Genomic DNA, 46,409 nt, shown 5'->3' with positions numbered 1-46,409 from the left:
CCTTCATCAAATCCATCAATAGGATTTTCTTTATGCTTCATGTTTTCCGTTCTAATTTTATCTTGTAGCATTAACATCCCTTCTAACAATGCTTCAGGGCGAGGTGGGCAACCAGGAACATAAACATCTACAGGTATTACATGGTCTGCGCCTTTTACAACTGAATACGTGTTATAAAAAAATGGTCCACCAGATATTGCGCAAGCACCCATGGCAATGACGTATTTTGGTTCTGCCATTTGATCGTACAAACGACGCAACACTGGCGCCATTTTATTTACGATGGTTCCTGCAATAATAATTAAATCTGCTTGTCTTGGTGAAGGTCTTGCTACTTCAAATCCAAACCTAGAGTAGTCATGTCGAGCTGCTCCAGTTTGCATCATTTCAATAGCGCAACAACTGGTTCCAAAATAAAGAGACCAGAGTGAATTTGATCGCCCCCAGTTGATTATTTTATCCAAGGATGTAACAATAACGTTAGCCCCATTTCCTGCTGGAATTACCTTTCCTGGAAAATCTTTTGAAAACTTGTGGTCTCTATCTTGAACTTCTGAAATATATCTTTTTTTGTCGTCTATTCCCATTTTAATGCGCCTTTTTTCCATGCATACAATAACCCTAATCCTAATATAAATAGAAATATAAGTATTTCGATTAAAGCCACAAACCCAATATCCTTAAAAACGACTGCCCAAGGCACTAAAAATGCAACTTCAACATCAAAAATTAAGAATAAAATAGCGTATAAATAATAGCCTACTTTAAACTGAACCCATGTTGGTCCTTTAGTCACCATACCACTTTCATAAGGCTCTCGCTTTTGTGGATTGTCTGATTTATGGGAAATCATATTCGACATAAAATTCGCCCCAGCAACTAATACAACACCTGCTATAAAAAATACAATAATGGCTTCTGAACCCATGATTAAATTTTAAGTTAAATCACTTGATAAATATCTCCTGAGAAAAACAAATCGTCTACTTTTCTAAACTTTGAATTTGATTTTACCAAATCTGTTTGATCCTTTTCCCTTTCTTCCAAAGTAAAATCATCAAAACTTCTAATGATACCTGTTACCAACGGATATTTTAACCGCACTAACATTTGATGTAATGTTACATCTTCCTCTTTGGCGTTATGAACCAAAATATCTTCCTGTTCAATCCCATTTTCTCCTATGGTGACAACCTCTAATTTTAAACCATTTAAAACTAAACCTTTGTTTCGCTCTTTACCAAAAATCATTGGTTTACCATCTTCAACAAACAACTGTTTATCTTCACGCACAGCTTTATTTGTGTATTCATCATAACAGCCATTATTAAAAATTGGACAATTTTGTAACACTTCAATTAGTGATGTGCCTTTAAACTTTTCACAATCAATAAAAATTTGGGTCATTTCTTTTGGGGTATTCCCTCCTATTCTTGCAAAGAAACGCGCTTGAGCTCCTAAGGCTAATTCGCCTGCTGAAAAAGGAGGCTGGGTATTTCCATAAGGAGATGATTTTGTTTTTTGTCCAACTAAAGACGTTGGTGAGAATTGCCCTTTGGTTAATCCATATATCTCATTATTAAACAAAATGATGTTTAAATTAATATTTCTACGTAATACATGGATGAAGTGATTACCTCCAATGGCCATAGAATCTCCATCTCCAGTAATAACCCAAACACTCAAATTAGGATTGGCTAACTTTACACCTGTAGCTATTGCAGGAGCTCGACCATGAATACTATGCATGCCATAAGTATTCATGTAATATGGAAATCGTGAAGAACATCCAATTCCAGAAATAAACACAACATCTTCCCTTTTTACGCCCATTTCTGGGAGGGCCTTTTGCATAGATCGTAAGATAACATAGTCATCGCAACCAGGACACCATCTTACCTCTTGATCGCTCTCAAAATCTTTGTAGGTATACTTTTTATCGATTGTTGTTTCCATATTATTTTAGTAATTGTTTAAACTTTTCGATTAACTCACTATTTCCAAATGGAAGTCCTTGTACTTTATTAAATTGAGATAAATCTAACCCATTGAAATTCATTTTTAACACTTTACTAAACTGACCACTATTCAGTTCGCAAACCACAATTTTTTTGAATTGTTTTAATACGGCTTCCGTGTTTTTTGGCAACGGATTAATATAATTGAAATGTGCATATCCAACATTTTCAACACCTTCTTCGTTTAAATGCTTAACAGCAGAATGCAGTGAGCCATAAGTGCCACCCCAACCAACAACCAATAAATCGCCTTTCGTCGCAAATTCGGTAGTTAATTCGGGGATATAGTTTTGTACTCGCTTAATTTTTTCGGCTCTTATTTTAGTCATATATTCGTGATTTTCTGGAACATACGAGACATTACCACTAATTCTATCTTTTTCTAAACCACCAACGCGATGTTCTAAATCAGGCGTTCCAGGAACCGCCCAATTACGAGCTAGAGAATCTTCATTCCGTTCATAAGGATGCCAATCGCCATCAACCTTTGTAACAATATTATTTTTAATGTCCGGCATATCATTTGCCGATTTGATTTTCCAAGGTGCAGAACCATTAGCAATATACCCGTCTGTTAGTAAAATAACTGGGGTCATGTGTTCTAAAGTAAGTTTCGCTGCTTCGTATGCATAATCAAAACAATTTGCAGGTGTACTCGCTGCAATCACAATTACGGGACTTTCCCCATTTCTTCCGTATAATGCCTGAAGTAAATCTGATTGTTCTGTTTTAGTTGGCAAACCTGTTGAAGGTCCTCCTCGCTGCACATTAACTATAACTAGTGGCAATTCAATAATCATGGCTAACCCCACGGCTTCCCCTTTAAGGGCTAAACCTGGTCCCGATGTTGTTGTAATGGCTAAATCGCCCGCAAATGAAGCACCTATTGCCGATGTAATACCCGCAATTTCATCTTCAGCTTGAAGAGACTTTACTCCAAAATGCTTATGTTTTACCAACTCATGTAAAATATCCGACGCTGGTGTAATGGGATATGACCCTAAAAATAATTCCAATCCAGATTTTTCTGCTGCGGCTAAAAACCCCCATGCCGTAGCGGTATTCCCCATAATAATTCTATAGGTACCTGATGCCATTTTAGCTGGCGAAATAGTATAGACGTTCGGAATTAACTCTAATGTTTCAGCAAAATAAAGACCTGTATTTAAAACTTTAGTATTGGCCTCAATAATAGCTGGCGAGGATTTAAATTTCTTATTAAAAAACGCAATGGTGTGTTCGGGCGAACGGTCATACATCCAGTACACCATTCCTAAGGCAAACATGTTTTTAGTACGTGTTATACTCTTATTATCGAGCCCTTCAATATCTTTCAATGCCTCTTTTGTTAGTGAGGTCATTGCAACTTCAATAACTCTATAATTAGCTAAACTCCCATCCTCCAATGGGTTTGCTTCATATTGTGCTTTTTCTAAATTCTTTTTAGTAAAGGCATCCGTATCTACAATAATGGTATGTCCTGGCTTTACTGCATGCAAATTTGTTTTTAATCCAGCTGGATTCATAGCCACCAGTAAATCTACCTCATCTCCAGGTGTACTAATTTCTACACTACCAATGTGAACTTGAAACCCAGAAACACCATATAAACTGCCTTGAGGTGCTCTAATTTCTGCTGGATAATTAGGAAAAGTGGCAATATCATTGCCAAACATTGCCGACGTATCTGAAAATTGTGTTCCCGTTAATTGCATGCCGTCACCGGAGTCTCCAACAAATCTAATAATAACAGCTTCAAGAATTTCTGGTTGATGTTTAGGTTGCTTTATAACCATGTTTTCCGATAATTTAATAAATTAACTCAACTAATTTGACAAGAATTTACTACTTTGTAAGCATCAAATATAATGTCACTTTTTAATACTAAATATGATTTTTATCACATTTAAAAAGTAAAATGTGTTATAAATTTACAAATATTAATTCTTTTAATCTGATAAATCATGGCAATTATTATAACCGACGAATGCATTAATTGTGACGCATGTCTTGTAGAGTGTCCTAATAATGCAATTTATGAGCCCGATCAAGAATGGGCTTATTCTGATGAAACCCAGTTGAGTGGAACGGTAAATCTTCCAAATGGAGATGAAGTAGATGCAGATGCAATGAATGAACCCGTGTCTGATGAATTTTATTTTATTGTTCCAGAAAAATGTACAGAATGCAAAGGATTTCATGATGAACCACAATGTGCGTCAGTATGTCCTGTTGACTGTTGTGTACCTGATGAAAATCATGTTGAAACCGAAGACGCTTTATTAAAGAAAAAAGCTTGGTTGCATGCTGAATAGCATTTTTTAAAACTATATTTTTTAAGAATTAGAGTTTCTTTTTCGGTGTAAAATTTCAATTTCTAATAGTTGAGGTTAAACGTAAAGGTTGAGGGTTTCATACTATTATGAAACCCTCAACCTTTTTTTTATACCGTCCACATGACAATTATCATAATCTATTTACTCTATCATCGTTAACTTTATACTCAATTTATTTGAATGGCCTAAAGGTTTTGGTCCATAAAAAAAATCTTGTTAGGCTACACACAATTAGAAATTTTGTGAAGAGTCTTAAATATGACTTTTTGTGAATTTCATTTTATTTAATAAGATATCATATTATGAAGAAAGATTTTCCAAAACTAATTTGTGATGCTAATGAGGCTGTTGCTAGAGTTGCTCATAAAACAAATGAGGTGTGTGCTATTTATCCAATAACACCCGCATCACCTATGGGCGAACATGTAGATGTTTATAGCTCTAAAGGACAGAAAAACATTTGGGACAATATCCCAAGAATTGTTGAAATGCAGAGCGAAGGCGGTGCCGCTGGAGCCGTTCATGGTTCTTTACAAGCAGGCGCATTAACAACCACATTTACGGCATCGCAGGGATTATTATTAATGATTCCAAATATGTATAAAATGGCAGGCGAATTATTACCTTCTGTAATACATGTAGCCGCAAGAACGGTTGCAACGCATGCGCTTTCAATTTTTGGTGACCATTCAGATGTCATGGCTGCTAGACAAACAGGATACTCTATGTTATTTGGAGGATCTGTTCAAGAAGCACAAGATTTTGCACTTATTTCTCAAGTAGCAACATTAAAATCTAGAGTTCCTTTCTTAAATATTTTTGATGGCTTTAGAACGTCTCACGAGATTTCTAAAATAGATGGTATTACTGATGATGTTATTACAGCTATGATGCCAGAAGATGCTATTATGGATCACAAAAAACGTTCTCTTGATCCAGATCATCCGGTAATTAGAGGTACTTCTCAAAACCCAGATGTATTCTTCCAAGCCAGAGAGGCTGCCAATACATTTTACGAAAAGGTTCCTGGTATTGTTGAAGAAACAATGAATGAATTCTATGAGCATACCGGTCGTAGATATAGTTTATTCTATTATGAAGGTCATCCAGAAGCAGAACGCGTTATTATACTCATGGGTTCTGGTGAAGGTGCTGCTAGAGAAGCTGTTGAAGCCATGGTGAAAAACGGCGAAAAAGTAGGCGTATTATTTGTACGCTTGTTTAGACCATTTTCAATAAAACACTTTGTTGACGAATTACCAGACACCGTTAAAAAAATAGCTGTTCTAGACAGAACTAAAGAACCAGGAAGTGTTGGCGAACCTTTATATCAAGATGTTGTTACCGCATTGATTGAAAGCGACAGAGAAATGCCTGTTGTGGTTGGAGGCCGTTACGGCTTATCATCAAAAGAGTTTACGCCTAAAATGGTTAAAGGGGTTTATGACGAATTATTAGATGACAAACCAAAAAATCACTTTACCGTTGGTATTAATGACGATGTCACTTTTACAAGTTTACCAATTGATGATTCTTTTACAATAGAACGTAATACCATTAATTGTATGTTCTACGGTTTAGGATCTGATGGCACTGTTGGTGCTAATAAAAACTCCATTAAAATTATTGGAGATACCACAGATAACTTTGTACAAGGATACTTTGTTTACGACTCTAAAAAAGCTGGAGCTCAAACCATTTCTCACTTGCGCTTTGGACCAACGCCAATATACTCTTCATACTTAATTGATAAAGCCGATTTTATTGCTAGTCATCAATATAAGTTTATTAAAAAGTTTAATATGGTTGCCGATTTAAAACATGGAGGCACATTCTTATTAAACTCACCATATTCTAAAGATGAAATATGGAATCATTTACCAAAGCAAATTCAAAAAGAAATTATTGAGAAAGAAGCTAATTTCTATGTGATTGATGCCACCAAAGTAGCGGCAGAATCCAATCTTGGTAAACGTACAAATACCGTATTACAAACTTGTTTCTTTGCAATCTCTGGTGTTTTACCAAAAGAACAAGCCATTCAACGTATTAAAGATGCCATTGTAAAATCTTACTCTCATAAAGGAGAAAGCATGGTAAAAATGAATTTTACAGCTGTTGATAATTCTCTTGCTAATCTAGAACAAGTAGATTACCCAAAAGAAGTTACCAGCGAAAGATATTTAGAAACCGCCATGCATAATGCGCCTGACGGATTTGTTACTGAAGTACTCGAAAAAATATTAGGAGGATTTGGAGATGAATTACCTGTAAGTGCATTCTCCATGGATGGTACATTCCCAACAGGAACCAGTCAATTCGAAAAAAGTGGAATTGCTGATATTGTTCCAGTATGGGATGATATAGATTTATGTACACAATGTAATAAGTGTGTTGCTATTTGTCCGCATGCTGCCATTAGAGCAAAAGTTGTTAGCAATGACGAATTAGCAAATAGACCTGCTTCTTTAAAAGCAGTTGCAGCAAAAGGCAGACCTTTTAATAAAGATGAAGAATCTTATGTACTTCAAGTATCTCCTCAAGATTGTACAGGCTGTGACCTTTGTGTTGCTGTTTGTCCTGCTGTGAGTAAAGAAGATCCAGACTTTAAAGCCATTAACATGCACAAAAAGCTTAAAGTTGAAGCTGTAGAAGATTTAAATTGGGATTACTTTATTAATTTACCTGACTATAATAGAACCGAGTTACAAATAACAAATGTAAAAGGATCTCAATTCTTAGAGCCTTTATTTGAATTCTCTGGAGCGTGTTCTGGTTGTGGTGAAACACCATATATCAAAATGTTAACTCAATTATATGGAGATAGTATTTTAATTGCCAATGCAACAGGTTGTTCCTCTATTTATGGCGGTAATTTACCAACAACACCATATAAAACTAATGAAATTGGACGCGGTCCTGCTTGGGCTAATTCATTATTTGAAGATAATGCTGAATTTGGTTTAGGTATGAAATTAGCCTTAAGTAAGAAACAAGAAATTTCTGTAAACTTACTTAAATCTATTGAAAATGAAGTTGGAAAAGACTTAGTTGATGCTATTTTAAATAATCCTGAAAAAACGGAAGCTGAAAAAGCAGAAAACTTCAAAAACTTAGACAAACTAAAAATCAAATTAGCTACTATCGATAATGATAAGGCTAAAAAACTGTCTCAACTAACTGAATATCTACGTAAAAAATCAGTGTGGATTTTAGGTGGAGATGGTTGGGCTTACGATATTGGATTTGGTGGCTTAGACCACATCTTAGCTACAGGAGAGGATATCAATATTATGGTATTAGATACCGAAGTGTATTCCAACACTGGCGGACAAACATCTAAAGCAACACCATTAGGAGCAAGTGCAAAATTCTCAGTTTCTGGCAAACGCACTAGTAAGAAGAGTTTAGCACTACAGGCAGTCTCTTATGAAAATGTTTATGTTGCTCAAATCGCTATAGGAGCCAAAGATCTTCAAACCCTTAAGGCTATTGAAGAAGCTGAAGCTTATCCTGGACCATCAATAATCATTGCTTACTCACCTTGTATTGAACATGGTTATGACCTTGCTAACGGTGCATCACAACAAGTAAAAGCTGTAGAAAGTGGTTATTGGCCATTATTTAGATTTAACCCTTCTAAACCAAAAGGCAAGAAGTTTAAACTAGACTCTAAAGCACCTTCAATTCCTCTTAAAGACTTCATGTATAATGAAACACGATTTACAAGAGTTGTTAAAGACGATGCAGAACTTGGAGCTAAGCTTCTTGAGCAAGCTCAAACTGAAGTTAATTCTAAATGGGAACGTTTAGAACTTTATAGAGATATGTAAACATCTTTTGGTTAGGCTATGTTAAATATAAAAATCATGAGGCTGTCTAAAAAATAAATTTTTAGTTTAAATGTCACATTGAGCGCAGTCGAAATGCTTTGGTTTTCAGTACACTGAAACTTCGACTGCGCTCAGTTTGACAACTTTAATGATTACTATTAATAACTAACTATTAATTTATTATGGAAACCGAAGCCATCCAATTCTTTGTTAAGGCTGCTCAAAAATTGAATCAAGCCAACAAGGAGTTGTTCAAACCAAAAGAAGACATTGTAACTTATTTAGTTTGCAAGAATTCTCAGTATGCCATCAAAAATTATTTAAAAGGTTATCTTTTAAAAAAAGGTATTAAACCGAATGAGAATGAGACTATTGATAGCCTTTATGAGCAATGTAAAAAAATAAACAAAGGTTTTGAAAATGTAGATTTATCAGACTTTAATTGTAAATCTTCTCATAATTTAGAAACAAAATATTGTGATAATATTTCAAAAGTTAACAAATGTTTTGATGAAGCAGATAAATTAGACACATTTCTTAGAAAAGAAAAAATTATTTAATCCTAAACTTCTATAGATTCGATTAAATGGAACTTTAAAACGAGTTTTATTTAATTGGTTAATTCTTTTTTAACCAAAGAGATATCTATGGCTAAAATATTTTAAATTTATAGTTTAACCATCAATATTAATAACCTGTTCTATTTGAGGCGCATACTTTTTAATAGTCATTTCTACACCCGATTTGAGTGTCATTTGATTAACACTACAACCTACGCAAGCGCCTTGTAACTGAACCTTAACTAGATTATCATTTTCAATAGATAATAGTGAAATATCGCCACCATCACTTTGTAAAAACGGACGGATTTCGTCTAACGCTTTTTCTACATTTAATCTTAGTTCTTCTGAAGTCATGTATTATTTTTTTACTGCTGCACAACCTGCCATAGTTGTAATTTTAATGGCTTCGGTTGGTGGTAAATCGTCATTTCGTTTTACAACTTCTTGAACTACATTTCTGGTTATTTCCTCAAAAGCTTGTTCTAACGGTGTTGCTGTTTGTAATGCTGCTGGACGACCAACATCCCCAGCTTCTCTAATACTTTGTACTAGTGGTAATTCACCTAAAAAGGGTACTTTTAAATCTTCAGCTAAATTTTTGGCTCCTTCTTTTCCAAAGATAAAATATTTATTATCTGGCAATTCAGCAGGTGTAAAATATGCCATATTTTCAATAATTCCTAATACAGGCACATTAATACTTTCTTGCTGAAACATAGCTACACCTTTTTTAGCATCAGCCAGTGCCACATTTTGAGGTGTACTCACTACAACTGCCCCTGTAATTGGTAAAGATTGCATGATACTTAAATGAATATCGCCGGTTCCTGGAGGTAAATCAATCAACATAAAATCTAACTCACCCCAATGTGCATCAAAAATCATTTGATTTAATGCTTTTGCTGCCATTGGTCCTCGCCAAACTACGGCTTGATCTGGTTGTGTGAAAAACCCGATTGATAATATTTTAACCCCATAGTTCTCTACAGGTTTCATTTTAGATTTTCCGTCAATGTTTACTGCTAAAGGTTTCTCAGCCTCTACATCAAACATGATTGGAATGGATGGCCCATAAATATCGGCATCTAGCACACCTACTTTAAAACCCATTTTCGCCAAAGTTACCGCCAAATTTGCTGTAACCGTAGATTTCCCAACACCACCTTTACCAGAAGCTATTGCAACTATATTTTGAATACCAGGAATTGGAGTTCCTTTAATAACATTAGCTTTTGGGTTTGCCGGTACTTCTACTTTTACGTTAATTGTAATTTTAGCTTTTTCGTAAACCTGTTCATGAATGGTTTTAAGGATATCAACCTCAGTACGTTTTTTTGCTTGTAAACTTGGATTTTTAATGGTTATATCTACAATAACCTCATCGCCAAAAGTAATTACATTTTTAACTGCTCCGCTCTCTACCATATTTTGCCCTTCTCCAGGAACAGTAATACTTTCAAGCGCTTTTAAAATATCTTGTTTATTAAGTTTCATTTCTTTTATTAAGAATCATTCTAAAGACAAATATATGCAATAAATCTGGAAGACGGAAGTATGTAGTTAGAAGTTTTAACTATGCCGTTATTTGGATTTGTTATTGAATTTTGCTCTAAAAATTTTGAAGAATTAGGAAATCATTACAATTCCTTAGAAGGATCCCAAAATATCTTATCCAAGTTTTGAATTTGGTTTTCAATAACGGCAATACCTTCACTCTCTAATAACTGTTGCATCAAGTTTGTGCCATCAAAATGATGCTTTCCTGTTAGCAATCCTTTTCTATTCACAACACGATGGGCTGGCACATCTTTACTATGAGAACCGTTCATAGCATACCCTACCATTCTTGCGCTTCTTGCTGCGCCTAAATACGTTGCAATAGCCCCATAGCTGGTCACTCTTCCATATGGGATAAGTTTTGCGACTTCGTAAACTTTGTCAAAGAAATTAAGGGTTTCTGGCTTCATGTGTTTATTGTATTGTTTTTTAATAGTCACTCCGAAATTGTTGGAGCAAGCTATATAATCATTTCTTTGGGTATCGAACTTTTAGTTATGGATGTTTCTCTTTAGAAGTCTTGAATGATATTAATTAAAGTCACAATAGAAATAACACCAGTAATGCCACCAATAATTCGGTTCATATTTTTTTGCGAAGTGAAGGTTTTACTTTTTATTTTATCAAAAAAGAAAATATACATATAGAGCGTTACAAATGTTCCTGTAGCAGCTCCAATTACATAAGCCATAATACTTGATTTCTCAAATGTCATCCAACCGAATGATGCCAAAGTAATGGTCATATAAGCTTGATATGGTATTGGAAATACATTTATTATCGACAAAAATATGCCTTGAAAAAATCGACTATATTTGCTCTTTATTTTAGGATCTATTTGTTGTTTAGGTGTTGACTTAGCAACAAACAAAAAATAAATAGTTATTAAGATAAAAATAACAAGAGCAACACTTCTTAAAACTCCAATAACTTCTGGATGCTTACTTAAATAACTTGCAAAAATACTTGCCAGATAGGTTTGTACTATAACGATAATACAAACACCTGCGGAAAACACAATCCCTCTAACATGGCCTTCTTTTAAGCTTATTTTGGCTGCTGTCATATTCAACAACCCTGGTGGGATGACACCAATCATTGCAAAAAATAAACCTAAAAAGAAGATAAAGGTAATGTTCACTTAGAGTCTGCTTAAGATTTCGTTAATTATTTTTTTATGCCTCTTTTTGTGCATTATTTTGTTAAAATTTTGAACCGTAACTAGGCTATGTTTAAAAATTTTGCCTCATACTGCATCAAAAATAGCCTATAAAAATTCTAAACACAAATTCTTAAACAGACTCTTATTATTTTATTTTAAATCTAATATAGGTAATTGGTTTGTTTTGTTCTAAATATTGCGATTCATAAAAAGTTTGAATACTTGTTACTTCTTCCGGACTACCTTCTTGCTTATACACATTATGGTTAGCATAAATCACATCATGTCCAGCGCCATGCAACAACCCAAGTGTGTAACCGTGCATAAATTCGCTATCGGTTTTTAAGTTTACAACACCTTCTGGTATTAATATTTGCTTGTAACGCTCTAAAAATGTTGCGTTAGTCATACGGTGCTTGGTACGCTTATATTTTATTTGCGGATCGGGGAAAGTGATCCAGATTTCATCTACTTCATTTTCAGCGAATGCATGATCGATTAATTCTATTTGTGTGCGAAGGAAAGCGACGTTTGGAATATGTTCTTCAATAGCTGTTTTTGCACCTCTCCAAAAACGCGCACCTTTAATATCGATACCTATAAAATTTTTGTTTGGATATTTTTTAGCTAATGCTACGGCATACTCGCCTTTACCACACCCTAATTCTAAAACTAAAGGGTTATTATTTTTAAACATTTCTGTTCTCCAATTTCCTTTCAAATTGAATTTTGAACTAACCAACTCTTCTCTTGTTGGCTGAACCACATTGGAAAATGTTTCGTTTTCGTTGAATCTTCTAAGTTTGTTTTTGCTTCCCAAAGTTTATTAACTATTTCTTATTATTACTTTTATTTTAGCAAAATTAAGGAAATATACGAGAGCCTTATTATCTTATCTTTGATAAAACCATTTTCACTTTGAAATTACCATAGTAAGAATGCGTCTTTTTCCTTTATATTTCAAAGAGAAAGTGGTTTGAGTAAAAAAGTGCGTTAGGGATTGAAACGGCATCCTTTGTGTGAAGTGATTGAAAGTTAGATCTTAAAATTTGGATTAAGTAACTTGTTTTATGAGATCCCGAAACAAGTTCGGGACTGCTTCACAGAAAGATATAGTGGAAAGCCCGACCCTTGTGGTAACGCCATAATTTTAAAAATGAAAAAACGAATTTTAGTTGCGCCTTTAAATTGGGGACTTGGGCATGCCACACGTTGTATACCAATAATTAACGCTTTAATTGCTGAAAATTTTGCGCCAATTATTGCTAGTGACGGAGCCGCTTTAACATTGTTGCGTAAAGAATTCCCAAACCTTACCACGATAGAATTACCATCCTACAATATTACCTATACCAAAAACAGGAAGCTTTTTAAATTGAAGCTTCTTAAGGATTCGCCAAAATTTTTAAAAGCGATTAAGGCAGAAAAAAAAGCCATAGCATCTATTTTAGAGCATACCGATATTTCTGGGATTATTTCTGATAATAGATTAGGGGTTAGAAACAAAAAAGTACCTTCCGTTTTCATGACACATCAATTGAATGTTTTGAGTGGCAATACCACTTGGTTGAGTACCAAAATACATCAAAAAATTATAAAGAAATTTGACACCTGTTGGGTTCCTGATATCGAAGGTGAAATTAACTTAAGTGGAAAATTGGGTCATTTAAAAAAATTTGATGTTCCTACATCGTATATTGGTCCGTTAAGTAGGTTTACTAATACGCGCTCTGAAATTAAAAATGATTTAATAGTTTTGATTTCTGGCCCTGAGCCACAACGTACTTTTCTTGAAGAAAAACTATTGTCTGAATTAAAAAGCTACTCTGGAAAAGTTGTTTTTGTGAAAGGCATTATGGAGAAAAAACAAACCATACAGGTTATAGGAAATATTACAATTTATAATTTTATGACTTCTAAATTATTAGAAAAGACTATTAATGAAAGTGCTTTAGTTGTTTCTAGATCGGGTTATACCACTGTAATGGATTTAGCTAAACTTAATAAAAAGGCCTTTTTTATTCCTACACCTGGCCAGTTTGAACAAGAATACTTAGCAAAACGACTTACTGAAATGAGTTTAGTACCTAGTTGTAAACAAAATGTTTTTAATATAAAAAGATTGGATGAGGTTAAAACTTATGAGGGTTTGAAAGCTTTTGATTTTAAATTTGATTATACCAATCTATTCAGCCTTTTCTAAAGTAAAGGAGAATTCGCTACCAACGCCATACTGGCTTTCTACATAAATTTTCTCTCTATGCGCTTCAATAATATGTTTTACAATGGAAAGCCCAAGACCTGAGCCACCTTCTTTTCTTGAACCACTCTTATCTACACGATAGAAACGCTCAAATAGTCTTGGTATATGAACTTTACTTATACCTTCGCCATTATCTGTAATACGGACTATAACTTTATTTTTAATGAGGTTTTCTATACTAACTTCGGTAGTTCCTTTTTCACTTCCGTATTTTATTGAGTTCACCATTAAATTAGCCAAAACTTGCTGAATCCGCTCTTTATCCGCCTTCACCATTATTGGGTTGGGGTATGCTCTATCAAAAATTAATGTTGTTTTTTTCTTGTTAGCTTTCATCTCTAACATATCAAATACATTTTCGACCAACTCAACAATATTAAAAACTTCCATATTTAAACTTAAATCCCCAACTTCTAGTTTGGTAATCATGTCTAAATCTTTAATAATATAGCCTAATCTTTCAATGCCTTTACTGGCTCTTTCTAAGTATTTTTTTCTGATATTTTTATCATCCATTGCGCCATCAAGCAACGTTAAAATATAACCTTGTACTGTGAACAGAGGCGTCTTTAATTCATGCGATACATTGCCTAAATACTCTTTTCTGTACTCTTCTCTAACTTTTAGGGTTTCAATTTCAATTTTCTTATCTCTAGCAAACTTATCTATTTCTTGAGTTAAGGTTTGCATATCAGTTGTAATGGGGCCTTTAGCTAAATTTACAGATTCGAGAAGCGTTAAGTCATCATATATTTTTTTTACACGTTTGTAAATAAAACGTTCTACACTAAATTGAATAATAATCAAAGAAAATAAAAAGATACAAATAGAAAACACCAGTGGGAAGTACCATTCAAGATTATGATAGTAATACAAAAAAACACTCATTAAGAGTGTTGTATATAAAGTGATGTATAATGCCGTACGAACAGCAAATCGATATGATTTTTTAAATTTTGCCTGCATTAATCTACAAACTTATAGCCTACACCTTTTATGGTTTTGAAGCTTTTATCACCTAATTTTTCACGAAGCTTTCTGATGTGAACATCAATAGTTCTTCCACCAACAATAACTTCGCTACCCCAAACAGCATCAAGAATTTCATCTCTTTTAAATACTTTTCCTGGTTTGGATGCTAGTAAAGATAATAATTCAAATTCTTTTCTAGGTAAAATAATCTCTTTTCCTTTTGAAACAATTTTATATTCATCTCTGTTAATAACCAAGCTACCAACTTTAAGTGTGTCAGCAACATCTTCTTCCTTAAAGCGTCTTAAAAGTGCTTTAACTTTACTCACTAAAACTTTTGGTTTAATAGGTTTTGTAATATAATCATCAGCACCTGCATCAAAACCAGCTACTTGAGAATAGTCTTCGCCTCTAGCTGTTAAAAATGTAATGATTGTGTTTTTTAGATTGGGGTTTTTTCTAATAATTTCGCAAGCTTCAATCCCATCCATTTCGGGCATCATCACATCTAAAATAATTAAATGTGGAAGCTCTTTTTTTGCTTTTTTTACACCTTCCTGTCCATTTTCAGCAGTTATAATTTGGTAACCTTCACTAGATAAATTGTAACCAACTATTTCTAAAATATCTGGCTCATCATCAACCAATAATATTTTAATATCTTTTTTTTTCATTAATGATATTCTTGTTTATTGAAGTAAAGATAAAACTAATCACCTGATTTTATTAAAATACAGAAATTAATAACATTAAGATAACAAACCCATTACCTTAATTTAAACTTTCGACCAATTACGCTAATCTTTAACACTGTTTTGGCATCACTTTTGCAATAATTTATTACCTTTATATAACCAAATTATAAGTGTATGAGAAAAGTTTACTTTTTATTTTTATTCGTAGCCTTAACATTTTTTACATCCCAGAATATGGATGCACAAAATCATGTTAAGTATCCCTCTACACAGCCAAATATTGAAGGCTTAGCAATTTTCCCTAACCCCGTCAATAGTCAAAGATCCTTTATAAATATTGCATCAAAACTAAGTTTAATTAAGAATATTGAAGTTTTTGATGTTTTAGGAAAACGTGTTTTTGCCACCATTTTATCTGGAAGAGAGTTGAATATTTCAAATTTAAGAAAAGGCGTCTATATTTTAAGAATTACAGAAAATAACATCAGCGAATCAAGAAAACTTGTAATAAAATAGCTGAAATATTTAATATAATTAGAAAGCGTTGTTTACAGCAACGCTTTTTTATTTTGAATCAATTTTGACCGCCGGCAGGCAGGTTACCACAAGGCGTCGGGCTATTCGCTATATCTTTCTGTGAAGCAGTCCCGAACTTGTTTCGGGATCTCATAAAACAAGTTACTTAATTCAAATTTTAAGATCTATCTTTCAATCGCTTCACATAAAGGATGCCGCTGCTATCCCTTACCAAGTTAGTCCGCAGTTTGCAGTTATCAATCCGCAGTTATTTAGTGTACTTGAAAACTGAGTTCTATATAATAAGCTAAACAAATAATTGATTTTCTACTTAGTAAAACAGGTATTAAAAAACTTTTTCACAACCCACCCCTTAATCCCCTCCAAGGAGGGGAAACTCATACGCTACAGTTTCCCTCCTAATAAGGAGGGATTAAGGGAGGTGTGAATTTTTAATTAATCTTTACGCCACAAGTTAAAATTTCGGTAGTCAAGAATCTATCAAAAAAAATATTAATATTCTTCTGGTTAAACAATAGAAATCCCTAACGCACTTCCCCTAACTTATTTTCAACCTATCAACTTATATTAAAATGTCGTATTAATATTTTAGTGTAAATTGAATTATTTACTTTTGTTTCTTTGCTAAGGCATGATAGACATAAACTCCATTTTTCATATTAAAAATCAAACTGAATTTGAAGATTTAGCTCTGCAAATTTTTAAATTCCAATTTGAAAACAACAAGGTTTACAGGTCTTTTTGCGATTTATTATACAAACATCCTAGCGAGGTGAAAACATTAAAAGGTATTCCTTTTTTACCTATTCAGTTTTTTAAAACACGAGAAGTCTTAAGCTCTAAAGCACCAATTAAAAAAACATTCACCAGTTCTGGAACTTCGGGAAGCGAAACCAGCAAGCACCATGTTACCGATTTAAATATTTATCAACAAAGTTTCACCAAGGGGTTTGAACAATTTTATGGAGGTATTGAAGACTATGTAATCTTAGGCTTGTTACCTTCTTATTTAGAACGTGATGGATCTTCTTTAATCTACATGGTAGATAGTATGATTACAACCTCTAAGCATCCTGAAAGTGGTTTTTATTTGAATAATCTTTCTGAGTTAAAAGACACCTTAACAACATTAGATTCCGAAGGCAAAAAAGTAGTGCTTATAGGTGTTTCTTTTGCTTTGTTAGATCTGGTTGAAACCTATCAATTTAACTTAAAAAATACCATAATCATGGAAACAGGTGGCATGAAAGGCAGACGAAAAGAACTGATTAGAAGGGAATTACATAATACATTAAAAAAAGGATTTGGTGTTGAATATATACATAGCGAATATGGTATGACCGAGCTTTTAAGTCAAGCCTACTCCAAAGGATTTGGTGTTTTTAATTGCCCGCCTTGGATGACCGTTTTAACGCGTGATACTGAAGACGCATTAACTATTCAAGAATCAGGGAAAACTGGTGGGCTTAACATTATTGATTTGGCCAATATAAATTCTTGCTCCTTTATTGCAACACAAGATTTAGGTAGAACAAATAATGACGGTTCTTTTGAAGTTATTGGGCGTTTTGATAATTCTGATATTCGCGGATGCAATCTTATGGTGCTTTAATTTGTAAGGTCTTGTTCGATCTGAGACTTATTGTTAAACATACTTTATGAAAAGTTTAATTATACTATTTATAATAACGATTTCTTCTTTATCTGCACAAACTATAGACTACAATCTAAAAAAAGAATTTGTTGCAAACGGTTATGACGTTGTTGCGTATTTTAATAATGAAGCTATTGAAGGTGATAAAAAATTTACAACCTCTCTTGATGGAATCAAATACAAGTTTTCATCAGAAGAAAACCTCAAAACGTTTTATAAGAACCCTAAAAAGTATATGCCGCAATACGGTGGTTACTGCGCGTATGCCATTGCTATTAAAAGTGATAAAGTATCTATAAACCCAAAAACATTTCAAATTAAAGACGACAAACTTTATTTATTCTATAATGCTTGGGGTACAAATACTTTGGACTTATGGAAGAACGAAAATGAAAACCTTTTAAAAGAAAAAGCTGATGAAAATTGGGAAAATATAAAGTTTAAAAAATAATTTCTAACCCAAGTAAGTAATTACGACAAAAACACCAGCTAAGAAAAAGAAAAATTAGTTTTTAGTTGGTTAGTTAAATCCAAAGCCTGAGTGAAAACTCAGGCTTTGTTATTTTAAGATACTTTAATAATATATGTATGTTTTTTCCCTTTATTAAGAATGATGTACCTATCATTAATTAAATCTTCAGATGACAATTGATAATTTTCTTTAACTTTCTCCTTATTAACAGATACTGCATTCTCTTTTAATGCACGACGTGCTTCACTATTTGAGGCTAAAAAATTTGTTTTAGCAGCTAAAGCACCAATCATATCTAATTCTGAAAGCTCATTTCGAGATATTTCTGCTTGAGGAACGCCTTCAAACACATCTAAAAAAGTCTCTTCATCTAACGTTTTAATATCAACTTTAAAGGTTTTACTAAATAAAATTTCTGATGCTTTTTTTGCATTCTTAAATTCTTCATCAGAATGAACTATTCTAGTAACTTCTTCAGCTAATCTTTTTTGCAATAGTTTAAAACCTCTGTTTTCATTATGTTTTTCAACCAATTCATCAATATTTTCCTTATCTAAAAAACTAAAAATCTTGATATACTTTTCTGCATCTTCATCACTTGAATTTAACCAGTATTGATAAAATTTATAAGGTGATGTTCTATTAGCATCCAACCAGATATTTCCGCCTTCAGATTTACCAAATTTAGAACCATCCGATTTTGTAATTAAAGGGCACGTTATCGCAAAACCTTTTCCGCCAGCAATCCGTCTAATTAATTCAGTTCCTGTTGTAATGTTTCCCCATTGGTCGCTTCCCCCCATTTGAATGGAACAATCCATTTCTCTATAAAGATGAAGAAAATCGTAACCCTGCACCATTTGATAAGTAAATTCTGTAAAACTCATACCCTCAGATGAATCAGATGAAATTCTATTTTTAACAGAATCTTTGGCCATCATATAGTTTACAGTAATGTGTTTACCAACATCACGAATAAATTCAAGAAACGAAAAGTCCTTCATCCAATCGTAATTGTTCACGAGTTCTGCGGCATTAGCCTCATTACTTTCAAAATCTAAAAAATGAGCTAGCTGCCCTTTTATGGCTTCTTGATTATGTCGAAGTGTTTTTTCATCTAACAAATTACGCTCGTTAGATTTCCCCGAAGGATCACCAATCATTCCTGTTGCACCTCCAACTAAAGCTACTGGTCTATGCCCGCAACGCTGATAATGTGCTAAAAGCATAATAGGTACTAAGTTACCAATGTGTAAAGAATCTGCCGTAGGATCAAAACCTACATAAGCACTTCGCATGCCTTCCATTAGATGTTCCTCGGCTCCTGGCGTAACCGTATGTATCATGCCTCTCCAAGTTAATTCTTCAACAAAATTCTTTATCATGCTTCTTAAATTTTTACAAAACTATGCAAAGATAAAAATACAGGTATAATTAGGCAGGTATTACTTGTAATTCTTTACATAAAAAGACAGAATACCGATGACGAATGACCGATGAGAAAGTTAAAACGAAATTAATTTTTCACGCAAAAGCTCAAAGACGCAAAGTTTTAACTGAATACTGCGACTGAAAACTAATTTTTATCTTTATCCATTTCAAATATTCATTACTTTAGTTGCATGATTTTAGTAACAGGAGGAACTGGATTGGTTGGGGCGCATTTACTTTACAGACTTGTTTCTGAGAACAAAAAAGTAAGAGCCATTTATAGAAACGAGCGTAAAATCGAAAACACTAAAAGTGTGTTTTCCTATTATACTGAAAATTACAACACTTTATTTAATGCTATTGAATGGATTCAAGCTGACCTTTTAGATGTCCCAGCACTTTCTGAAGCATTTATTGGTGTTACTAAAGTCTATCATTGTGCTGCTTTTGTGTCTTTTGAACCAGATAAATACCATCTATTACGAAAAACAAATATTGAAGGCACAGCAAATATTGTAAACTTTTGTGTTTCAAATAACATTGAAAAACTTTGCTATGTGAGCTCTATTGCTACTCTAGGCAATACTTTGAACAATGAATATATCTCAGAAGAAACCAATTGGAATCCGGAAGATGATAATAGTGTTTACGCCATAACAAAATACGGAGCCGAAATGGAAGTTTGGAGAGGTACTCAAGAAGGGCTTGATGCCGTTATTGTAAATCCTGGAGTTATTTTAGGCGCTGGAATTTGGAGGTATGGTACTGGGAATTTATTTAAAAAGGCGCATAAAGGCTTAAAATATTATACATCAGGATCTGTGGGCTTGGTTTCTGTTGATGATGTGGTTTCAGTTATGACTAGATTAATGGATAGTGATATAAGGAACGAACGTTTTGTTCTGGTTGCCGAAAACTGGACTTACAAAGATTTTCTTCAAGCTTTGGCGAAAGCCGTTCATGCAAAATGGCCTAAAAAACTAGCTAATAGTAGCCTTTTAAATATCGCCTGGAAATTAGATTGGTTGCAACATAAAATCACAGGAAAAAGAAGGCAATTAACAAAACAAATAGCCAAGTCTTTAACCACAGAAACACATTATAGTAGTGATAAAATAAAAACAGCTTTAAACTATAAATTTAAAGCTGTTGACAAAACTATTGCTGCTATTGGGAATTATTATCTGAATCGAAAATAGGTTCAATTAAATTTTCCATTTCTTCTAAACTTTGTTCTATAAGCACATCTTCAATTTGTACAGAATCCCTTTTTATTAAGGTGCCTAATGAATCTTTATTAGTCAATGATTTTAGACGCTCTTTTTCCTTTGAAACTTGCTCTAAAGAATCTTCTTCCCTTTTGGTTTGCGCTTTCCATTCTATAGCTTCTTTTTCTTTTAGTTTAGCTTTAAGTCTTTCTAAACTATCAGTTAATCTTGTGTAAATATCTTCATAATCTTCAACATGAAATGCATAATAATTGTTACTTAAAGCAAATTGCAAGCTATCTATTTTGTGTTTTTCGTAAACGTAAGTATTGATATTAAGACTACTATCACGCATAGTAATTTTATTTTTCGAATTTGCAGATGTAATAAGTTTAGCATCAATTAAAATATCCACCATTTTATCCTTAGAAATTAAATTCTTAGGTTTTTCTGGGCCTTTTAAATTATTACAGGCTATTACAGTAAAAAATATTCCAATAAATAATATAAGTCGTTTTAAAATCATCTATTAAAAGTTAATCGTTTTGCAGATTTTACTTTACTAAAATCGGCATTATGGTATACTAAATTACCATTTAAAAAGGTATGTGTAATTCTTGATTTAAAAGTTGCGCCTTCAAATGGAGACCATCCACATTTATATAAAATATTGTCTTTTGTAACTGTCCAAGGGTTGTTTAAATCTACCAATACTAAATCAGCAAAGTAACCTTCTTTAATATAACCACGCCTTTCAACTTGAAATAAAATAGCAGGGTTATGACACATTTTTTCAACTATTTTCTCTAAAGATATTTTTTCTTTATGATACATTTCTAACATGGCAGGTAAAGCATGCTGCACTAAAGGACCACCTGAAGGTGCACTTGTATAAACGTTTTTCTTTTCATCAATAGTATGTGGTGCATGATCTGTAGCTATAACATCTATTCTATCATCTAATAAAGCCTTCCATAATTGATCTCTATCTTTTTTTGTTTTAACAGCTGGATTCCACTTTATAAGTGTCCCTTTTTTGTCATAGTCTTCATCAGAAAACCACAAGTGATGCACACAAACTTCAGCCGTTATTCTCTTTTCTGCTAAAGGCATTTTATTAGTAAATAAATTTGTTTCTTTTCCTGTTGAAAGGTGGAATACATGCAACCTCGCGCCTGTTTTTTTAGCCAATGCAATAGCTTGAGACGAAGATAAATAACAAGCGGCTTCACTTCTTATAATAGGATGTTGCTTTATAGGAATATCATCTCCAAATTCATCAATGTGTTTTTTTAAATTTTTCTTTATAGTCCCTTCGTCTTCGCAATGTACCGAAATGACCATGTTGGTACTTTCAAATATTTTTTCAATAACTTTTGGATCATCAACCAACATATTCCCAGTTGAAGACCCTAAAAATAGTTTTAATCCTGCAACCTGATGAACATCGAGTTTTAAAATTTCATCTAAATTATCATTAGTCCCACCAAACATAAACGAATAGTTTGCAAATGATGTTTGTGCTGCTATTTCAAACTTTTCTTCTAGTTTTTTAATAGTCGTAGTTTGCGGGTTGGTATTTGGCATTTCTATAAAGGATGTGATACCACCAGCAATAGCCGCTTTAGATTCAGTTTCAATATCAGCTTTATGTGTTAATCCAGGTTCTCTAAAATGTACTTGATCGTCTATCGCTCCGGGCAAAAGATATTTTCCTTCTGCATCAAAAACGAGTACGTCAGCAAATTTTGGACTAATAGATTCTGCTATTTGTTTTATATATTCACCTTCAATTAATATGTCTCCGCTAAAAATAGTGCCTTCATTAACTATTTTAGCATTCTTTATAAGTGTCGTTTTCTTTTTCATGGTCTTCATTTCATCTGTTTAAATTTTTATTTTTGAATCTGTCAGATGTCATTCGCCAATAATCATTTAGGTTGGTTTTAACTTTATTGTTATCGCTCATTTCTTAAATAAACTTTTCAACTTCATAGAAATAACTCCAAAAATAGCTTCAGAAATAATTCCTGAACTTAATTTGGATTCACCCCGCGTTCTATCTGTAAAAATAACAGGGACTTCAACAATTTTAAACTTTTTTAAATACGTTTTAAACTTCATTTCAATTTGAAAGGCATAACCTATAAACTTAACAGCATCTAAATCAATTGCTTCCAAAACACACCTTTTATAACATATAAACCCTGCGGTAGTGTCATGAATTTTCATACCCGTTATTAGTCGCACATATTTGGATGCCCAATAAGACATCAGAACCCTACTCATAGGCCAATTAACCACATTTACACCAGTTGCATACCTAGAGCCAATAGCCATATCTGCACCTTCTATATGGCAAGCATTATAAAGTTTTAAAACATCTTTTGGATCGTGAGAAAAATCGGCATCCATTTCAAAAATATAGTCATAGCCTTTCGCTATACACCATTTAAACCCATGAATATAGGCTGTACCTAATCCAGCTTTTTCTTTTCTAACCTCTAAAAATAATTTACCAGTAAACACATTTTGAAGTGCCTTAACTTTTAAAGCCGTTAAATCTGGTGAATTATCATCAACAACAAGTATATGAATGGTTGTTGATTGAGAAAATACTGCTTTTATTATAGCCTCTATATTTTCAATCTCGTTATATGTTGGAATAATTACAACAGTATTTAGCATACTTCTTTTTTATTGAAATCCTTTTTTTAATTTAGCAAATGTACATTAATAAGCGTTTATTTATTTGAACTCATTTAAAGTTTTTTGGTTGAAGCGAAAAATAGATATTTTATTTCAAAATGAAAGCTTTTTTGAAACTACGTAGCATCGTTACGTTGTAAGAAAAAGATAAAATATTGAAATAAAAGGGCATTTTGCAGCCAATTAAAAAAATTTAAATAAGTTCAAATAAATATTCCCTAATAATACACCCTAATCTTAAAAATTATAATAATTTTAGGGCATGCTGCGTCACATAGTTTCAAACGAGTTATTTACCATCTTATTAGTTATAGGATTAATTATTGTTGCTATTGCAAAATTAACGTCTCCAAAACGGTTTGAGGATTTTATTTTGGTTTTAGCAAACGACAAATACCTTAAAATTTATTCGAGAGATCAGAAATTCTTCGATAAGTTTGATGCTTTATTATTTACTAACTTAATTTTATCTGTTTCTGTTTTCTTTTTTATTGTTTATAAACAGATTACTGAAACACATAGTCTTTCAAGCAGCACCATGTTTAAATTAACGTTTAGTATTGGTGTTTTTATTTTAATAAAAGTACTTATTGAGCGCTTAATAGGTAGCCTTTTTGAAATCGATAAACTTATTGACCAATACCTTTTTCAGAAAATAAGTTTCAAAAATTATTTAGGCATTTTATTATTACCTATTAACGCCTTATTACTCTATAGTTTTCAGCCAACAATGCCAATAATTTATGGTGTTTTTTTTATTTTATTTATTGTAAATATTATTGGCTTAATAAGTTCATTTAAAACGCATCAAAGTTTAATAAAGAACAACTTATTTTATTTTATTTTGTATCTTTGCGCTCTTGAAATCGCGCCCTATATCATTTTATACAAGGTGTTTATTTCAAAATAAAGAAAAACTACTTGCGCTTATGAAAGTGAAAACCATTTTAGTATCTCAGCCAGAACCTAAAATAGAGAACTCGCCCTACTTCGATTTACAAGACAAGCAACGCGTAAAAATAGATTTCAGACCGTTCATTCATGTGGAAGGTGTGTCAGCTAAAGAAATTAGACATCAAAAAATTGATTTAAATAATTACACAGCTATTATCTTGACAAGTAGAAATGCTGTTGATCACTTTTTTAGAATTGCCGAAGAAATGCGATTTAAAGTTCCAGACTCGATGAAGTATTTCTGCCAGTCTGAAGCCGTAGCTTATTATCTTCAAAAATATGTGGTTTACAGAAAACGTAAAATTTATGTTGGTAAACGTACGTTTGGTGAATTATCTCCTTTAATTAAAAAATATAAGGACGAAAAGTTCTTATTACCAAATACGGATAAAGTAAAACCTGCTGTTCCTGAAACACTTAATACTTTAGGTGTAGATTGGAAACAAGCCACATTTTACAAAACTGTAGTTAGCGATTTGTCTGATTTAGCAAATGTATCCTATGATGTTTTAGTGTTTTTTAGTCCTTCTGGAATAGAATCATTATTTCATAACTTTCCAGATTTCAAACAAAATGAAACGCGTATAGCTGTTTTTGGAAATACAACTATTAAAGCTGTTGAAGATAAAGGGTTACGTGTAGATATTTCTGCACCAACTCCTGAAACACCTTCAATGACTATGGCGCTTCAAAAATATATTGAAAAGGCTAATAAAGGGAAATAGAATTCTCTGTATTTTAGATATTAAAAAGGGGATGATTTTAAAATCATCCCCTTTTTAATATCTATACTATTACTGATTATTTAATAATTATTTTTTTTACAACTGTAGTGCTTTTTGAAGAAATACTCATAAAGTAAAGACCTGAAGTTAATTCTGAACTTAAGTCTAATTCCTTATCTGCAGTTATTCCATTTAAATCGTATGATTTAATGATACGACCATTTAGATCTGAAACCATTACTTTATCCAAAGCAATACTGGAGTTTTTGATTGTAAAAATACCTTTAGATGGATTAGGATAAACACTAATATTTTGATTCAATTCAAAGTTATTATTGCTTAAAGTAGCACTAACAGTTAAATTAAAATTATGAAATCCAAAATCATTTAATTCATTACTACTATTAGTATCATTAGGTGTAATTTTAAAACTAGAAATATTAGTAGCATTTGCTGTAATTGTTGGTGTAATTGTGCCAGCGCCTAATGCGTATAACGTATTAGGTGTAATGACTAAATCTGCTTGATTTTCAAGAGAAATATTTCCTTCTTCTAAAGTATCATAGTCTAGACTATTAAGGGTAAAGCTAAAAGGGACATTATTTTTGGTTAGACTAATTATATAAGATTCATTTAAAACACTACCACCAGTACCAATGTAGACTACTAAATCACCGCCACCTAAATCATCAAGCGTTTCATCTCCTGGGTGATTAATTGATAGAACAAAAACATCTGACCCTTGAGTAATAGTTTCAGTTAAAATTACGGTATTGGTTCCGTCGTCTATTGCCGTATCCATAGTGAAATTCAAATTTTGAGAACTAATGTTGTAAATTGATAACCACAAAACAGAGCATAATAAAATGTTATGCAGAATTGATTTTTTTAAATTGTAATTTTTTTTCATAATATTGATTTTTAAGAGTTTATCAAAGTTCAATATCTCGTCGCTATTATTCAAGGGTATTCTTACGCGAAATTAAAACCACGTATAAATACCTATTTATTAATTAAACAGCCTGTAATAGATAATATTTAAGTAGATTTATTCTTTAATTTCTAGAACAGAATCACCTTCCCGTTTGGCGCCTTAAGAATGGAAATAATCGATAGTTTTTTTGAATATTCGATCATCGCATTGATTGTTATCAATACATCTCTGTTTGTCTCTAGTTATAACAGGAATCGTAAAAGCCCCTCTTACAAGTTACTTTTCTTGCACCTTTTCTGTGCATTAATTATTAACCTTTCCGTTTTTATTTTAGCTAAGTTTAATATTAACAACCTATATTTTTCACACTATTATTTTATTTCACAATTTGTAATTCTATCTCTATTTTATAGATCGCAATTTAAAAAAGCTCAAAAACTTATCGTTTTAATACTATTAGTAGTAGTTCTTATTATTCTTGCCATACAGTATTCCATTTGGCCTGAGTTATACTTTAAGTTTAATACTATTGAAGTTTTTATAACTAGTTTTCCTATTATAGTATATTCTGTTATATACTTATTTAATTCATTAAGTAAATCGTCAAAGTATATGTATATTAACACAGGTGTTTTAATTTATATAACTACCAGTACCCTTATTTTTATATTAGGAGATTACTTAAGTAGCATTATTAACAGCAAAGGAGTTGGTAATATTTGGCTCATTAACAAAATACTATATGTTATTTATTTAACATTAATTTTTACAGAATGGTGGAAGAATTTCAGAATAGTGAAGAACAAATAGTTAATGCCCTTGTTTATGGTCTAATTTTCTTAGTGCTTTCAACAATAGGTTTATTTTTATTCTTCTATTTCTCAAGACAAAAAATCATTAAAAAAGAAATAGAGAAAGTAAATATTAAACTCGATTATCAAAAAAGAATATTACAAAACACTATAAATGTTCAAGAAGAAGAGCGTAAAAGAATTGCTCAAGATTTACATGATGCTATTAGTTCAAAACTAAATGTAATAAGCTTAACTACTAATGTACTAATAGAAGATGATTCACTTATAAAAACACATAAAGAAGCTTTGAATCATATTCTTAATATTACCACTCAAACTTTAGAAAGTTCTAGAGAGATTGCACATAAGTTATTGCCTCCTTCATTAAACAAGTTTGGTTTAAAAGTTACCCTTGAAGAATTGTTTGACGAGATTACCTCAAATACAGCTATTAAAATATTTCATGACATAGAAGTACTTGATTTTCTTAGTAAAAGCAGTGAACTCCATATTTTCAGAATCGCCCAAGAATTAATCAATAATGCCCTAAACCATGGAAAAGCAACCCAATTACAAATGAAACTTAAAAAAGGAAGTAAAGGATTTGTTCTCATTTTTAATGATAATGGTGAAGGTTTCAAAATCAATGACGACACTAAAAGACCCGGTTTGGGATTACAAAACATAAAGAGTCGTGTTTCTATTTTAAATGGAAAGCTAAAAATAGAAAGTTCTAAGAATACAGGAAGTACCCTCACAATAAATTGTCATTCGTATGATATCTAAAATCAAAATAGTACTGGCAGATGATGAATTGTTATTCAGAGAAGGTCTCATATCTATATTAAGCAAAGAAAAAGACATAGACATTCTTTTCGGCGCTGAGGATGGTTCAGATTTAGTCCGCCAATTAAAATCAGCGAACGTATTACCTGAAATTGTTCTAACGGACTTAAAAATGCCAAATTTAAATGGTGTTGAAGCTACTAAATTAATAAGAAAAGAATTTCCGAGCATTAAAATTATTGCACTTACTAGTTATTTTAGCAAACCATTTATAGTTAATATGATTTCTATTGGAGCTGTAGCCTATTTAGCAAAAAATAGCACTCCAAAATTGATGTTAACTACTATTAGAGAGGTTGTGAAGAAGGGATTTTATTATGACGATAAGGTTTTAAAATTTATTCATGAAGACCTTATTAATAATGGCCATAAAAGTTCAAAGTCTAATTTTGACACCACCTATTTCACCAAACGTGAAATGCAAGTCCTTAAACTAATATGCAAACAATTTACGGCTAATGAAATTGGAGAAGTACTCTATATCAGTCCAAGAACTGTTGACGGTCATCGCAAAAATTTATTATTAAAAACAGAATCTAAAAACGTTGCTGGCTTGGTAGTTTATGCCATACAAAATGGATTTATAGGTATGGATGAAAATCTATAAGAAAAACGGTCTCTAAATTCTTAAAAAATGCAAACCCATTTAAGACTACTTCCTTAAAACGCATACCGTTGCGGACCACCACGTCTAATTTCCTCAGTACAATGCATTTCAAACTTTTTAAAGTTTTCTCTAAAAGCATTTGTTAATTTGAAAGCCGTAGTGTAATAAGATTCATCATTATTCCAAGTAGCTCTTGGGCTTAAAACACTTGTTGGTACTCCAGGACAACTTCTTGGTTGAGCGACACCAAATACGGAGTGTATATGGTAATCGTCATAATTATACAAACCTAAATCACCATTTAATACGGCATTAATCATAGCACGTGTGTACTTTAATTTCATTCGGGTTCCTACACCATAAGGACCACCTGTCCAACCCGTATTTACTAACCAAACATTAACCCCAGCATCAATCATTTTTTTACTTAACATTTCCGCGTATTTAGCAGGATGTAAAGGCATAAAAGGCGCGCCAAAACACGCCGAGAACGACGGCAGCGGTTCTTTAACTCCGGCTTCCGTTCCAGCTACTTTTGCAGTATAACCAGATATAAAATGATAGGCTGCCTGACTTGGCGTTAACTTTGAAATTGGCGGAATAACTCCAAAAGCATCAGCTGTTAAAAAGAATATGTTTTTTGGATTTTTACCTATTGATGGTACTTGTATATTTTCAATATAATGAATTGGGTAGCTTACTCTTGTGTTTTGTGTGATCGATGTATTTTCAAAATCAACATCACCATTATTATTTAAAATTACATTTTCAAGAATGGCTCCTTTTTTTATGGCATCATAAATTTCAGGCTCATTGTCTCTAGATAAGTTAATCACTTTAGCATAACAACCGCCTTCAAAATTAAAAACCGTATTTTCATTAGTCCAACCATGTTCATCATCGCCAATTAAACTTCTATTAGGGTCTGTTGATAATGTTGTTTTTCCAGTTCCTGACAGTCCAAAGAAAATTGCCGTATCTCCCCTCGTACCTACATTAGCACTGCAGTGCATTGGAAGTGTGTTTTTAAACACAGGTAATATAAAGTTTAAAGCAGAGAAAATCCCTTTTTTAATTTCGCCTGTATAACCAGTACCACCAATTAATGCTATTTTTTTGGTGAAATTTAGAATTGCAAAATTGTGTTGACGTGTTCCATCTACATCAGGGTTTGCCATAAAACCTGGCGCATTAACAACTGTCCATTCTGGGTCAAAGTTTTTTAATTCATCTTCAGTAGGACGTAAAAACATATTATATGCAAACTGGTTACTCCAAGGGTATTCATTAATAACACGAATATTTAGTTTGTAATGGTCGTCTGCACAAGCATAACTATCTCTAACAAAAAGGTCTTTTTCAGACAAATAATCTACAACCTTATCATATAATTTATCAAACTTTTCAGGTTCAAAAGCAATATTAATATCTCCCCACCAAACACGATCTTTTGTAATAGCATCTTTTACAATAAATCTATCCTTAGGAGAACGTCCTGTAAACTCACCTGTATTTACAGCTAAAGCTCCAGATGATGCTTCAACTCCAAGTCCTTTTGATATTGAAATATCATGAAGCGCTTCAGGAGATAATTGATAATTTACTTTGGCATTTTTTATGCCATATTCTTCTAACGAAATCGTTTTCGTAACCTGACCGTAATTTTCCATATTCGATGTAAAATTGTTTATCTGACAAAATTAAAACAATTATTTTAAGTATATGCTAATTATATCTGCTTTTTAGACGAATTCTTTATGAAATCGATAAACAGGAAAATCCATGCAAAAATTAACGACAAACCACCTATTGGGGTTATAAAACCAATAGATTTAAAATTGAAAGTTGATAATTCATTAGTTGCTAATCCATAAATAGAACCAGAAAAAAACAAAAGCCCAACAACAACCAAATAGTAGATTATTTTTTTAGTTTTTTGTTGAATTAAATGGGTACTTCCTATAAATAATAACAAAAGTGCATGATACATTTGGTAACGCACACCTGTTTCAAAAGTTTGTTGTGATTCATGAGGAATTAATCCCTTTAGCGCATGTGCACCAAAAGCGCCTAAAATAATACTTAAAATGCCCAATATTGAAGCGGTAACTAAAATCGTTTTATTCATTTTTTATAAATTATTCGCAATAATTGCTTTTAATATCTATTAATTTCGTAAAATTGAATGCGTTTTTGGCGTTTCAATAATTAAAACAAAATTACTCAACAAAATTCAATATGCGAAAGATTTTAATCATTGGTTCAGGAAAATCCACATCATATTTATTAAAATATCTATTAGATAAGGCCTCATCCGAAAGTTTATTTATAACTGTAGGCGATTTAAATATTGAAAATGCCAAAACCTTAATTGGCAATCATAAAAATGCGGAAGCTATAACATTAGATGTTTTTGACGAGTCCTCTAGGATCAAAGCAATTAAAAATGCCGATATCGTTGTGTCTATGCTCCCAGCACGTTTTCATGTTGAAGTAGCAAAAGATTGCATTACTTACAAAAAACACATGGTTACAGCATCTTATGTAAGTGATGAGATGCAAGCATTAGATGATGATGCCAAAGCAAACGGTCTCATTTTAATGAACGAAATTGGAGTAGATCCAGGAGTAGATCATATGAGCGCTATGCACGTTTTAGACAGAATAAGAGATAAAGGCGGTAAAATTATTTTATTTGAATCCTTCACAGGAGGATTAGTTGCTCCGGAAAGCGACAATAATCTTTGGAACTATAAATTCACTTGGAATCCTAGAAACGTCGTTGTAGCAGGTCAAGGTAGTGCCGCAAAATTTTTACAAGAAGGTGCTTATAAATACATTCCTTATAACCGTTTGTTTAGGCGCACAGAGTTTTTAGAAATCGAAAAGTTTGGACGCTTTGAAGTGTATGCTAACAGAGATTCTTTAAAATACCAAAGTGTTTATGGTTTACATAACGTTAAAACGCTATATCGTGGCACCATGCGACGCGTAGGTTTTAGTCGTGCTTGGAATATTTTTATAACCCTTGGAATGACTGACGACAGCTACACCATCGATGATAGCGAAAACATGAGTTACCGCGATTTTACTAACTCTTTTCTAACCTATAGCCCATCAGATTCTGTAGAGTTAAAACTAAGACACGCACTTAAAATTGATCAAGATGATGTGGTATGGGACAAACTCATTGAAATCGATATATTTAATCCCAACAAACGCGTAGAACTCAAAAAAGCGACACCAGCACAAATTCTTCAAAAAATATTAATGGATAGTTGGACATTATCCAAAGACGATAAGGATATGATTGTTATGTACCATAAATTTGGTTATGAATTACATGGTAAAAAACATCAAATAGATGCCAATATGGTGGTTCTTGGCGAAGACCAAACCTATACGGCTATGGCAAAAACTGTTGGCTTACCCGTTGCTATAGCTACACTTGCCCTTTTAAATGGTAAAATCACAACTCCTGGAGTTCAAATTCCTATTACCAAAGAAGTTTATCAACCTATTTTAAAAGAACTTGAGGAATTCGGCATCGTTTTCCAAGAAAAAGAAGTGCCATATTTAGGGTACAATCCTTTAAATAATTAATATTTGGGCGTTACCCTAAAAGGGGCGGGCTTTCCACTATATCTTTCTGTGAAGCAGTCCCGAACTTGTTTCGGGATCTCATAAAACAAGTTACTTAATCCAAATTTTAAGATCTAACTTTCAATCACTTCACACAAAGGATGCCGTTTCAATCCCTAACGCGAATCAGTCTCCAGTTAACAGTCAACAGTTAGCTAAAGCATTCCAAAAGTGTTAAACAAAATTAATCTAAACTCGTATCATAGCAAAAAGTAAAGTCTCAAATTTCGACGCAGTTGGAAACATCAATGTGCAGAAATAGTGAGCGAAAGAATGGAATCGCAAAGCGCAGCTTTAAGCGTGTAATTCTGAAAGCGAATGTTCCGCAGGAATTTCCTCAGATTGATTTGATTTTTTGGTTCGTTTTGCATCAAGGCAAAATGAACATACAAAAACATTTAATTTATTCGTCTAATCAAAATAAAGTTTCAATTTAAAACCAAATACTTACTTTTATGTTTTAGATTAATACAAAATGGCAAGATTCCCTCCCAATAGTTATCGGGATTCAAGGGAATGAAAAAAAAGAGCTTTTTATGAAACAAAAAAACAAAATCATAACCCTTGATGGTATCGATAAAAAAATATTACGGGCCTTAACCACAGACGCGAGAACTCCTATTTTAGAAATTGCACGACATGTTGGCATTTCTGGAGCTGCTATTCACCAACGCTTACGTAAACTAGAAAAATCTAAACTTATTTCTGGTTCAAAATTTATTATCAATGCAGAAGTTTTAGGCTTTACAACCTTAGCATTTGTTGGTATTTATCTAGATAAAGCCGCAAATACAGATGACGTAGTAAGAGCCTTAAAACGCATTCCAGAAGTTTTAGAATGCCACTACACTACCGGCAATTACAGTCTGTTTATAAAGCTTTTAAGTCGAGATAACGCCCACTTAATGCGCTTACTTCATGAAAATATTCAAACAATTAATGGTGTTCAACGCACTGAATCCCTTATTTCTCTCGACCAACAAATTGATAGACAAGTACATATATAAAATAGTTTAGTACATGACAAAAATATAAAAGTGTCACATTGAGCGCAGTCGAAATGCTTTTGAATACGATATTTCCAATGTCTTCGACTGCGCTCAGATTGACATCCGATATATTATCAATTTTTGTCATGTATTCAGATAAAATAGTTAAATTTAGTTTTAAATTTTTAAGCCATTTTCTTACTATCGGTACAATTATTGATTAATATTGCTTTAAACTTTTCAAACTAAAATTTATGAAAAAATCTTATTTAGTAGTACTTGTATCTATTTTATTTTCTATGTCTATGTTTTCTCAAGAAAATGCAGAGAACCAAAGCACTTCAGAAAATTTTAATGAAATAAAAATAAACGGATTATATCTTGTTCTTGGAGCCTTTGATGTGACTTACGAGCGCACTATAAATGAAGAATCGGCGTTTGGATTAAACGTAGTCATACCATTTGACGACGACATAAATGATGGCTTAAATTATTATATTTCTCCTTATTATCGTTTTTATTTTGGTAATAAATATGCTGCAGGATTTTTTGTAGAAGGATTTGGAATGCTAAATTCTACAAATGACAACACTTACTTCTATAATAACGGATTTGACACTACAGTAAAAGAAGATAACATTACCGATTTTGCTTTGGGTATTGGTTTAGGAGGAAAATGGATTACCAAAAGCGGATTTATTGGTGAATTAAATTTAGGTTTTGGAAGAAACCTTTTTAATAGTGACAGATATGATTACGAGATTATTGGAAAAGTAGGTATTACTTTGGGCTATAGATTCTAAATATGCATACCATATAACACAAAAACCCAAGCATAGCTTGGGTTTTTTTATTTATAGATACTGAAACAAGTTCAGCATGACAAACTACGTTTGTCACATTTTCATTAACCAAGAACGCACATCTACTTCTTGCTTAATAATAGCTCTTAAATCTTCAATTTTAACACGTTCCTGTTCCATAGAATCTCTATGGCGAATGGTAACGGTGTTATCTTCTTTAGTATCATGATCTACAGTGATACAAAATGGTGTTCCGTTAGCATCTTGCCTTCTGTAACGTCTTCCAACAGCATCCTTTTCATCATAAATGACATTAAAATCCCATTTTAAATCTTCAACAATTTGTTTGGCGATTTCAGGTAAACCATCTTTTTTAACTAATGGTAAAATAGCTGCTTTTACAGGTGCTAAAACACTTGGTAGTTTTAATACCGTTCTAGTGGTACCATTTTCAAGTTCCTCCTCAACTAAAGAATTTGAGAATACAGCCAAAAACATCCGATCTAAACCAATTGATGTTTCTAAAACATAAGGCGTATAACTCGCATTGGCTTCATGGTCAAAATATTGTAATTTCTTCCCTGAATGTGCTTCGTGTGCCTTTAAATCAAAATCGGTTCTAGAGTGAATCCCTTCTAATTCTTTAAACCCGAATGGAAATTTAAATTCAATATCGGTAGCAGCATCAGCATAATGAGCTAACTTTTCATGATCATGAAAACGGTAATTATCAGCTCCCAATCCTAAAGATAAGTGCCATTTCATTCTGTGTTCCTTCCAATACTCATACCATTCCTTTTGAGAACCAGGCTTTATGAAAAACTGCATTTCCATTTGCTCAAACTCACGCATTCTGAAAATAAATTGTCTTGCTACAATTTCATTTCTAAATGCTTTACCAGTTTGCGCAATTCCAAAAGGAATTTTCATGCGACCTGTTTTTTGAACATTCAAAAAGTTTACAAAAATACCTTGAGCCGTTTCAGGTCTTAAATATAAATCCATCGCAGATTCAGCAGAAGCACCAAGTTTCGTCCCAAACATGAGGTTAAATTGCTTAACATCTGTCCAATTTCTGCTTCCCGTTAACGGATCAGCAATTTCTAACTCTTCAATTAGTGCTTTAACATCAGCTAAATCTTCACTTTCTAAAGATTTTGCCATCCGCGAAAGCGTCGAATTTATTTTTTCTTGATAGCCAACTACACGTCCGTTTGTAGATAAAAATTCTTCTTTATTAAACGTATCACCAAAACGTTTTGCTGCCTTGCCAACTTCTTTATCAATTTTCGCTTCAATTTTAGCGCAATAGTCTTCAATTAAAACATCAGCTCTGTAACGCTTTTTAGAATCTTTGTTATCAATTAGAGGATCATTAAAGGCATCAACGTGCCCTGAAGCCTTCCAAGTTGTAGGGTGCATAAAAATAGCTGCATCAATACCTACTATATTTTCATTCATTTGCACCATGGCTTTCCACCAATAGTCGCGTATATTTTTCTTTAACTCTGCGCCGTTTTGTGCGTAATCATACACTGCACTTAAACCGTCATATATTTCACTACTTTGAAACACATATCCGTATTCCTTTGCGTGCGAAATTACCTTCTTAAATTGATCATCTTGATTTGCCATGGTGCAAAAATAAAAAACCGCTTTAAACTAGCATCTTGTTTGTTGAAAAATAATTAAGTTTACAAGACTATATTTTTATATAATGCTTAAATCTATCGTTAACTTATTCTTCCCAAAAGTTTGTTATGCCTGCCATAACCTATTAAATGACAACGCCGATACTATTTGTTTAGACTGCAGACATGATTTACCTATTACAAACTTTCCAAGCTAGCGCTCGTTTGAAACGAGTGCCGTTAAAGTTAATCAAAAAAAACATCTGCAAAACCTTTCAAGCAAATCAGATTAACTTTTTGTATTTTTAAAACATGAGCAGAAAGTACAAGTTTCATAATAAATCTGGTTTATACTTTGTGTCATTTGCAACGGTAAATTGGATAGACGTTTTTGTAAGACAAGTTTATTTTAATGTCTTAATAGAAAGCATAAATTATTGTAGAGCAGAAAAAGGTATGGAACTTTATGCGTATTGTTTTATGCCAAGTCATGTTCATCTGATATTCAGGTCAAGTAAAGAACAACCCATGGAATTGTTGAGAGATTTTAAAAAACATACAGCAAAAAAATTACTGGAAGCCATAGAAAACAATCCACAAGAAAGTAGAAAAGAATGGTTATTATGGATGTTTGAACGTGCGGGAGAGAAACATGGCAATATAAGTAAGTATCAGTTTTGGCAACACCATAACCAACCTATCGAATTGTGGAGTGAAAAGGTCATAAAGCAAAAGATAGATTATATCCACAACAATCCTTTGGAAAGCGGCTTTGTAACCAATTCCATAGATTGGAAATACTCAAGCGCAAGAAACTTTCAAGACGACCAAACTGTTTTAGAAATTGATTATGTAGGGTTTTTTCGCTAGTATTCAATTTTAATGGATTATTGAATAAATTGTTACGGCACTCGTTACAAACGAGCGCTAGCTAAAAGCGATTCAAACAAACATCATGTTTACTAAAAAATTAGTGCGAGATTCATAATTTTTTATTTAAGTTTACAAGACTACATTTTCATTTTAAATGCTTAAACCCTTATTAAATTTATTCTTCCCAAAAGTTTGTTATGCCTGCCATAACCTATTAAATGACAACGCCGATAGGATTTGTTTGGATTGCCGACATGATTTGCCAATTACAAATTTTCATTTTGATAATAATGATAGTATTGCAAAAGTACTTTACGGGCGAGCTAAAATTGAAAACGGAACAGCACTTTTTAGATTTGAAAAAAAAGGGAATGTGCAACGGCTTATTCACAATCTTAAATATAAAGATCATGAGCATATTGGTTTTGTTTTAGGAAATTGGCTAGGTGGTGAATTGAAAACGCTTGAAACTTATAAAAATATTGATGCCGTTATTCCTGTGCCGCTTCATAAAAATAAACTTAAAAAAAGAGGCTACAACCAAGTGGCTCTATTTGGACAACAAATTGCCGCAGCTTTAAATACAGATTATTTAGATGATGTACTTGTTAAGATTACAAATACAAAATCGCAAACCACCAAAGGGCGTTTTACGCGTTGGAATAACACTGATGAACTTTTTGCACTTAAAAATATGGAAGCTATAGACAATAAACACATTTTAATTGTTGATGATATTATAACTACTGGCGCAACAATTGAAGCTTGTATTGGTGTTTTAAATCAGGTTAAAAACATAAAAATAAGTGTTGCTACTATAGCAATAGCTTAAGTCTAATAAGCGTTATATTTTTTAGCCGAATTTATGTAGGTTTCTTCTGTGAAGAACCAAATTTTGTTCTAAAAAAATACAAAATTTTGTTTCACTTCAGTAACCGCTTCACTAGTATGAATTTTTTCATTCTGTTTTTAAGAATTTCAGAATAAAAAAATTCATGTACTTTTGCTAAAAATTTAAAATTGGTAATGAACAAGACCCTTTCAAATTTTATTTTTGCCTTTATTATTGGTTTAGTTTTTATAAACTGTGCTAATCGCGGAACGCCTGATGGAGGCCCAAAGGATGAAACTCCACCTAGTATTGTAAAGTCTGATCCCGAGAATTATTCGACTAATTTTAAGGGTAATGAGATTAAAGTCTATTTTGATGAATATATTAAAATAAAGGACTTACAAAAGCAGCTTATTATTTCGCCACCTATGAAAACGCAACCAGACGTTATGCCTCTTGGTGGAGCAAGCAAATACATTACCATTAAAATTTACGACACGCTTCAACCTAATACCACTTACGCCTTTAATTTTGGAAATAGTATCACCGACAATAATGAAGGTAACCCTTATCCTTACTATCGTTATGTGCTCTCAACTGGAGATTATATTGATTCCCTTTCAGTTAACGGAAACATTGTTGATGCCTTAAAAAGAGAGCCTGAAACGTTTGTTAATGTAGCACTATATGAAGTGGATTCTACATTTACAGATTCTATCATTTATAAAGAAACACCAAAATACATTACTAATACTTTAGATAGCTTAACAACTTTCTCCATTGAAAATCTTAGACCAGGAAAGTACATGTTGATGGCTTTAAAAGATGGTAATGGCGATAATAAATTTCAACAAAAAACAGATCAAATTGGATATTATAAAAGACATATTGAAGTACCAACCGATTCATCATATACTTTAAGGCTTTTTAAAGAAGATGCTGTTTTTAAAGCGACACGCCCCCGATTAATTTCCGGTGAAAAAATTGCATTTGGGTATGAAGGTGATTATGAAGGTATGAATATTGAAGTTCTATCTGAAACACCACCAGAATTTCAATATCGCATTACAAAAGACCCAAAAACAGATACTTTAAATTACTGGTATAAACCAAGACTGAAAGAAGTAGATTCTTTAATTTTTAAAGTGTCTAAAAATGATTTTGAAAAAGAATTCACCGCTAGAATTAGTGAACAAAAAAGAGACTCCTTGTTAATTGAAGTCTCCCCGTCAGGCATTATAGGTTACAATCAGGATTTTAAAGTTTCAGGAAATACACCTTTATCAAATTTTGATGCTTCTAAAATAACTTTAATGGATAAAGATTCTACAGCCGTAACATTCACTACAGATTTTGACACAATAGGGAATGTTTATTCACTTCAATTTGATAAAATTGAGGACAACAACTACAGAATAGAAGTGCTTCCTGAAGCTTTTGAAGATTTTTTTGGAGATAAGAATAAAGATACTTTAAACTACAGATTAAAAACGAAAAAAACATCAGATTTTGGTTATGCAAGATTCACTTTAGTAAATGCAACCTATCCATTAATTATACAATTAACAGACAAAAAAGGAGAAGTTAAAGTAGAACAGCATGTTGAAAAAGCTGGCGCCATTGACTTCCTGAATTTAGCACCTGCTATGTATTCCATACGAATTATACACGATGCAAACGGCAACAAAAAATTTGATACTGGGAATTATTTAAAAATGATTCAACCAGAAAAAGTGAGTCATTTTGATGAGTTTGAAATTCGAGCAGATTGGGGTGAAGCCCTAACACTTACATTTAAGTAATACTAAACGTATCTCTATCGTCTAAAAATTTAAGCTTGTTTCTGTATGCTTGGATGTGTCTTTTTTCTAGAGTTACAATTTGTGTGTCTTCTTCATTTGGTTTGAACGATGTTATTACTTCTCCAAGCACATCATAAACTGCTGAGTGTCCAGAATACAAACTATTTACACCATCAACACCTACTCTGTTAACACCAATACAATAACACATATTTTCTATAGCTCGCGCTTTTAATAAAGCATCCCAAGCAGAAACCCTAGGCTTGGGCCAATTTGCTACATAGAGTAAAACATCATAATCTTCAAAATTTCTTGACCACACAGGAAAGCGTAAATCATAACAAATTAAAGGGCGAATTTTCCAGCCTTTATAATGCAAAATTACTTTTTCTTTTCCTGCGGTATATGTTTTATCCTCGCCAACTAAAGTGAATGTGTGTCGCTTATCATAATAAGATATAAATCCTGAAGGCTCAACAAAAAGTAATCGATTATAAAATTTATTGTTTTCTGAAATAACAATGCTACCAACTATAGCTGCATCTGTCTTTGAAGCCAATTCCTTCATCCATGAAACCGTTTCTCCATCCATAGTTTCAGCAACTGTTTCTGCATTCATGGTAAAACCGGTGGTGAACATTTCTGGAAGAATAACAACATCTACTTCTTCTTTAATGTTGTCAATTTTTTTTGTGAAATTATCACGATTTTGTTCTGGGTTTTCCCAAACTAAATCTGATTGAATCAATGCTATGTTTAGCTTATTATCCATAATTAAATTCGGTTTAAAATATCTGCTGCTTTCTTTAATGTATCCTCGGTTTTGGCAAAACAAAAACGCAAAACGTTGTTATCTAAATTATTTTCATTGAAAATGGATAATGGGATGGATGCTAATCCAGATTCAATCGTCAACCTTTTAGCAAAATCAACATCGTATTCACTCGTAATTTTAGAATAGTCTAAAACCTGAAAATAAGTGCCTTCTGAAGGTGTAAAAGTAAACCTAGAACCCTTTATGAGACTTAAAAACAAATCGCGTTTCTTTTGATAAAATGCTGACAACTCTAAATAATGCTTAGGCTCTCGCATATAATCTGCAATCCCTTTTTGAGTTGGATGATGCACACAAAACACACTAAACTGATGCACTTGCCTAAATAGCTCCATTAACACTTTGGAGGCGCAACAATAGCCAATGCGCCATCCGGTATTATGAAAGGTTTTACAAAATGATGCCACAACAAAACTTCTGGATTTTAAATCTGGAAATAAGCAAGCGCTTTGGTGTTTTTTGTCATCATAAATCATATGTTCATAAACCTCATCGCTTAAAACAATAATGTTTGTGTTTTTAGTAAGCCTTTCTAACTCCAACATATCTGCTTTGGAAAAAATTGTCCCCGAAGGATTATGAGGCGTATTGATAATAATCATTTTGGTTTGATTATTAATCTTTAGGCTTACCGCATTCCAATCCACACTAAAATTTGGAGCTTGAAGTTGAATGGGAATCACTTTGCCGCCATTCAGTTTTATTCCTGGCTCATAACTATCATAAGCGGGTTTGAAGATGATAACTTCATCATTTGGTTTTACAAAAGTTGAAATTATTGTTGAAATGGCTTGAGTTGCTCCTGACGTAATAGTAATTTCATTTTCAGGATGATAGGTAGAACTATATAATGCATCCATTTTTTCAGCAATGGTTTCTCGTAATTCTAAATTACCAGCCATGGGTGCATATTGATTGTAGCCCGAATTCATGGCTTTACTAACTAAATCAATCAACTTTTGGTCGCTTCCAAAATCTAGAAACCCTTGAGACAAATTTATGGCGTTGTGCTTATTTGCCAATCCACTCATTATTGAAAAAATGGTGATTCCTACATCAGGAAGTTTAGAGGTGTGCTGCATAAATGTAAAGATAATGACTTCTGTAAACTTTTGTGTTAGATTGTGGCTGGCTCTTGTTACAGATAGTTATATTTCCTCACCTCTTATAATAACCTATAAATTTAGATCTATAGATTACTTAGCAAGTCTTGTTTATTAAACTTAAACTATCTCCATCTTCTTCAATAAAAACGACGCATTCATATTTTGACAAACGCCTTCTTTTAAAGTATAATCAAAGTATAATTCGTCATTAATAATTTCAGCATCAAAATAATAGTTTTTTACGTCGTCTAGCGCTTTTGAGATTTCGCATAAACTTAAATCGTGTGTCGCTATAATCCCGGTAGCATTTGACGCAACTAATTTTTCCACAAACTTTCTGGAGCCAATAGCCTTATCTGTGCTGTTGGTTCCTTTTAATATTTCATCTAAAACAATAAAATAAGGCTCTTTTTGAATGGCATCGACAATGAATTTAAGTCGTGTTAACTCTGAAAAGAAATACGAACTATCATCAGTTAAAGAATCTGAGGTTCGCATACTCGTTATTAATTTTACAGGCGAATATTTGCTAGACTTAGCACAAATTGGTAGCCCAACATTTGCCATCACAATATGTAAAGACACCGTTCTTAAAAAGGTGCTTTTACCAGCCATATTGGCTCCTGTAACAATAAAAAACTGTTCGTTTTCAATAGTTAAATTACTATCAACTCGTTTTTCTATATTTAACAATGGATGTCCTAAATGTTCAGCTTTTATAACCGAACCATTTTTAATTATTTCTGGAAAAGTAAACTCTGGATGATTATACGCATAGTTCCCCAACGAATTATAAGCATCAAAAAAGGATACCACTTCAAACCAATCAGACACCTTGTTATTATATTGGGCAATCCATAGTTCAATTTGATAGCTATGCTTTATATCTGTTAAAAAATAACCGTTACCAAAAATAGCTCCAATGAGGTTATTTCGATTATCTAAAGCATCTAACGATTTAGAAAATGATTTAAAAATGTCAGAAGCTTTTTTATCGCCTGATTGAATTTGTTTCTGCTTTTGTTGTAATAATTCCGAAGAAAATGACTCGTTTTCTATTAAATCTAGTAATGACCCATATTGACGAAAAGTGTCTCTAACTTTATCTGTATTTGAAGCTAATACATTTATTTTTTTTAGATAAATAGCCGTAATACCTAACCCTAATAACAACCAATAGCCAATCATAGCTTTATTAGTTATAACATCCAAAACTGTAAGAACAAATAGAACAATAGATGCTAAACTATATGCCATAGGTAACCACGACATGACTTTTGGTAAAAACGTTTTATGATTTTGCAACCATGTTATTATGTGTTTTGCAGGAGTTTCAACATCAACCAAATTGGAAGTAGCAGAATAATATTGACGCCATTGCGGTTTAGAACTCAGTTCTTTAATGGCTTCTTGTCTAGATTCAATACCATCTATGTTATTTGCTTTTAAAGCATTTGCTAATTGGTGTGTACCTTCATTTATTGTAGTTCTATTCATAAATTGAAAAAACGAACCACGCCCAAACAAATCAATATCTAAGCTGTAGAAATGACTTGAGTCTTGAAACTGAAGACCTTCATCTCTATTATAAAAATCGCCTGATGCTATTTTAATCTCATCATTATTAATGGCAACAAGTGCTTTATTAAACTCGCGTTGCCTTTTAATATCAGTATATTTTGAAAGCAAATAAATGAATACAACTACACCAAAAACTCCAATCGGAACAGCGATTTGCCATTTACTAAAAAAGAAATAAATCCCAAAACCTGTAACCAAAAAAACTAAAAGACGTAAGGTGCTAAGTCCTGTCATTTGCTTAAACAAGTTTTTAGCTTCAGTTTGATAGGTTTCCAAATGAACCTTATAATAGTCTAATGGGTTTTTCATTCTAAGTTTTAAATTAGGTTTCCGCTTTCGCGGAAAAGAAAATTTCAACTGAAACCTTGAATTATAAATTCAAGGAATTATTTTTCGTGATAAAGAAACAAAAAGCTCTGAAAATTTCAGAGCTTTTAACTTGTATTTATCTAAATGATTTTTAATCTCTACCTCCAAATACTTGGAGTCCCCAATATACCAAAGATGCTAATGCACCTATGGCTGCAACTAAATACGTTCTAGCAGCCCATTTAAGAGCATCTTCAGAACCTGCATATTCTTCTTGAGAAACCATATTTTTATTTTTCAACCATGCCAATGCACGATTACTAGCGTCATATTCTACTGGTAAAGTTATAAAACTGAATAATGTTGCAAACCCCATCATAGCTAAACCAGCAACAGCAATCCAGTATCCAAATCCTAGACCAGCAGCAGCACCTAACACCAATCCACCAATAACAACCCATTGAGACATTCCTGAAGTTACACTAACCACAGGCACTAAAGTTGAACGCATTTGCAACCAACTATAAGCTTGCGCATGTTGTACGGCATGGCCACATTCATGTGCCGCAACCGCAGCCGCAGCAGCATTACGTTGATTATAAACGGATTCACTTAAATTAACTGTTTTGTTTTTTGGATTATAATGGTCTGTTAATTGTCCTTTAGTAGAAATAACCTCAACATTACTAATACCATGATCTGCCAACATTTTTTCAGCAATTTCAGCACCACTCATCCCGTTGTGTAATTGTACTTTAGAGTATTTAGCAAACTTCTTTTTCAAGGTGCTACTCACTAACCAACTTACCAGTGCTATGGCTCCTAATAATATATAATATTGTATTAACATTTTTGTTTCATTTTTAAATTCTAACTAAATATAGCAAAAATAACGCCAATATTTTGATATGAAATAATGTCAGTATTTTAAAAATAGTAGTGTCCGATTAAAGAATCAAGACCGCTTCGCTGTTAGAACCAAGAACAAAGACTTGATTGTAACTAATTGATAAACAGTAATTTTTAAATTCATAACTTTCTAAAAAATAAAATTTTTCAGTAATCGCAAAAAGCAAGCCCCTCTTTTTTATAAGCCCTGAAAACTTAGGGTTCGCAAAGGTTTTCTTTAAGCGAAATATTTTTAGTCGGACAACAATGTTTTAAAAATTACAAATCAAAAGTCTCAGCAATTTCTTTGTAAACAATCTTACCTTTAATAATATTCAGTCCTTTAGATAATGAAACGCTTTTTTCACAAGCAGCTTCCCAACCTTCATTGGCTAATTTAATCACATAAGGCAATGTTACATTGGTTAATGCCATAGTTGATGTGTAAGGCACTGCCCCAGGCATATTTGCCACACAATAATGCACCACATCATCAATAATATACGTTGGGTTCTCGTGCGTGGTGGGTTTTGTGGTTTCAAAACATCCGCCTTGGTCTACTGCCACATCAACAACTACTGTCCCCGGGCGCATATCTTTAAGCATATCTTTAGTAATAAGTTTTGGTGCTTTTGCGCCTTTTATTAAAACGCCGCCAATAATTAAATCGGATTCTTTAATGCGTCTTCTAATATTATATTCACTCGAAAATTCAGTTACCACATGGTTTGGCATGACATCATTTACATAACGTAATTGCTTCATATTTATATCCATAATGGTTACATGTGCGCCCAATCCTGCAGCCATTTTAGCTGCTTGAACACCAACAATACCTGCACCCAAAACTAATACTTTACCTGGTGGCACTCCAGGTACGCCTCCTAATAAAACACCTCGACCTTTAATTGGTTTTTCTAAATATTTTGCACCTTGTTGAATAGACATCCTACCTGCAACTTCAGACATCGGGATTAATAATGGCAGAGACCCATCTGCATCTTCAACCGTTTCATAAGCAATACAAACGGATTTACTTTTTATCATCGCTTTGGTCAAAGTTTCACTTGAAGCAAAATGAAAATAAGTAAAAACCACCTGATCTGGTTTAATTAACCCATATTCTTCTTGTATAGGTTCTTTAACTTTTACAATCATATCGCTAGAAGCATAAACTTCTTTAATAGAATTTAAAATAGTAGCTCCTGCTTCTTTATAGTCTTCGTCAAAAAAACCGCTTCCAAAACCTGCATCGGTTTGTAAGTACACGGTATGATTCCTTTTAACAAGCTCATAAACTCCAGCAGGCGTCATACCTACTCTATTTTCGTTGTTTTTAATTTCTTTAGGGACACCAATTTTCATGACTATTATTTTAGGTTAATTTCTAGGTGCAAATTACAATGAAAATCACAAAATTTTAGCCTAAATTGTCGGACGGACAAATTTTTATCGATTTCTAGAAAATGGAAATGCAATTTTATGAATTAGGGAATTTGGGCTTACTTTGACACTGTAAAATTATCAAGTTAATTATTTTTTACTGTATTTTATTTTAAAATAAATTAGTAAAATCGAAGACCCAACAGTAATAATATTGGCGACAATCATAGATGGACTGTGAATATACAACGCATAAACTAGCCATAGTGCTATGCCAATAATAAACATGATTAACATAGGTAACGACAATGCAGAAACATCCTTTGTTTTCCAAGTTTTATATACTTGAGGTAAAAATGCCGCTGTGGTTAAAAACGCTGCAGCAAAACCGATGATTTCTATGTAATTCATGCGCTAATTCTTGAATGAAGATTATTATTTGGGCGTTACCACAAAGGTTGGACCATTCGTTGCAAGTCCTCGCTTATCCGATAACTATCGGAACTCGCTGTGGGCTTTTCACTACTATCCCCAACCAATGCAGAGGTTAATTAAAAATGCAGATAATCAACAATAAAATTTTTACCTAAAAGTGACGTCATAACTTCAAGATTTCCATTAGTAAAAAATTGAGATTTGGTTTTTGTAATTTGGGTATTGAGCAAACCATGTTGCTCTAAAACAACTTTAGTTTGTCGCGCTACGGCTTCACCAGAATCAATAATTTTCACATGCTTAGGAAGCAACTCTAAAAGGGTAGGAATCAAATACGGGTAATGTGTACAACCTAAAACCAAATAATCAATATCAGCTTTAATCATCGGTTCTAAGTAAATTTTTAAAAGCGATTTCATTTCGTCAGAATATAAATTACCACTTTCTATTAGCTCTACAATACCATCAGCAATTTGTTCAATAACTTTAATATGGCTAGCAAATAGGTTGGTGGTTTTAGAAAATAATTCGCTACTCAATGTGCCTTTGGTAGCTAAAATGCCAACGGCATTTGTTTTTGTTTGTAAAGCGGCTGGTTTAATAGCGGGTTCAATACCAATAAACGAAACATTGTAATTTGCTCTTAAGTAGTCAATAGCATTGGTTGTAGCAGTATTACATGCCACAACAATAAGTTTGCAGTTTTTATTGAGTAAATATTCTGTGTTTTTTATGCTTAAATCAATAATGGCATCTTTACCCTTTGGGCCATAAGGCGCATTGGCACTATCAGCTAAATAAATAGTATTTTCATTGGGCATTAAGGCATGGATTTCTTTCCAAATAGAAGTACCGCCAACACCAGAATCAAAAATACCAATAGATTGTTTACTCATTGAAATACCATTTATTGTTTAAATTGATTTAATAAAAACGTCCTTTTTTTAATTCTGTAATAAAATCACCATTTTTTGTATAATTAGGGCTTGCTGATTTTCATAGTACTTTTAATTTATGATTTTGATACTTA

The 46,409-nt window shown here is 32.7% G+C and carries 45 protein-coding genes; 19 read left to right on the top strand and 26 right to left on the bottom strand.

The genetic code is table 11. The annotated features are described in order from the left end of the window. The 4 genes from nuoB to AAC024_RS09020 form a co-directional block, all read right to left on the bottom strand. Positions 1–587 (bottom strand): NADH-quinone oxidoreductase subunit NuoB (gene nuoB, locus AAC024_RS09035; protein WP_339894989.1); only part of this gene is annotated, 587 nt, incomplete at its 3' end. Further along, positions 578–928 (bottom strand): NADH-quinone oxidoreductase subunit A, encoded by a 351-nt coding sequence (locus AAC024_RS09030; RefSeq protein ID WP_339894988.1) that lies wholly within the window; start codon positions 926–928, stop codon positions 578–580. The genes AAC024_RS09030 and nuoB, both read right to left, overlap by 10 nt. Positions 929–942: 14 nt before the next feature. After that, entirely contained in the window at positions 943–1,956 is a 1,014-nt protein-coding gene (locus AAC024_RS09025) for a 2-oxoacid:ferredoxin oxidoreductase subunit beta (protein WP_339894986.1), read from the bottom strand. Between the two features lies 1 nt (position 1,957). Continuing rightward, on the bottom strand, positions 1,958–3,814 hold the full coding sequence (locus AAC024_RS09020) for a 2-oxoacid:acceptor oxidoreductase subunit alpha (RefSeq protein WP_339894985.1): 1,857 nt from the start codon (positions 3,812–3,814) through the stop codon (positions 1,958–1,960). Positions 3,815–3,982: 168 nt separating this feature from the next. Between AAC024_RS09020 and AAC024_RS09015 the strand changes: the two genes are divergently transcribed. From AAC024_RS09015 to AAC024_RS09005, 3 genes are all read left to right on the top strand, one after another. Next, complete coding sequence (locus AAC024_RS09015) at positions 3,983–4,333, top strand: 4Fe-4S dicluster domain-containing protein (protein ID WP_339894983.1); 351 nt, start codon at positions 3,983–3,985, stop codon at positions 4,331–4,333. A 323-nt stretch (positions 4,334–4,656) separates the two neighbouring features. Continuing rightward, positions 4,657–8,187, top strand: a complete 3,531-nt coding sequence (gene nifJ / locus AAC024_RS09010) for a pyruvate:ferredoxin (flavodoxin) oxidoreductase (RefSeq protein ID WP_339894982.1) — start codon at positions 4,657–4,659, stop codon at positions 8,185–8,187. A 182-nt stretch (positions 8,188–8,369) separates the two neighbouring features. Then, positions 8,370–8,747 carry a HEPN domain-containing protein gene (locus tag AAC024_RS09005; protein WP_339894980.1) on the top strand — a complete coding sequence of 126 codons (378 nt, stop codon included), beginning with the start codon at positions 8,370–8,372 and terminating at the stop codon, positions 8,745–8,747. A gap of 114 nt (positions 8,748–8,861) precedes the next feature. On the opposite strand, the gene AAC024_RS09000 is transcribed toward AAC024_RS09005, so the two are convergent. The 5 genes from AAC024_RS09000 to trmB all read right to left on the bottom strand — a co-directional run bounded on the left by AAC024_RS09000 (position 8,862) and on the right by trmB (position 12,289). After that, a complete protein-coding gene (locus AAC024_RS09000; protein WP_271559905.1) occupies positions 8,862–9,104 on the bottom strand; it encodes a NifU family protein in 243 nt (80 codons plus the stop codon). 3 nt (positions 9,105–9,107) lie between these two features. Beyond that, the gene (locus AAC024_RS08995) at positions 9,108–10,244 is read right to left on the bottom strand and encodes an Mrp/NBP35 family ATP-binding protein (RefSeq protein ID WP_339894977.1); all 1,137 of its coding nucleotides are present in this window, start codon (positions 10,242–10,244) and stop codon (positions 9,108–9,110) included. A 143-nt stretch (positions 10,245–10,387) separates the two neighbouring features. Then, a complete protein-coding gene (locus tag AAC024_RS08990; protein WP_339894975.1) occupies positions 10,388–10,717 on the bottom strand; it encodes an MGMT family protein in 330 nt (109 codons plus the stop codon). Positions 10,718–10,818: 101 nt separating this feature from the next. After that, positions 10,819–11,448, bottom strand: a complete 630-nt coding sequence (locus AAC024_RS08985) for a LysE family transporter (protein ID WP_339894974.1) — start codon at positions 11,446–11,448, stop codon at positions 10,819–10,821. Positions 11,449–11,614: 166 nt separating this feature from the next. Beyond that, complete coding sequence (gene trmB, locus AAC024_RS08980) at positions 11,615–12,289, bottom strand: tRNA (guanosine(46)-N7)-methyltransferase TrmB (protein ID WP_339894972.1); 675 nt, start codon at positions 12,287–12,289, stop codon at positions 11,615–11,617. Positions 12,290–12,625: 336 nt separating this feature from the next. Between trmB and AAC024_RS08975 the strand changes: the two genes are divergently transcribed. Then, entirely contained in the window at positions 12,626–13,672 is a 1,047-nt protein-coding gene (locus tag AAC024_RS08975; RefSeq protein ID WP_339894971.1) for a glycosyltransferase, read from the top strand. Here AAC024_RS08975 and AAC024_RS08970 read toward each other — a convergent pair. Next, on the bottom strand, positions 13,655–14,698 hold the full coding sequence (locus AAC024_RS08970) for an ATP-binding protein (RefSeq protein ID WP_339894969.1): 1,044 nt from the start codon (positions 14,696–14,698) through the stop codon (positions 13,655–13,657). The genes AAC024_RS08975 and AAC024_RS08970 overlap by 18 nt on opposite strands. Continuing rightward, complete coding sequence (locus AAC024_RS08965) at positions 14,698–15,378, bottom strand: response regulator transcription factor (RefSeq protein ID WP_339894968.1); 681 nt, start codon at positions 15,376–15,378, stop codon at positions 14,698–14,700. Before AAC024_RS08965 ends, AAC024_RS08970 begins: the two co-directional genes overlap by 1 nt. Before the next feature lie 195 nt (positions 15,379–15,573). On the opposite strand from AAC024_RS08965, the gene AAC024_RS08960 reads away from it, so the two are divergent. The 3 genes from AAC024_RS08960 (at position 15,574) to AAC024_RS08950 (ending at position 18,041) form a co-directional block, all read left to right on the top strand. Beyond that, a complete protein-coding gene (locus AAC024_RS08960; RefSeq protein ID WP_339894966.1) occupies positions 15,574–15,915 on the top strand; it encodes a T9SS type A sorting domain-containing protein in 342 nt (113 codons plus the stop codon). Between the two features lie 652 nt (positions 15,916–16,567). Next, positions 16,568–17,548 (top strand): acyl transferase, encoded by a 981-nt coding sequence (locus tag AAC024_RS08955; RefSeq protein ID WP_339894965.1) that lies wholly within the window; start codon positions 16,568–16,570, stop codon positions 17,546–17,548. Between the two features lie 46 nt (positions 17,549–17,594). Next, a complete protein-coding gene (locus tag AAC024_RS08950; protein ID WP_339894963.1) occupies positions 17,595–18,041 on the top strand; it encodes a YHS domain-containing (seleno)protein in 447 nt (148 codons plus the stop codon). 113 nt (positions 18,042–18,154) lie between these two features. Here AAC024_RS08950 and tyrS read toward each other — a convergent pair whose 3' ends face one another. Continuing rightward, the gene (tyrS, locus tag AAC024_RS08945) at positions 18,155–19,447 is read right to left on the bottom strand and encodes a tyrosine--tRNA ligase (protein WP_339894962.1); all 1,293 of its coding nucleotides are present in this window, start codon (positions 19,445–19,447) and stop codon (positions 18,155–18,157) included. A 237-nt stretch (positions 19,448–19,684) separates the two neighbouring features. On the opposite strand from tyrS, the gene AAC024_RS08940 reads away from it, so the two are divergent. Next, positions 19,685–20,692, top strand: a complete 1,008-nt coding sequence (locus AAC024_RS08940) for an NAD-dependent epimerase/dehydratase family protein (RefSeq protein WP_339894961.1) — start codon at positions 19,685–19,687, stop codon at positions 20,690–20,692. Here AAC024_RS08940 and AAC024_RS08935 read toward each other — a convergent pair. From AAC024_RS08935 to AAC024_RS08925, 3 genes are all read right to left on the bottom strand, one after another. Then, positions 20,661–21,227: a DUF4296 domain-containing protein gene (locus AAC024_RS08935; RefSeq protein WP_339894959.1), complete on the bottom strand. Its 567-nt coding sequence runs from the start codon at positions 21,225–21,227 to the stop codon at positions 20,661–20,663. The genes AAC024_RS08940 and AAC024_RS08935 overlap by 32 nt on opposite strands. Beyond that, the gene (locus AAC024_RS08930; protein WP_339894957.1) at positions 21,224–22,570 is read right to left on the bottom strand and encodes a dihydroorotase; all 1,347 of its coding nucleotides are present in this window, start codon (positions 22,568–22,570) and stop codon (positions 21,224–21,226) included. The genes AAC024_RS08935 and AAC024_RS08930 overlap by 4 nt, the downstream gene beginning before the upstream one ends. Positions 22,571–22,666: 96 nt before the next feature. Continuing rightward, on the bottom strand, positions 22,667–23,389 hold the full coding sequence (locus tag AAC024_RS08925) for a polyprenol monophosphomannose synthase (RefSeq protein ID WP_339894956.1): 723 nt from the start codon (positions 23,387–23,389) through the stop codon (positions 22,667–22,669). 283 nt (positions 23,390–23,672) lie between these two features. Between AAC024_RS08925 and AAC024_RS08920 the strand changes: the two genes are divergently transcribed. Both AAC024_RS08920 and AAC024_RS08915 read left to right on the top strand, forming a co-directional pair. Then, the gene (locus AAC024_RS08920; protein WP_339894955.1) at positions 23,673–24,320 is read left to right on the top strand and encodes a DUF4271 domain-containing protein; all 648 of its coding nucleotides are present in this window, start codon (positions 23,673–23,675) and stop codon (positions 24,318–24,320) included. A 19-nt stretch (positions 24,321–24,339) separates the two neighbouring features. Further along, a complete protein-coding gene (locus tag AAC024_RS08915) occupies positions 24,340–25,089 on the top strand; it encodes a uroporphyrinogen-III synthase (protein ID WP_339894954.1) in 750 nt (249 codons plus the stop codon). A gap of 76 nt (positions 25,090–25,165) precedes the next feature. Here the strand turns inward: AAC024_RS08915 and AAC024_RS08910 are convergent, their stop codons facing one another. Then, complete coding sequence (locus tag AAC024_RS08910) at positions 25,166–25,999, bottom strand: T9SS type A sorting domain-containing protein (protein WP_339894952.1); 834 nt, start codon at positions 25,997–25,999, stop codon at positions 25,166–25,168. A 797-nt stretch (positions 26,000–26,796) separates the two neighbouring features. Between AAC024_RS08910 and AAC024_RS08905 the strand changes: the two genes are divergently transcribed. Together AAC024_RS08905 and AAC024_RS08900 are read left to right on the top strand one after the other, a co-directional pair. Next, positions 26,797–27,603, top strand: a complete 807-nt coding sequence (locus AAC024_RS08905; protein ID WP_339894950.1) for an ATP-binding protein — start codon at positions 26,797–26,799, stop codon at positions 27,601–27,603. Continuing rightward, positions 27,593–28,270 (top strand): response regulator transcription factor, encoded by a 678-nt coding sequence (locus AAC024_RS08900; protein WP_339894949.1) that lies wholly within the window; start codon positions 27,593–27,595, stop codon positions 28,268–28,270. Before AAC024_RS08905 ends, AAC024_RS08900 begins: the two co-directional genes overlap by 11 nt. A gap of 53 nt (positions 28,271–28,323) precedes the next feature. On the opposite strand, the gene pckA is transcribed toward AAC024_RS08900, so the two are convergent. Continuing rightward, the gene (gene pckA / locus AAC024_RS08895; protein ID WP_339894948.1) at positions 28,324–29,940 is read right to left on the bottom strand and encodes a phosphoenolpyruvate carboxykinase (ATP); all 1,617 of its coding nucleotides are present in this window, start codon (positions 29,938–29,940) and stop codon (positions 28,324–28,326) included. A gap of 59 nt (positions 29,941–29,999) precedes the next feature. Next, the gene (locus AAC024_RS08890) at positions 30,000–30,398 is read right to left on the bottom strand and encodes a DUF423 domain-containing protein (RefSeq protein ID WP_339894947.1); all 399 of its coding nucleotides are present in this window, start codon (positions 30,396–30,398) and stop codon (positions 30,000–30,002) included. Positions 30,399–30,508: 110 nt separating this feature from the next. Here AAC024_RS08890 and AAC024_RS08885 point away from each other — a divergent pair, with 110 nt between their 5' ends. The 3 genes from AAC024_RS08885 (at position 30,509) to AAC024_RS08875 (ending at position 33,704) form a co-directional block, all read left to right on the top strand. Continuing rightward, the gene (locus tag AAC024_RS08885; protein ID WP_339894945.1) at positions 30,509–31,873 is read left to right on the top strand and encodes a saccharopine dehydrogenase C-terminal domain-containing protein; all 1,365 of its coding nucleotides are present in this window, start codon (positions 30,509–30,511) and stop codon (positions 31,871–31,873) included. Between the two features lie 575 nt (positions 31,874–32,448). Further along, entirely contained in the window at positions 32,449–32,919 is a 471-nt protein-coding gene (locus AAC024_RS08880; RefSeq protein ID WP_339894944.1) for an Lrp/AsnC ligand binding domain-containing protein, read from the top strand. Positions 32,920–33,155: 236 nt separating this feature from the next. After that, entirely contained in the window at positions 33,156–33,704 is a 549-nt protein-coding gene (locus AAC024_RS08875) for a DUF3575 domain-containing protein (RefSeq protein ID WP_339894943.1), read from the top strand. Positions 33,705–33,797: 93 nt separating this feature from the next. On the opposite strand, the gene AAC024_RS08870 is transcribed toward AAC024_RS08875, so the two are convergent. Continuing rightward, on the bottom strand, positions 33,798–35,339 hold the full coding sequence (locus AAC024_RS08870; RefSeq protein ID WP_339894942.1) for a glycine--tRNA ligase: 1,542 nt from the start codon (positions 35,337–35,339) through the stop codon (positions 33,798–33,800). A gap of 82 nt (positions 35,340–35,421) precedes the next feature. Here AAC024_RS08870 and AAC024_RS08865 point away from each other — a divergent pair, with 82 nt between their 5' ends. The 4 genes from AAC024_RS08865 to AAC024_RS08850 all read left to right on the top strand — a co-directional run bounded on the left by AAC024_RS08865 (position 35,422) and on the right by AAC024_RS08850 (position 38,842). Beyond that, positions 35,422–35,553, top strand: coding sequence for a double zinc ribbon domain-containing protein (locus tag AAC024_RS08865; protein WP_339894941.1), 132 nt, complete (start codon positions 35,422–35,424; stop codon positions 35,551–35,553). A 94-nt stretch (positions 35,554–35,647) separates the two neighbouring features. After that, positions 35,648–36,205 (top strand): transposase, encoded by a 558-nt coding sequence (locus AAC024_RS08860; protein ID WP_339894939.1) that lies wholly within the window; start codon positions 35,648–35,650, stop codon positions 36,203–36,205. Positions 36,206–36,362: 157 nt separating this feature from the next. Further along, a complete protein-coding gene (locus tag AAC024_RS08855) occupies positions 36,363–37,040 on the top strand; it encodes a phosphoribosyltransferase family protein (RefSeq protein WP_339894937.1) in 678 nt (225 codons plus the stop codon). A gap of 194 nt (positions 37,041–37,234) precedes the next feature. After that, on the top strand, positions 37,235–38,842 hold the full coding sequence (locus AAC024_RS08850) for an Ig-like domain-containing protein (protein ID WP_339894936.1): 1,608 nt from the start codon (positions 37,235–37,237) through the stop codon (positions 38,840–38,842). Here the strand turns inward: AAC024_RS08850 and AAC024_RS08845 are convergent. The 7 genes from AAC024_RS08845 to murI all read right to left on the bottom strand — a co-directional run bounded on the left by AAC024_RS08845 (position 38,835) and on the right by murI (position 46,275). Then, entirely contained in the window at positions 38,835–39,614 is a 780-nt protein-coding gene (locus tag AAC024_RS08845; RefSeq protein WP_339894934.1) for an amidohydrolase, read from the bottom strand. The genes AAC024_RS08850 and AAC024_RS08845 overlap by 8 nt on opposite strands. A gap of 2 nt (positions 39,615–39,616) precedes the next feature. After that, entirely contained in the window at positions 39,617–40,759 is a 1,143-nt protein-coding gene (locus AAC024_RS08840) for a methionine aminotransferase (protein WP_339894932.1), read from the bottom strand. Between the two features lie 141 nt (positions 40,760–40,900). Beyond that, the gene (locus tag AAC024_RS08835) at positions 40,901–42,673 is read right to left on the bottom strand and encodes a DNA mismatch repair protein MutS (protein WP_339894930.1); all 1,773 of its coding nucleotides are present in this window, start codon (positions 42,671–42,673) and stop codon (positions 40,901–40,903) included. Positions 42,674–42,824: 151 nt separating this feature from the next. Then, on the bottom strand, positions 42,825–43,523 hold the full coding sequence (locus tag AAC024_RS08830; protein WP_339894929.1) for a zinc metallopeptidase: 699 nt from the start codon (positions 43,521–43,523) through the stop codon (positions 42,825–42,827). A 317-nt stretch (positions 43,524–43,840) separates the two neighbouring features. Continuing rightward, positions 43,841–44,926 (bottom strand): alanine dehydrogenase, encoded by a 1,086-nt coding sequence (ald, locus tag AAC024_RS08825; protein WP_339894928.1) that lies wholly within the window; start codon positions 44,924–44,926, stop codon positions 43,841–43,843. A 168-nt stretch (positions 44,927–45,094) separates the two neighbouring features. Further along, positions 45,095–45,355: a SemiSWEET transporter gene (locus AAC024_RS08820; RefSeq protein ID WP_339894926.1), complete on the bottom strand. Its 261-nt coding sequence runs from the start codon at positions 45,353–45,355 to the stop codon at positions 45,095–45,097. Between the two features lie 140 nt (positions 45,356–45,495). Next, positions 45,496–46,275, bottom strand: a complete 780-nt coding sequence (gene murI, locus AAC024_RS08815) for a glutamate racemase (RefSeq protein WP_339894925.1) — start codon at positions 46,273–46,275, stop codon at positions 45,496–45,498. Between the last annotated feature and the right edge of the window lie 134 nt (positions 46,276–46,409).

The organism is uncultured Algibacter sp. (genome assembly GCF_963976535.1).
Lineage (GTDB): Bacteria > Bacteroidota > Bacteroidia > Flavobacteriales > Flavobacteriaceae > Algibacter_B.
This window is presented reverse-complemented; position numbering and strand designations above follow the sequence as displayed.

Bases quoted from the DNA above. Each gene is read 5' to 3' on its own strand.
- AAC024_RS09030 (WP_339894988.1), bottom strand. From the start codon at position 928: ATGGGTTCAGAAGCCATTATTGTATTTTTTATAGCAGGTGTTGTATTA.
- AAC024_RS09025 (WP_339894986.1), bottom strand. From the start codon at position 1,956: ATGGAAACAACAATCGATAAAAAGTATACCTACAAAGATTTTGAGAGC.
- AAC024_RS09020 (WP_339894985.1), bottom strand. From the start codon at position 3,814: ATGGTTATAAAGCAACCTAAACATCAACCAGAAATTCTTGAAGCTGTT.
- AAC024_RS09015 (WP_339894983.1), top strand. From the start codon at position 3,983: ATGGCAATTATTATAACCGACGAATGCATTAATTGTGACGCATGTCTT.
- nifJ (WP_339894982.1), top strand. From the start codon at position 4,657: ATGAAGAAAGATTTTCCAAAACTAATTTGTGATGCTAATGAGGCTGTT.
- AAC024_RS09005 (WP_339894980.1), top strand. From the start codon at position 8,370: ATGGAAACCGAAGCCATCCAATTCTTTGTTAAGGCTGCTCAAAAATTG.
- AAC024_RS09000 (WP_271559905.1), bottom strand. From the start codon at position 9,104: ATGACTTCAGAAGAACTAAGATTAAATGTAGAAAAAGCGTTAGACGAA.
- AAC024_RS08995 (WP_339894977.1), bottom strand. From the start codon at position 10,244: ATGAAACTTAATAAACAAGATATTTTAAAAGCGCTTGAAAGTATTACT.
- AAC024_RS08990 (WP_339894975.1), bottom strand. From the start codon at position 10,717: ATGAAGCCAGAAACCCTTAATTTCTTTGACAAAGTTTACGAAGTCGCA.
- AAC024_RS08975 (WP_339894971.1), top strand. From the start codon at position 12,626: ATGAAAAAACGAATTTTAGTTGCGCCTTTAAATTGGGGACTTGGGCAT.
- AAC024_RS08970 (WP_339894969.1), bottom strand. From the start codon at position 14,698: ATGCAGGCAAAATTTAAAAAATCATATCGATTTGCTGTTCGTACGGCA.
- AAC024_RS08965 (WP_339894968.1), bottom strand. From the start codon at position 15,378: ATGAAAAAAAAAGATATTAAAATATTATTGGTTGATGATGAGCCAGAT.
- AAC024_RS08960 (WP_339894966.1), top strand. From the start codon at position 15,574: ATGAGAAAAGTTTACTTTTTATTTTTATTCGTAGCCTTAACATTTTTT.
- AAC024_RS08955 (WP_339894965.1), top strand. From the start codon at position 16,568: ATGATAGACATAAACTCCATTTTTCATATTAAAAATCAAACTGAATTT.
- AAC024_RS08950 (WP_339894963.1), top strand. From the start codon at position 17,595: ATGAAAAGTTTAATTATACTATTTATAATAACGATTTCTTCTTTATCT.
- tyrS (WP_339894962.1), bottom strand. From the start codon at position 19,447: ATGATAAAGAATTTTGTTGAAGAATTAACTTGGAGAGGCATGATACAT.
- AAC024_RS08940 (WP_339894961.1), top strand. From the start codon at position 19,685: ATGATTTTAGTAACAGGAGGAACTGGATTGGTTGGGGCGCATTTACTT.
- AAC024_RS08935 (WP_339894959.1), bottom strand. From the start codon at position 21,227: ATGATTTTAAAACGACTTATATTATTTATTGGAATATTTTTTACTGTA.
- AAC024_RS08930 (WP_339894957.1), bottom strand. From the start codon at position 22,570: ATGAAAAAGAAAACGACACTTATAAAGAATGCTAAAATAGTTAATGAA.
- AAC024_RS08925 (WP_339894956.1), bottom strand. From the start codon at position 23,389: ATGCTAAATACTGTTGTAATTATTCCAACATATAACGAGATTGAAAAT.
- AAC024_RS08920 (WP_339894955.1), top strand. From the start codon at position 23,673: ATGCTGCGTCACATAGTTTCAAACGAGTTATTTACCATCTTATTAGTT.
- AAC024_RS08915 (WP_339894954.1), top strand. From the start codon at position 24,340: ATGAAAGTGAAAACCATTTTAGTATCTCAGCCAGAACCTAAAATAGAG.
- AAC024_RS08910 (WP_339894952.1), bottom strand. From the start codon at position 25,999: ATGAAAAAAAATTACAATTTAAAAAAATCAATTCTGCATAACATTTTA.
- AAC024_RS08905 (WP_339894950.1), top strand. From the start codon at position 26,797: ATGGTGGAAGAATTTCAGAATAGTGAAGAACAAATAGTTAATGCCCTT.
- AAC024_RS08900 (WP_339894949.1), top strand. From the start codon at position 27,593: ATGATATCTAAAATCAAAATAGTACTGGCAGATGATGAATTGTTATTC.
- pckA (WP_339894948.1), bottom strand. From the start codon at position 29,940: ATGGAAAATTACGGTCAGGTTACGAAAACGATTTCGTTAGAAGAATAT.
- AAC024_RS08890 (WP_339894947.1), bottom strand. From the start codon at position 30,398: ATGAATAAAACGATTTTAGTTACCGCTTCAATATTGGGCATTTTAAGT.
- AAC024_RS08885 (WP_339894945.1), top strand. From the start codon at position 30,509: ATGCGAAAGATTTTAATCATTGGTTCAGGAAAATCCACATCATATTTA.
- AAC024_RS08880 (WP_339894944.1), top strand. From the start codon at position 32,449: ATGAAACAAAAAAACAAAATCATAACCCTTGATGGTATCGATAAAAAA.
- AAC024_RS08875 (WP_339894943.1), top strand. From the start codon at position 33,156: ATGAAAAAATCTTATTTAGTAGTACTTGTATCTATTTTATTTTCTATG.
- AAC024_RS08870 (WP_339894942.1), bottom strand. From the start codon at position 35,339: ATGGCAAATCAAGATGATCAATTTAAGAAGGTAATTTCGCACGCAAAG.
- AAC024_RS08865 (WP_339894941.1), top strand. From the start codon at position 35,422: ATGCTTAAATCTATCGTTAACTTATTCTTCCCAAAAGTTTGTTATGCC.
- AAC024_RS08860 (WP_339894939.1), top strand. From the start codon at position 35,648: ATGAGCAGAAAGTACAAGTTTCATAATAAATCTGGTTTATACTTTGTG.
- AAC024_RS08855 (WP_339894937.1), top strand. From the start codon at position 36,363: ATGCTTAAACCCTTATTAAATTTATTCTTCCCAAAAGTTTGTTATGCC.
- AAC024_RS08850 (WP_339894936.1), top strand. From the start codon at position 37,235: ATGAACAAGACCCTTTCAAATTTTATTTTTGCCTTTATTATTGGTTTA.
- AAC024_RS08845 (WP_339894934.1), bottom strand. From the start codon at position 39,614: ATGGATAATAAGCTAAACATAGCATTGATTCAATCAGATTTAGTTTGG.
- AAC024_RS08840 (WP_339894932.1), bottom strand. From the start codon at position 40,759: ATGCAGCACACCTCTAAACTTCCTGATGTAGGAATCACCATTTTTTCA.
- AAC024_RS08835 (WP_339894930.1), bottom strand. From the start codon at position 42,673: ATGAAAAACCCATTAGACTATTATAAGGTTCATTTGGAAACCTATCAA.
- AAC024_RS08830 (WP_339894929.1), bottom strand. From the start codon at position 43,523: ATGTTAATACAATATTATATATTATTAGGAGCCATAGCACTGGTAAGT.
- ald (WP_339894928.1), bottom strand. From the start codon at position 44,926: ATGAAAATTGGTGTCCCTAAAGAAATTAAAAACAACGAAAATAGAGTA.
- AAC024_RS08820 (WP_339894926.1), bottom strand. From the start codon at position 45,355: ATGAATTACATAGAAATCATCGGTTTTGCTGCAGCGTTTTTAACCACA.
- murI (WP_339894925.1), bottom strand. From the start codon at position 46,275: ATGAGTAAACAATCTATTGGTATTTTTGATTCTGGTGTTGGCGGTACT.